The organism is Aminobacter sp. MDW-2, assembly GCF_014250155.1.
GTDB lineage: Bacteria > Pseudomonadota > Alphaproteobacteria > Rhizobiales > Rhizobiaceae > Aminobacter > Aminobacter ciceronei.
This window is the reverse complement of record NZ_CP060197.1, coordinates 672,438-728,960: the sequence shown is the minus strand read 5'-3', so window position 1 is coordinate 728,960 and position 56,523 is coordinate 672,438. Positions and strand designations below refer to the sequence as shown.

At 62.6% G+C, this 56,523-nt stretch carries 52 protein-coding genes and 2 pseudogenes (2 of these 54 running past the window's edge); 13 read left to right on the top strand and 41 right to left on the bottom strand.

Going from position 1 to position 56,523, the window contains the following annotated elements:
- On the top strand, positions 1 to 735 hold the 3' portion of the coding sequence (locus H5P29_RS03555; RefSeq protein WP_185910240.1) for an acyltransferase. Its footprint begins 276 nt before the window's first position; only the last 735 of its 1,011 coding nucleotides appear in the window; the start codon falls outside the window, past its left edge; its stop codon occupies positions 733 to 735.
- A gap of 28 nt (positions 736 to 763) precedes the next feature.
- On the opposite strand, the gene H5P29_RS03550 is transcribed toward H5P29_RS03555, so the two are convergent.
- Together H5P29_RS03550 and H5P29_RS03545 are read right to left on the bottom strand one after the other, a co-directional pair.
- The gene (locus H5P29_RS03550) at positions 764 to 991 is read right to left on the bottom strand and encodes a hypothetical protein (protein ID WP_154387193.1); all 228 of its coding nucleotides are present in this window, start codon (positions 989 to 991) and stop codon (positions 764 to 766) included.
- Between the two features lie 454 nt (positions 992 to 1,445).
- Complete coding sequence (locus H5P29_RS03545; protein WP_154387192.1) at positions 1,446 to 1,637, bottom strand: hypothetical protein; 192 nt, start codon at positions 1,635 to 1,637, stop codon at positions 1,446 to 1,448.
- On the opposite strand from H5P29_RS03545, the gene H5P29_RS03540 reads away from it, so the two are divergent.
- The 3 genes from H5P29_RS03540 (at position 1,636) to H5P29_RS03530 (ending at position 3,580) form a co-directional block, all read left to right on the top strand.
- Positions 1,636 to 2,676 carry a hypothetical protein gene (locus H5P29_RS03540; protein ID WP_154387191.1) on the top strand — a complete coding sequence of 347 codons (1,041 nt, stop codon included), beginning with the start codon at positions 1,636 to 1,638 and terminating at the stop codon, positions 2,674 to 2,676. The genes H5P29_RS03545 and H5P29_RS03540 overlap by 2 nt on opposite strands.
- On the top strand, positions 2,603 to 3,181 hold the full coding sequence (locus H5P29_RS03535; protein WP_154387190.1) for a hypothetical protein: 579 nt from the start codon (positions 2,603 to 2,605) through the stop codon (positions 3,179 to 3,181). Before H5P29_RS03540 ends, H5P29_RS03535 begins: the two co-directional genes overlap by 74 nt.
- Positions 3,182 to 3,412: 231 nt before the next feature.
- Positions 3,413 to 3,580, top strand: coding sequence for a hypothetical protein (locus tag H5P29_RS03530; protein WP_154387189.1), 168 nt, complete (start codon positions 3,413 to 3,415; stop codon positions 3,578 to 3,580).
- Between the two features lie 281 nt (positions 3,581 to 3,861).
- Here H5P29_RS03530 and H5P29_RS03525 read toward each other — a convergent pair whose 3' ends face one another.
- A complete protein-coding gene (locus H5P29_RS03525) occupies positions 3,862 to 4,104 on the bottom strand; it encodes a hypothetical protein (RefSeq protein ID WP_154387188.1) in 243 nt (80 codons plus the stop codon).
- Between the two features lie 719 nt (positions 4,105 to 4,823).
- Between H5P29_RS03525 and H5P29_RS03520 the strand changes: the two genes are divergently transcribed.
- Positions 4,824 to 5,627: a sulfite exporter TauE/SafE family protein gene (locus H5P29_RS03520; protein WP_154387216.1), complete on the top strand. Its 804-nt coding sequence runs from the start codon at positions 4,824 to 4,826 to the stop codon at positions 5,625 to 5,627.
- A gap of 623 nt (positions 5,628 to 6,250) precedes the next feature.
- Here the strand turns inward: H5P29_RS03520 and H5P29_RS03515 are convergent.
- The 4 genes from H5P29_RS03515 to H5P29_RS03500 form a co-directional block, all read right to left on the bottom strand.
- A complete protein-coding gene (locus H5P29_RS03515; RefSeq protein ID WP_154387187.1) occupies positions 6,251 to 6,709 on the bottom strand; it encodes a MucR family transcriptional regulator in 459 nt (152 codons plus the stop codon).
- Between the two features lie 693 nt (positions 6,710 to 7,402).
- Positions 7,403 to 7,738 carry a hypothetical protein gene (locus H5P29_RS03510; protein WP_154387186.1) on the bottom strand — a complete coding sequence of 112 codons (336 nt, stop codon included), beginning with the start codon at positions 7,736 to 7,738 and terminating at the stop codon, positions 7,403 to 7,405.
- Positions 7,739 to 8,079: 341 nt separating this feature from the next.
- Positions 8,080 to 8,412 (bottom strand): hypothetical protein, encoded by a 333-nt coding sequence (locus H5P29_RS03505; protein WP_154387185.1) that lies wholly within the window; start codon positions 8,410 to 8,412, stop codon positions 8,080 to 8,082.
- Positions 8,409 to 8,639 (bottom strand): hypothetical protein, encoded by a 231-nt coding sequence (locus H5P29_RS03500; RefSeq protein ID WP_154387184.1) that lies wholly within the window; start codon positions 8,637 to 8,639, stop codon positions 8,409 to 8,411. The genes H5P29_RS03505 and H5P29_RS03500 overlap by 4 nt, the downstream gene beginning before the upstream one ends.
- A 413-nt stretch (positions 8,640 to 9,052) precedes the next feature.
- Between H5P29_RS03500 and H5P29_RS03495 the strand changes: the two genes are divergently transcribed.
- Entirely contained in the window at positions 9,053 to 9,280 is a 228-nt protein-coding gene (locus H5P29_RS03495) for a hypothetical protein (RefSeq protein ID WP_185910239.1), read from the top strand.
- 77 nt (positions 9,281 to 9,357) lie between these two features.
- Here H5P29_RS03495 and H5P29_RS03490 read toward each other — a convergent pair.
- From H5P29_RS03490 to H5P29_RS03480, 3 genes and pseudogenes are all read right to left on the bottom strand, one after another.
- Positions 9,358 to 9,882: pseudogene (locus H5P29_RS03490) on the bottom strand (transposase); the annotation flags it as partial.
- A 257-nt stretch (positions 9,883 to 10,139) separates the two neighbouring features.
- Positions 10,140 to 10,835, bottom strand: coding sequence for a transposase (locus H5P29_RS03485; protein ID WP_246765197.1), 696 nt, complete (start codon positions 10,833 to 10,835; stop codon positions 10,140 to 10,142).
- Positions 10,836 to 11,542: 707 nt separating this feature from the next.
- Entirely contained in the window at positions 11,543 to 13,429 is a 1,887-nt protein-coding gene (locus H5P29_RS03480) for a DUF4209 domain-containing protein (RefSeq protein ID WP_154387182.1), read from the bottom strand.
- 710 nt (positions 13,430 to 14,139) lie between these two features.
- Here H5P29_RS03480 and H5P29_RS03475 point away from each other — a divergent pair.
- Both H5P29_RS03475 and H5P29_RS03470 read left to right on the top strand, forming a co-directional pair.
- Positions 14,140 to 15,135, top strand: a complete 996-nt coding sequence (locus H5P29_RS03475; protein WP_246670902.1) for an AAA family ATPase — start codon at positions 14,140 to 14,142, stop codon at positions 15,133 to 15,135.
- Positions 15,044 to 17,563: a S8 family serine peptidase gene (locus H5P29_RS03470; RefSeq protein WP_246670901.1), complete on the top strand. Its 2,520-nt coding sequence runs from the start codon at positions 15,044 to 15,046 to the stop codon at positions 17,561 to 17,563. Before H5P29_RS03475 ends, H5P29_RS03470 begins: the two co-directional genes overlap by 92 nt.
- 727 nt (positions 17,564 to 18,290) lie before the next feature.
- On the opposite strand, the gene H5P29_RS03465 is transcribed toward H5P29_RS03470, so the two are convergent.
- The 20 genes from H5P29_RS03465 to alr all read right to left on the bottom strand — a co-directional run bounded on the left by H5P29_RS03465 (position 18,291) and on the right by alr (position 38,638).
- Positions 18,291 to 19,019, bottom strand: a complete 729-nt coding sequence (locus H5P29_RS03465) for a phytanoyl-CoA dioxygenase family protein (RefSeq protein WP_067955478.1) — start codon at positions 19,017 to 19,019, stop codon at positions 18,291 to 18,293.
- A 10-nt stretch (positions 19,020 to 19,029) separates the two neighbouring features.
- The gene (locus tag H5P29_RS03460) at positions 19,030 to 19,845 is read right to left on the bottom strand and encodes a glycosyltransferase family 32 protein (RefSeq protein WP_067955476.1); all 816 of its coding nucleotides are present in this window, start codon (positions 19,843 to 19,845) and stop codon (positions 19,030 to 19,032) included.
- 108 nt (positions 19,846 to 19,953) lie between these two features.
- Positions 19,954 to 20,295, bottom strand: a complete 342-nt coding sequence (locus H5P29_RS03455; RefSeq protein WP_157096964.1) for a hypothetical protein — start codon at positions 20,293 to 20,295, stop codon at positions 19,954 to 19,956.
- 61 nt (positions 20,296 to 20,356) lie between these two features.
- Complete coding sequence (locus H5P29_RS03450; protein ID WP_067965849.1) at positions 20,357 to 20,863, bottom strand: chemotaxis protein CheD; 507 nt, start codon at positions 20,861 to 20,863, stop codon at positions 20,357 to 20,359.
- Between the two features lie 26 nt (positions 20,864 to 20,889).
- Entirely contained in the window at positions 20,890 to 21,279 is a 390-nt protein-coding gene (locus H5P29_RS03445) for a response regulator (protein ID WP_067955473.1), read from the bottom strand.
- Positions 21,257 to 22,327 (bottom strand): chemotaxis response regulator protein-glutamate methylesterase, encoded by a 1,071-nt coding sequence (locus H5P29_RS03440; RefSeq protein ID WP_067955471.1) that lies wholly within the window; start codon positions 22,325 to 22,327, stop codon positions 21,257 to 21,259. The genes H5P29_RS03445 and H5P29_RS03440 overlap by 23 nt, the downstream gene beginning before the upstream one ends.
- Entirely contained in the window at positions 22,324 to 23,220 is an 897-nt protein-coding gene (locus tag H5P29_RS03435; RefSeq protein WP_154387180.1) for a protein-glutamate O-methyltransferase CheR, read from the bottom strand. The genes H5P29_RS03440 and H5P29_RS03435 overlap by 4 nt, the downstream gene beginning before the upstream one ends.
- The gene (locus tag H5P29_RS03430) at positions 23,217 to 23,681 is read right to left on the bottom strand and encodes a chemotaxis protein CheW (RefSeq protein ID WP_154387179.1); all 465 of its coding nucleotides are present in this window, start codon (positions 23,679 to 23,681) and stop codon (positions 23,217 to 23,219) included. Before H5P29_RS03430 ends, H5P29_RS03435 begins: the two co-directional genes overlap by 4 nt.
- A gap of 4 nt (positions 23,682 to 23,685) precedes the next feature.
- Positions 23,686 to 25,863, bottom strand: coding sequence for a chemotaxis protein CheA (locus H5P29_RS03425; RefSeq protein ID WP_154387214.1), 2,178 nt, complete (start codon positions 25,861 to 25,863; stop codon positions 23,686 to 23,688).
- A 25-nt stretch (positions 25,864 to 25,888) separates the two neighbouring features.
- Entirely contained in the window at positions 25,889 to 26,254 is a 366-nt protein-coding gene (locus tag H5P29_RS03420; RefSeq protein ID WP_154387178.1) for a response regulator, read from the bottom strand.
- Entirely contained in the window at positions 26,251 to 26,553 is a 303-nt protein-coding gene (locus tag H5P29_RS03415) for an STAS domain-containing protein (RefSeq protein WP_154387177.1), read from the bottom strand. Before H5P29_RS03415 ends, H5P29_RS03420 begins: the two co-directional genes overlap by 4 nt.
- Before the next feature lie 7 nt (positions 26,554 to 26,560).
- Positions 26,561 to 28,552, bottom strand: a complete 1,992-nt coding sequence (locus H5P29_RS03410) for a methyl-accepting chemotaxis protein (RefSeq protein WP_210252536.1) — start codon at positions 28,550 to 28,552, stop codon at positions 26,561 to 26,563.
- Positions 28,553 to 29,621: 1,069 nt separating this feature from the next.
- Positions 29,622 to 30,692, bottom strand: coding sequence for an ABC transporter ATP-binding protein (locus tag H5P29_RS03405; protein WP_154387176.1), 1,071 nt, complete (start codon positions 30,690 to 30,692; stop codon positions 29,622 to 29,624).
- Positions 30,693 to 30,696: 4 nt separating this feature from the next.
- Positions 30,697 to 31,545: a carbohydrate ABC transporter permease gene (locus tag H5P29_RS03400; protein ID WP_154387212.1), complete on the bottom strand. Its 849-nt coding sequence runs from the start codon at positions 31,543 to 31,545 to the stop codon at positions 30,697 to 30,699.
- Entirely contained in the window at positions 31,545 to 32,468 is a 924-nt protein-coding gene (locus H5P29_RS03395; RefSeq protein ID WP_067965848.1) for a carbohydrate ABC transporter permease, read from the bottom strand. The genes H5P29_RS03400 and H5P29_RS03395 overlap by 1 nt, the downstream gene beginning before the upstream one ends.
- 190 nt (positions 32,469 to 32,658) lie before the next feature.
- A complete protein-coding gene (locus H5P29_RS03390) occupies positions 32,659 to 33,936 on the bottom strand; it encodes a sugar ABC transporter substrate-binding protein (protein WP_154387175.1) in 1,278 nt (425 codons plus the stop codon).
- 30 nt (positions 33,937 to 33,966) lie between these two features.
- On the bottom strand, positions 33,967 to 35,148 hold the full coding sequence (locus H5P29_RS03385) for a PLP-dependent transferase (RefSeq protein WP_154387174.1): 1,182 nt from the start codon (positions 35,146 to 35,148) through the stop codon (positions 33,967 to 33,969).
- On the bottom strand, positions 35,145 to 35,873 hold the full coding sequence (locus H5P29_RS03380; protein ID WP_067965845.1) for a FadR/GntR family transcriptional regulator: 729 nt from the start codon (positions 35,871 to 35,873) through the stop codon (positions 35,145 to 35,147). Before H5P29_RS03380 ends, H5P29_RS03385 begins: the two co-directional genes overlap by 4 nt.
- Before the next feature lie 362 nt (positions 35,874 to 36,235).
- On the bottom strand, positions 36,236 to 37,489 hold the full coding sequence (locus tag H5P29_RS03375) for a D-amino acid dehydrogenase (protein WP_154387173.1): 1,254 nt from the start codon (positions 37,487 to 37,489) through the stop codon (positions 36,236 to 36,238).
- A 15-nt stretch (positions 37,490 to 37,504) separates the two neighbouring features.
- On the bottom strand, positions 37,505 to 38,638 hold the full coding sequence (gene alr, locus H5P29_RS03370) for an alanine racemase (RefSeq protein ID WP_067955456.1): 1,134 nt from the start codon (positions 38,636 to 38,638) through the stop codon (positions 37,505 to 37,507).
- Positions 38,639 to 38,768: 130 nt separating this feature from the next.
- Between alr and H5P29_RS03365 the strand changes: the two genes are divergently transcribed.
- Entirely contained in the window at positions 38,769 to 39,233 is a 465-nt protein-coding gene (locus H5P29_RS03365; RefSeq protein WP_067955455.1) for an Lrp/AsnC family transcriptional regulator, read from the top strand.
- A gap of 44 nt (positions 39,234 to 39,277) precedes the next feature.
- Here H5P29_RS03365 and H5P29_RS03360 read toward each other — a convergent pair whose 3' ends face one another.
- The 3 genes from H5P29_RS03360 to H5P29_RS03350 all read right to left on the bottom strand — a co-directional run bounded on the left by H5P29_RS03360 (position 39,278) and on the right by H5P29_RS03350 (position 42,605).
- Positions 39,278 to 40,711: an NAD-dependent succinate-semialdehyde dehydrogenase gene (locus tag H5P29_RS03360; protein ID WP_154387172.1), complete on the bottom strand. Its 1,434-nt coding sequence runs from the start codon at positions 40,709 to 40,711 to the stop codon at positions 39,278 to 39,280.
- Positions 40,712 to 40,794: 83 nt separating this feature from the next.
- The gene (locus H5P29_RS03355) at positions 40,795 to 41,916 is read right to left on the bottom strand and encodes an NAD(P)/FAD-dependent oxidoreductase (protein ID WP_154387171.1); all 1,122 of its coding nucleotides are present in this window, start codon (positions 41,914 to 41,916) and stop codon (positions 40,795 to 40,797) included.
- 2 nt (positions 41,917 to 41,918) lie between these two features.
- Positions 41,919 to 42,605 (bottom strand): GntR family transcriptional regulator, encoded by a 687-nt coding sequence (locus tag H5P29_RS03350; RefSeq protein ID WP_154387170.1) that lies wholly within the window; start codon positions 42,603 to 42,605, stop codon positions 41,919 to 41,921.
- A 268-nt stretch (positions 42,606 to 42,873) separates the two neighbouring features.
- Here H5P29_RS03350 and H5P29_RS03345 point away from each other — a divergent pair, with 268 nt between their 5' ends.
- Positions 42,874 to 44,244: an aspartate aminotransferase family protein gene (locus H5P29_RS03345; protein ID WP_067955449.1), complete on the top strand. Its 1,371-nt coding sequence runs from the start codon at positions 42,874 to 42,876 to the stop codon at positions 44,242 to 44,244.
- Between the two features lie 163 nt (positions 44,245 to 44,407).
- Here the strand turns inward: H5P29_RS03345 and H5P29_RS03340 are convergent, their stop codons facing one another.
- Both H5P29_RS03340 and H5P29_RS03335 read right to left on the bottom strand, forming a co-directional pair.
- Positions 44,408 to 45,778, bottom strand: coding sequence for an IS1182 family transposase (locus H5P29_RS03340; protein WP_185910237.1), 1,371 nt, complete (start codon positions 45,776 to 45,778; stop codon positions 44,408 to 44,410).
- Between the two features lie 131 nt (positions 45,779 to 45,909).
- Positions 45,910 to 46,662: an SDR family NAD(P)-dependent oxidoreductase gene (locus H5P29_RS03335; protein ID WP_067955447.1), complete on the bottom strand. Its 753-nt coding sequence runs from the start codon at positions 46,660 to 46,662 to the stop codon at positions 45,910 to 45,912.
- Positions 46,663 to 46,828: 166 nt separating this feature from the next.
- On the opposite strand from H5P29_RS03335, the gene pcaD reads away from it, so the two are divergent.
- Positions 46,829 to 47,626 (top strand): 3-oxoadipate enol-lactonase, encoded by a 798-nt coding sequence (gene pcaD / locus H5P29_RS03330; protein ID WP_067955445.1) that lies wholly within the window; start codon positions 46,829 to 46,831, stop codon positions 47,624 to 47,626.
- 21 nt (positions 47,627 to 47,647) lie between these two features.
- Here the strand turns inward: pcaD and H5P29_RS03325 are convergent, their stop codons facing one another.
- Genes H5P29_RS03325 through H5P29_RS03315 form a run of 3 tightly spaced genes read right to left on the bottom strand, consistent with a single transcriptional unit; the run spans position 47,648 to position 52,923 of the window.
- The gene (locus H5P29_RS03325; RefSeq protein WP_185910236.1) at positions 47,648 to 50,734 is read right to left on the bottom strand and encodes an efflux RND transporter permease subunit; all 3,087 of its coding nucleotides are present in this window, start codon (positions 50,732 to 50,734) and stop codon (positions 47,648 to 47,650) included.
- Positions 50,735 to 51,802: an efflux RND transporter periplasmic adaptor subunit gene (locus H5P29_RS03320; RefSeq protein WP_154385852.1), complete on the bottom strand. Its 1,068-nt coding sequence runs from the start codon at positions 51,800 to 51,802 to the stop codon at positions 50,735 to 50,737. It abuts the gene before it with no gap.
- Positions 51,799 to 52,923: an efflux RND transporter periplasmic adaptor subunit gene (locus H5P29_RS03315; protein WP_154385853.1), complete on the bottom strand. Its 1,125-nt coding sequence runs from the start codon at positions 52,921 to 52,923 to the stop codon at positions 51,799 to 51,801. The genes H5P29_RS03320 and H5P29_RS03315 overlap by 4 nt, the downstream gene beginning before the upstream one ends.
- 177 nt (positions 52,924 to 53,100) lie before the next feature.
- Between H5P29_RS03315 and H5P29_RS03310 the strand changes: the two genes are divergently transcribed.
- The gene (locus H5P29_RS03310) at positions 53,101 to 53,346 is read left to right on the top strand and encodes a DUF982 domain-containing protein (protein ID WP_067955441.1); all 246 of its coding nucleotides are present in this window, start codon (positions 53,101 to 53,103) and stop codon (positions 53,344 to 53,346) included.
- A gap of 173 nt (positions 53,347 to 53,519) precedes the next feature.
- A pseudogene (locus H5P29_RS03305) lies at positions 53,520 to 54,013 on the top strand (ABC transporter permease subunit); the annotation flags it as partial.
- Positions 54,014 to 54,040: 27 nt separating this feature from the next.
- On the opposite strand, the gene H5P29_RS03300 reads toward H5P29_RS03305, so the two are convergent.
- The 3 genes in view from H5P29_RS03300 to H5P29_RS03290 are tightly spaced (at most 17 nt apart) and all read right to left on the bottom strand, a layout consistent with a single transcriptional unit that may run on beyond the window.
- Positions 54,041 to 54,943 carry an ABC transporter permease gene (locus H5P29_RS03300; RefSeq protein ID WP_067955439.1) on the bottom strand — a complete coding sequence of 301 codons (903 nt, stop codon included), beginning with the start codon at positions 54,941 to 54,943 and terminating at the stop codon, positions 54,041 to 54,043.
- A 3-nt stretch (positions 54,944 to 54,946) separates the two neighbouring features.
- Positions 54,947 to 55,726, bottom strand: coding sequence for an ABC transporter ATP-binding protein (locus H5P29_RS03295; RefSeq protein WP_067965839.1), 780 nt, complete (start codon positions 55,724 to 55,726; stop codon positions 54,947 to 54,949).
- Between the two features lie 17 nt (positions 55,727 to 55,743).
- Positions 55,744 to 56,523 carry the 3' portion of an ABC transporter substrate-binding protein gene (locus H5P29_RS03290; RefSeq protein WP_246341065.1) on the bottom strand. 183 nt of this gene lie beyond the right edge of the window, so the window shows 780 of its 963 coding nt (coding positions 184–963); its start codon lies off the right edge, out of view; it ends in the stop codon at positions 55,744 to 55,746.

Genomic DNA, 56,523 nt, shown 5'->3' with positions numbered 1-56,523 from the left:
CCGGAAGACTCCATGCCGCGCGACGTGGCCCTAGCCGGCCTTTACCTGACGGACTATTCATTCGCGTTTTGGGACTGGCCGGATAAGCTCAACCACACATGGTCGCTCGCCGTCGAGCAGCACTACTATCTGATCTGGCCCCTGGTGGTGATCGCGACGTGCCGGCTGTCGCCGCGTTCCGTCGTCTGGATTCTTGCGGCGTTGTTCGTGGCGGCGTCGGCATGGCGCATCTGCGAGGCGCTGGCCTGGGGGAATTGGCAGGAGGTGTATTATCGGTTTGACACGCGCCTGAGCGGCCTGATCATGGGCTCGCTGGTTGCTGTCCTGCCATGGCGTCCCAGCCCGCAAGCCGCGCTGGTCCTGAGCCGCTTCTCGATGATCGTACTTGGACTGGCCTTCCTGTTGCTGCATTGGAAACTGCTCGATGCCTTGACCTGGCCAGCCGTTCTGATCGACCTGGCGGCGGCGGCTTTGGTGATGTCGTTGGCGAGCGGCCACCAAACGCCGATCAGCGCGGCGCTATCGGTTAGGTTGCTAGTCTACCTTGGGTCGATCTCGTACGGTATCTACCTCTGGCACTACCCAATCGTCCGAGCGGTGCGCGATAACGCGGACCCGTTTTCTGGAACCTTCGTGGTGATCGTTCTATCGATCGGTGCCGCAGCGCTCTCCTATCGCTTCGTCGAAAAGCCGCTGCTAGCGCGCCGCAGTCGGCCAGCCGTGCAAGTCGCCTAACATGGATGCTTCGGTCTGGCACATTGGCTCACCTGAGCTTGGCCTCCCATTGATCGGCCTTCGTTAGATGGGTGAGAATGCGCTTGATCTGGACTGCGCGAACATCGTCAGCAACAGGGCGGACATGCGCAGCAAGTCGGAAAGCAAGGTCGGCGATCTCTCGATTCGCCAACTTCGCCTTGCCGCAATCACGGATGTTGACTGCGACGATGGCTGCTGCCGAGTGGGCCGCATTTTCAGAGGCTTCGATGATCATCGAGGCGCACTCTCCTAGTTCGCTCTCGGCCTGGCACATTCGAATGGCAGTATGGCCGCAACAAGCAGGATGCGCTGTTTCATGCAGGATCGCACTAGCCATTCTATGGGAGCGCGCCGGATGACGGTCGCTAGTTCAGCGAATTTCTTGAGGGGTACCAGTTCAGGCTACGCCCAAGGGATTGCCGAAGAGCAGGGTTGCCGCGCTTGACAAGCTGCAAGGCTTCCGTGACGAACTCCGCGCTGTCCCTTCGGCACAACTGATCGACTATTGCGTCCACGGGCACGCGGCAGCGGAGATCGCGCACGCAATCATCATCTAAATATGTGCGCGCTACATTTCGGTTTCATGTGAACCGTACACGAATCGTGCGTTGACTTTCGTCACGAACCCTTTACCGGGTTTCCATGCGCAGAATTGCGACCTGACCCGCCCACGAGGCGGGTTTTGCATTTCAGCATGTCGACACGAACTCCCTGCGACGAAGTGCAACGAACGCAGACGCCAGCTTGAAGAGCAGCGGCGGAAGGCGGCGTAGAGGTATTTGTGACAAAATGCTCGCAGGCAGGAGTTCGAGGGCGGCGGTATTGGCCACCCGCACTCTCGCGAGGCCGGGCAGCCGGTCATCGGGCAGGGTGACGATCATGGGTATCCACCTCAGGGTTCAGCGAAATGGAGCCAATATCCCGGAGTGGGGCTGGGCTCGGTACGCGGGCGACCGGGAGTTCTGCGAGCTATCACTGCCACAGCGACAACACCCATCGGCCGCGCGTGAAATCAAGGTTCCTATTTTCAAACGTAAGGAAAAGGACTTGGTGCCTTGTCCCATTTGTCATCCAACGGAACCTTGGTTCCGCATCGGCAGAATGGCTTGGTTTCCCGAAGAGCGCGTAGTGAGATTTATCGGGCACGATTGCGCCAAACGCCACTACCAAGGGGAGTTTGACGTTGCGGAGAAGCGCTACCGAAAGGAAGCCAGAATCCGTTACTTGCAGCGTCGATGGAGTGAGATAGCTCCGAATGCAGGGCGCTTGATGAACGCTGCTGCAGCTCTTTCAGAGATCGCGAAAGCGCTTGAAGACGTTCGCGCGGAAATCGATCAGAAGGCGCGAGGACTGTCGAAGTTTTTCGGTGCAGAGCTGTCGCGGAATAGCGGTCGCATTGAGATCAAAATCGATACTGGCGTCAAGGACAATCAAGGTAATGCGGTCATTGGTACCGATGTTCTTGGCACAGCTGTTGGAACAGAATTTTGGGGCAGGCCGTTTGTACCTTATCAGCAGCTTCTGACGCTGATGCGAGACATAGAGGATCTGAGTCGTCCGCTGCCCACATGGCGCGGCGAAGAACTTGCCTCACAGCATGAGACAGAAATTCTGGATCGAGGAGCATCTGCGGATGCATTGCCGGATCGACTAGACGATCTGACTCTATTGCTGTTCTGGTCCCAGATGTTTTTCGAGCCCGACAATCTCGCGCTGCTCGAGCGATGGGGCAAGAATGCCGGTTCACCTTTTCAGTCGCTGGTTTGCAGATTTGACGACGGCCGACTTGTGATCGCGTCCAACAGTTTTTTTGCCTATCACTATGCGAACCCCGAAGTGCCACCCCATGCTCTGGTTCGACCGCCTCGTCTATCCAGCGAGATCCTCAACCTGCGTCGCCCAATGGCGAGAAACCGCTAAGGCTAGCTCCGAGACAGAAGGCGGGACATGGAACAACTCAAACCTGGTATTCGCAAGCATCGATCTTAACAAGCAGCTGGTGGCGGCACGGATGTGCGCGGTGCCCAGGGGCGCGCCGTCTGCCCATGAAATCAAAGCGGCCCAAACGGCTCGAAGGAAGGCAGGCGAGAAATCACGCCTTCGCACTCTCAAACTGAAACGGGAGAATGGCGGCAAGGACGGCACACGGCTGACAAAGGTCAAGGTCAAGATTTCGGCCGACTGTCACGAGCGCCAAGAGCTACGTTCTCGGCCTGGCACATTCGAATGGCGCTATGGCCGCAACAAGCAGGATGCTCTTTTCCATGCCGGCTGGGAGCAAGCAGGAATGGCGGTCGCCAGTTCGGCCGATTTCTTGAGGGGCACTCGGTCAGGTTACGCCCAGGGCATTGCCGAAGGCAGGGTTGCCGCGCTCGACAAGCTGCAAGGCGTGACGAGCTCGGCGCGATTTCGCCGGCCCAACTGATCGACTATTGCGTCGAGGGGCACACCGTGACGGAGATTGCTCATACAAATGGCATGAAGGAGCGAGATATGGCTACAGCGCGGATCGTGCGGTGACTTTCGTCGCGCTCCCCGCGAGGCGGTTTTTCGTCAGCGACCCTGACCTTGGGAACGAATTCGGGAGTAGCGCCCCGATTGGGATAGCCGCCCGGTTGAATTCCGGCAATCAATCAAGCCGAGACAGCAGGCGGGCATGAGCCGCTTTGGCCATCGAGAGGACTGGTGTGACGAAATTCATGCGACGCGCTTTATGGCTGCGGCCAGCCGGCGCAGTTACGAACTGGATGGCGCGCCCGGCGCGAAGCCGACACATCGTGCGGTTATGCTGGAGCCTCTGCGTGCCGAGAACAAGGCAGCTTAGGCTGCGTCATCTCCGTGCCGCCTCATGCCTTGCTAGGTCTCTGTTGCCGGCCGCGATTGCCTCTTGTCTCGTCGAGAAGGGGCCGGTCTCCTCCAAAGTGTTACCCCGAAAGTGCACCCTGTAGTAATACCCGTCGGTCTTCTTGTTGACCTCAACACTGTTCATAGCCGGCGAACCAAAGCTCATATAGCGCACTCCCGCATTGAGGCGCGTATCCTCCCACCGCTGCCGCCGCCTGTCGAGCGGGCTCACCAACCCGGCCGAACAAGCGGACCGTGCCCCTAGGCCTTGCTGTCAGTTGCCCGCAGATGGTCGTGTAGAACGTTGATCTCTTCCCAGCTGTATTGAGCGCCTGAGCGCGTGACGATCTTGGCCGAAGAATGTCGCCTGCTTAGCGGAACATTTGCTGCATGCCGCAAGGCTTGCGACAGGTGATCAAACGCCATCCCGTGCGGCAGTTGGCTGTCCTCACACTCAAAGAAAGTGGCGGGCTCGTGTAGATCGACCGACTTGATGTCTTTCATTGCGGGTAAGCGAACACCCCCATCAGAAGTGTGATTGCGCCAATAGCGATCAGCAGCAAGCCTGGCCAGTTGTGGCCACCTCCGCGCAGACGCCAAGGCTCCAGTGTGCGGCCTGCAATGGGGTCAACATGGCTATCGCTGAGTTGGCCTCGGTGGAGAACCGCAAGTGCGAGGGTCACGACACCGCAAACAACCAATAAAGCGCCAAACCACATAACCGCGGTCATAGCTCTGCTCCAGCTTTAGAGCCTGCAAATAAACGCGCAAAAGAGCCATTCGATCCTGATGGTGTGGAATTCCTAGTTGGGTGCGTGCTGGGTGCCTTCCTGAATGGGAGCAGGATCCCGCGCACCGTCCATGAACCCGGTGATGAACAAGGCAACCACCGCGAAAGCGACAGCCACCATCATGGCAAAGAAGCTTGTAGTCTTAACCGCGTAATGGAGAGGGCGACGAACACCATTGCGGCGGGGGCTGTCACAAGTCCCTGGTGGATGCCGTCACTTGCCGACGTGTCACAGACAGCCGGGCTGCGCCTGCCAATTCTGGGCTGCGCCTGGCTGATTGTGCAAATCTTGCACAAGGTAATGGGAAAGGAGCAAACTCATTTTCATTGCAGGCAATCACTCCCCGCCGCCGCAAGGCCGCGGGGCTTTTTTTGTGCGCGAGCGCGGGAGGTGAATCTCGACACACGTTATGTTTTGTTGAATAGAACGCTCATGGAAACATCCGCTTCTTCCTCTAGCCGCCATCGCTCTTCCGCATTTGCTGGAGGTGCAATCATAGGCGCACTTGGTGGGCTGATCGGCCTCGGGGGAGCGGAGTTTCGCCTGCCACTTCTAATAGGGCTTTTCAGATTTGCTGCTCTTGAAGCAGTCATCCTCAACAAGGCGATGAGCCTTGTGGTCGTGGCCACGGCCCTGCCATTTCGTGCTGGCACCGTGCCATTCGCCAGTATCGCGGCAAACTGGCCGATTGTGGTGAACCTGCTGGCGGGAAGCCTGCTAGGTGCATGGTTCGGGGCGGGGTGGGCTACGCGCCTAAAGTCAGAAACTCTCTACAAGGTTATTGCAGCACTGCTGGTCGCCATGGCGATTGTATTGGTCTTCGGTCATGATGCGAACGTCCGCCATCCTCTATTGACCGGGATGGCTCAAATCATTGCAGGTGTAGCAGTCGGGTTTCTCATAGGAGTTGTTGCATCGCTGCTTGGCGTCGCCGGCGGCGAACTCCTTATCCCAACCCTTGTCTTGCTGTTTGGCGCTGACATCAAACTCGCTGGAAGCCTCTCACTCGCGGTCAGCCTACCAACGATGCTGGTAGGCTTCACGCGCTATAGTCGAGATCAGAGCTTCTCGGTGCTGGGTCGTAACAAGGCTTTCCTACTCATTATGGCGGGCGGTTCTATCGTCGGGACCTTTATCGGCGGCTTGCTTCTTGATGTTGTTCCAAACGGGGTACTGCTACCCGCGCTCGCCATTATCCTTCTGATATCGGCGGTGAAAGTCTGGCGGCATTCTTGACGAATTTCGATAGTGCCCCGGCTTCGGCTGGCGGGGCCTATTGTCGTTTTAGCGTGCAGGATGATCCAGAAACAAGAAGCCCCACCTGGCTTGCGTTCGCCTTGGTGGGGCTCGCCTCTTGATGGGTTCCCCGGATGTTAACTCTGCGAAGCCACCCTGGCTGAAGCGGTCATGTATCCAGTACCGCTGACTTACCACCCAATCGCCCCGTTGCCATTAGGCAGCGGGGCTCTTTGTTGTTTGAGCGGTCGCCGGTCGCCGGTTACGGGTCACGGGTCACGGAAGCGGCGTACCTTCACCCATATCTAACCGTGCTCTGAAATCTCCGTTGACGCGGCTTAATCACGACAAATGGGGCAGATACCGACGGAGTGGAGCTAGGCCCAAGCACACAGGTATTGCCCAATGGATGACGAACGGAAAACGACCTCCGACCGATGGGCGCCATTGAAGTGCTTGGCAAATGTCGCATTGCTCTTTGCGCCCATCGCTATCGGGCTTGGCATCTTGGCGATGGTGTCTGCCGGTAATGATCGGGATGTCGATCCCATCGTCACGAGTGCCATTCAGCGAAGCAAGTGAGCCTCGCCAGAATTCTCGGGGAGGCGGAGGCGGAACGTGCTCTATGACTTCGCTCTGCCTGGTGCGCGCTTTACCTGTTTCGCCGCAGGCTTGGTCGCGGGCTTGCGGCCAAGGCCGAGCTTCTTCGCCAGTTCCGAGCGCCTTGCCGAATAGCCCGGAGCTACCATCGGGTAATCTCTCGGCAGCGACCACTTGGCACGGTATTCTTCAGGCGTCAGTCCCAAGATGCCGAGATGCCGCTTAAGGGTCTGGTACTGCTTTCCGTCCTCAAGGCTGATGATGTAATCGGGTGTGACAGTCTTCTTGATCGGCATCCGAGGCGTTAGCGTTTCTTGCTCCGGTTCGAGTGGCGTACCGAGCCTGCTGATGCTGGAGTGGATCTGAGCAATCAATCCCGGAAGTTCTGCTACCGGCACCGGATTGTTCGAAACATAGGCCGTCACAATGTCGGCGGTGAGTTCGATGAGATGATCAGTCGGCTTCGGCAATAGTTCGGTCATACAGATTTCTCCACGTTCAACACTAGCGGAACGTATTCGCTTGTGCGGCTGAGATTGCAAGAGCGCTTACGGCTTCGCTATCGCCAGATTTGGCGATTGACGTGCCTTCGCTACCGAAGGGTGGTGGTGGTTTTTAGCTTAAACTAATATTAATTGCGGACGATGCATCCTGAGCATCTGCGGGCGTGTATTGAGTACCGCGGCGCGAAAAGCGCCCAGGCAATAGGCTCCGTCATCGTAAGGTGGCGGGGCTTCTGTCGTTTAAGAATGGGCAAGCAAGTACGGCCCGCATGGACGTCGCCAGGTCGGGCCGTTTGTTGCCGTAGCATGGATTTCGGAAGGGCAGCCGACGCAACGCTCATTCGTCGATGCAAGGCGTTGCGCCGGGCACTTACCCCAGCCTAATGCTAAATCTTACTCTCAGCGGCGATACGCACAATTAGCTCATTGGATACGAGGGTAGGGCAGACTAGCTACTAGCTGGCGGGAACGCATGGCGCAGTTAGAGATTGTGCTAGCGGAGCGCGTGCCCTCAGGCCGCGCTCCAAGCAGCGGGCCTGCCGTTTTCCAGCCGGTAACGGCAGGTCTCGTGCACAAGCGTTCTTGTGGCGGAGCGCAAGGCAACGCCCCGAACCGTCAGGCGCTCTAGCAGCGAGGCCTGTCGCGAATTCGCCCTCCGGCAGGCCTTCGCTTTCAATCCATCAGCAACACCAAACCCGGATACAATCTTTTGAGATTTGGCAGCGACCGTTCCTGCCACACAATATTGCTATTGCCCCGAACCACCATCCGAACTTCGGGATGATTTCGGGCCTCGATCATCAGCTTTGCCAGAATATTCCTGCCCTGTGAGTTGAGGAATTCAAGGTCGGACAGATGTACCGTGATAGCTGGCGGCCTTGAGTTCAGGAGGTCCCGAACCAGCGACGTAATCTCCGGAGCGGCCTTGTTCTCCAGCCGCATGACTCCGCTAAAATATAGATCGCTTCCTTCAGCCCAAACACTATATTCCTCAGTCTTGATGTCCATAGGATCTGCCCTCAAAACGTCTGATAGTCTATGAAATACAAGATCCTTGTACCTGCTGCATCCTGTACAGCAGATTGGCATGAAGCAGCAGAATTGAGCTAAATACGTCCTGTTGGGCTGATCAGACCTGAGTTTGGCGTAAGAGGTGGCGGGGCCTTTTGTCGTTCTTGCACCGCATAGGCAGGCGTCGGAAAACCGCAGCGCTCATTTCGTATTTTGATGTATAGTGGCCGCGTAGCCGGATCGCCTTCGGTTACATCCTGCTCTCCGGCCTGCCTCGTGGCGGGCCTTTTTTTGTGGGTGCCCGCCAGCGTCCGCCCGACAAAATGCGGTGCGCGGCCCTAAGTCTCGATCCGCCGCTTCTCATCCAGCAGGATCTTGCATGCCTTGATGACTGCGCCTGCTTCAAGCAACATTGCTGAGACTTTATCGGGCGAAAATAGATCGACTGCACTTGCCATCGCATTAAGTTCGAACACGATGTCTCCTTGGCCTGTGTCGTTGGCTGGCGTCCCGGAGAAGGCTATCTCGTCCCTGTAGTCCCGGATGCTCGCTGCGGCGCGCTGCATCAGTCGAGTGGTTTCAGTCGGCGTCAACTTCGCAATCTCATTCGCGGCGCGTGCCAGTTCGGAGATGAAGGCGGGATCTGAGTCTGAGGCCACTCCGATGCTCACCGCAATTCCGCTTCGATGATCTCAAGCGCAGCGTCGTAGATCGATGCCAGTCCCGGTTCGTCGGCCTGGTGCTCCTTAAGCAGGCCATGTGCGTGCACGTAAATCTCCCTGACTTCCTCATCGGAAAAAATGCCTTTCGCCCCAAGCATTCCAACCAAGGAGGCAAGCAGCGACGACGACACCAATTCGCTGGCAGCTAGGGCGTCAACACGGGGATCATCGGACATTTCACGCCTTTCTGAAGTCTGACTGCCATCGGATGCACGCAATCAATGTCCTCAGCCGAGGACGGCAGCTATCATCGCGCAGAGATACAGATGGGCACAAGGCGTCATGGAGCGGAGGCAGTGGAGGCCGATGCCTACGACACCCAAATGCCCATTGTGGGCAATTTGGACCCAACCGGGAAATACGAACTGGGTTCGCATTTGGACGCTGGCAAGAGGTCGGGTTGTGCTCGGCTGGGATGGCCCTAGACAAGAATGGCTGCGCCGACAGCTATCCAAAAACAGACCGTGGCGACCACGATCAAAATTGGGCCGGCTCGAAGTCGTTCGTCGCTTTGGCTGCCGTCTCGCATGCTATACACCCGTCGCCGTATATTAGCTTAACGCACTATACTGGGACACAAGAAATGCAAATGATGGAGACGGCGCCGGTTAAGGCATGGGCGGTCGTCGATGAGACCGGCAAGATCACGCCCCCCAACATTCACGCAAGTGAGATCAAAGCGGCTGCGACAGCAAAACGATGGGGCAAGACCTATCGTGTGATCCCTGTTTTCGTCATCCCAATCGGCGATTGGTCCGGTGGTACCGATGAGGGCACCCCCGTTCAAGGATTGCCCGCCGGCGAAACCGGAGCCTGAGATCGGCATGGGCCACCATGCTCAATTTGGCAGACGGTCCGCAGGCGAACAGCCCGGCTAGCCCCTCATCATCGCCGATGCGATATCGGGCGCTCGGCCTTTCGGTCCGGCGCAAACAGGTAGACTGCCGCCGGCGGCTCGGGTCCGGCCCAGAGTCGCTGCTCACGGGCATAGACCCACAACCGCCCTGTCTTGGTCCGCTCACGGCCCGGATCGAGCACCGGCGCCGGTGTGTCGTCGGCGAACAGATGGTTGGAGGCGAATATGTTCCTCACCAGCCGCTCGTGCAGGGCTTCCACCCACCAGCAGCCGCCGCCGACCCATCCAGCCAGCGTCGAGCGCGCCAGATCGACACCGTGTCGGGCGAAGATCTGCGACTGCCGGTAGAGCGGCGTGTGATCGCAATATTTGGAGACCAGCACCTGCGCCAGAAGCGCCGGCGTTGCCAGTCCGCCGGCGATCAACCGCTCCGGCGCAGCCACTTGTGCTATCGTCTCGCAGGCACGACAGGCGTATTTCGGGCGCGTGATGCGGACCACGCGAAGCTGTGCCGGAACCCAGTCGAGCATATCGCTGATCGCATGGAGTGCGCCGCCACGGCACACACTGCCTGGACCACCATGGCGAGCCAGCCCCTTCCGCATGTCGGTGTGCCCAGCGCCAGATGCACCTTCACCCCGCCGGAACGATCATCATGATGCAGTCCCTCCGCTGTCGACGAACGCTCGTACGGCAACAGGATCACTGCCCGCAGGTGCAAAGACACGCCGCCCATCCGGCAGTTCGATTGCCATCATCCCGTCAGGGGGCCGCACAAGGTTCTGCAGCGCGAGTGCCGCTGCCGCGTCCGTTGCCAGCGTCACAGATGACAGTTCGCTTGCTTCTTCTGCGTCACGCCGAATTCCGCGCGCCAACGAAACAGGATGCCGGTCGCGATCCCGTGCCGGCGCGCGACAGCCGAGACCGTTGCACCTAGAGCTTCGCTCTCCTGGACGATGGCGAGCTTCTGCGCGTCCGTGAAGAACCGGCGGAAGCGCGTGGCGGGAGCGTCATCTGGACGCGCTGTCAAGCCGTTTTCGGACGTCGCGCCGTTAGTGATATCACTAACGGGCGGGCGGGCGGAGGGATGCGCGCGCCAGTCCTCCAAGCGGTCACGCCAACGGCGCAGCGCGTAGGGCGAAAGCTGCAGTGCCGCGGCGTATTCGTGAACGCCCATGCCGCTCCCGTTCATCGCCTCGACATGCATTGCCCAGAACGCCCGAAGCGCACGATTGCGCACATCCGTGCTCACGCCAAAACGTTGGCATTGACGCCGGCGCGGCCCTTTCTGGCGTTGTTGCGGGCACGCTTCTCGGAGCGATTGTGCCTGCGATTCCACATGTTTGCGCGCTGCTTCCTTGCCCATCAGATGGTCAAGCCAGCGCTCGAACGTACGCCGGTTGAGATGGTGATGGCGGCAATAGGTTGTGCGCGCCAACCCGCTCTGACGCCACGCTTCGACGTGAACCACCCAGAAGGACTTACGCGCCGTGTTCTCGAAATGTCTCAAATTCACCGGAGACCCTCCATGCTACGAAGGAACTCCACATGCAGCGATTTTGCACTACGCCAACGAGGTGTCAGGACCGGACGCTTACAGAACGACAGAGGACGGCGAGATAAAAGCGCATGCCCGAAACGCCTTAAGCCATTGGCATGGCTTGCGTTTTCCGGTGCATGGCGGCCGGTCGCGGGCATATTGCCCGGTTTTTGTGAGGGATTTCAGTACCTTCGCATGCACGCTGCCCGCTCCGTCGCCGGGAGCGTCGCATAAGATGGGAAGATCCGGGACATGCACAGCGCTTGAGCGGATATTGGCCAGCAGATCTAGCGCCTCTTGAAAGGGTTGCGTGTTGGACCAGGCCGGGACTGTGCTACCTCAGGTTACGCACACTGGTTCAGCGGCATGGCATGGCCGATCTAACTCGAAGCAGTCGCTTTCCCCACGCTACTGAACGAAGGCTTTGCGCCTTACGTCGACCAGTCAGTTCAACTTCACTGCTCCCGCGAAGCGGACACCATCATTTCTCGACAGCTAAATCGAGACACGCGGTTCCGCTGGATCACTCTGCAGCGTCTTGCAGCGCTCGACTTGTAGCCCCTTCGAAATAACCAAGGCGCTACGATTCACACTGCAGATGATCGATTACCGCGAGGCAATGCCCGCACAGTTGCGTGTCGCCCATAGTGGCGTCGAAATGAACTTCGAAGCCTCCAGTGCTATCAGGATACGCGACGTGAGCGTCTTGATATGCGCGCTGCAACTTCATCCCAATGTCGGAGAGTCGGCAGTGTAGCGATGTGGAGGACCAGCCATATCGAATACGTCACGTCAGGGCTCCAGAATTCGCCATCCGACATTTTTCCATGAGCCAATTCGTGACGGATGGAGGGCCCGCCCCGAAAGTTGAACAGAAGCTCGATTTCCTGAACTAGGGCGGGAGGCATGAGTCGCAGAAGTGCTTCACGGAAATCCTCCAAAATGCGGCTCAGCATTGCCTCTTCCTGTGTGCCATCCTGATTAATCCGGTTAGTTTCCACGCCTTCCAAGTTGAGGATATGCCGCAGGGAGTTCTCCAGTTGCGGCAAGATCAGGTGTGCGGCCTCAAGTTCGTCGCCTCCGATAAACCGTGCAGCACCGATCGCAAACGTGTGTTGGTGATTAGGTGGCACGAACGGACTCGCCTGCATCAAAGGCAACAGTGCCTCGACAGAAACGGAGTGTTCTTCCCAAAGGACGCGCCGGATGGGATCGATCCTGCCGGACACAACAAGGCTGCGCCGAATTCGATCGTGCTGATTGACGAGGAACCGGACTTGATTCTCATTTGGCGGTCCAGCGGGGGCCAAGCCGGGGGCAATGAAACGGGTTCGGCCTTGGCTGTCGCTGACCGTCGTCGAGAAGATCGCTGATATGCTTCCGTAAGCCGCGCTCAGAACTTCGTCGCGCAATTTATCCGGGTCGGGTGACTTCTCACACATGAATAGGGCCCGAACTGTTTCGGCTAGCGTTTTGTTCCGCACCGCTGCTTCGGTTGCCTCAACCAGTTCGGTGATGTTCGTCTCGTGCGAAAAGCTCGACATTTCGTCTGTGATGCGCGGCTGGATTGAATTTAGACGGTCTTGCAATGCCTGCCGTCGACCGGCTGTTCCCGGAAGCGGCCTCAGCGCCTGTATCGCGTCATTCAGGAAGTGAGTCTGAACGAAGGCTGAATCCGGTCGCGCATCGGCATCCGCAACATACGTCTCAGCGGCCTCGATCAAACACCGGTTGCTGCTGTTGGAATCCTTAGCCCGGTGGTAGGCGCGTGCGGCGAGGTCCCACAGCGCTCTTCTGCCCGGATGGTCGCGCGCGAGCTTGTCACTTGCGACGAGGATTTCGGCCGCTTGTCCGAGTTGAGCATAATCCCAAACCTCAGTACCCAGATTGATTGGCCCGATATGGATAAATCCCCAACCGTCATCATTGTCCAAAGCGAATTGGGACACTTCCGCAATGATTTGGCGCAACGGATCAAATTCTTCGCGTTTCCAGCCCATAGCGCGCGCGATGGCAGCGGCCCGCGTTAGGTATTCGGCGGCTGGCACACTGGCAGGATTTGTTTGCTCGAAATCGAAATGAGCTTCGGCGTTCAGCACTGCTCTGACACACTCGACATAGCTCGCCATCGCTCGCAGTCCCGACGCTGTGTCCTTCTTGTTCAAAAGCCAACAGACATCAGCGATTCTGGCACGGAATGCTGGATGGCCGACCTCGGGGGCAAACTGTGAAAGTATTCCAACTTGATCGGCTAGGAGATCGGTGGGGATGGCAGACCTGCGGCCGTCCATGACCGCCAAAGGACCGAACGGCTCGATCCGATCATCAGGCTTGAAGTGGTATCCAGAAACCTGGCTTAAGACCCCTAGTGCTCGTTCGCTTTCGTCGTCTCCGCCTGCCGTTCTTATGTCTACGACTGCTGTACGGATACGAGCATAGACATCAAGACTGTCTGCGACTTTGGAAGCTGCGACAGCCGCTTTGACGGCCTCTAGCTGGAATGAACTCAAGGGAACAACATAATTGACGCCGGGAATTTGAGTATTCGAAGAACTTTCCTGTTCGGACACAACTCCCCCCTTTGCCTGAAATTTCGAACATATCACGCGGTGCAGACCTGCACTGCATTTTCATCCAGTGGCGATTGGAGCCTCGACACGGGACGGTCAACTGCATCAACGGTTGGCTCTGGGATACTGGCAAGGAGACGTCTGAAATGGGTTCTCCGCGGGACGGCAGTTTATTGGTATCGGACTAACAAACTTTCGACCCCGCGCCAGGACAAGGCGCTCTGGCCCTTTCTTCAATGGAGGTCAGCTGGCATGGAGCGGTGGTCAGCAGGTTGGCGCCCAAAGAGGCCTGAAACCTAGGCAGATACGGGCGATCGGGTTCTTCCTCGATCACGAAGAACGTATGTGGGATCGTGCCCCTTTTTGACCTCGCAATAGATAGCAAGTTGCGAGGCTGCGACCTGGCGAAGATCAAAACCGGTGCGCCTGTGATGGGTCCGAAAATATGGGCCCGCTCTCAAGTGGTTCAGCAGAGAACCGGCTGGCTGGTCCAGTTCGAGATCACGTCCGACGCGTCCACAGGCCCAACCAGCTTGAATATCCTGCAGGGGTCTCGATTGCCGAGGGCGCGGGCGTCCAGGGATTCACACGGCCGGGGCTGCGTGTTAAGCTTCGCGCCAGAGGCGAAACGCTGCGTGTAGGATTAGATGGCCAGAAGTGATCTCCTTGTTTCGTTGGTGAAGGCAGGAGCGTCTGGCGACCGTTCGACTTTGACCACGACCGTCGAGGCGCTGGTCGCCGAAGAACGCGCCAAAAGCCATCATGTCTTGGCCGACAAGCTTCACCGCGCGCTCGCCTCGGTACCCGTTACCACGTCGAGCGAGCTGCGTCGCACCGGTGCGCCCGGCCGAGATTTCGTCGTCGAATCGGAGCCGCGGGTCGGGCTCGACAGCCTGATCTTGACGCTCCCCGCAGAGCGGCTGACCCGGCAACTGGTCGAGGAGCATCATCGTGCCGACCTGCTGCGCGCCCAGGGCATGCAACCGCGACACCGCGTCCTGCTCTCGGGGCCGCCGGGGAACGGCAAGACCTCGCTGGCCGAAGCAGTCGCTGAAGCGATCGCAGTGCCCTTGCTCACCGTGCGCTATGACGCCCTCGTAGGCGCTTATCTCGGCGAGACCAATGCGCGGCTCGCACGACTGTTCGAATATGTCCGCACGACCCCCTGCGTCCTGTTCTTCGACGAGTTCGATGCCGTCGGCAAAGAGCGCGGCGACATCCATGAGACCGGCGAGATCAAACGCGTCGTTTCCTTCCTGCTCATGCAGCTAGATCAGCTACCAAGCTATGTTGTGGTGGTTGCCGCGACGAATCATGCCGAACTCCTCGACCGGGCGGTCTGGCGGCGGTTCCAGCTGCGCATCGACATGCCCCTGCCATCGCGCGACGCCGCAGCCGTTCTGGTCGATCGCTTTCTCGATGCCTGGCCCGAGCCGACGGGACTGTCGGCGACCCAGATCGCCACTCAAATGGGCGCTTCGAGTTTTGCCGACATCTTCGAGTTCTGCCAGAATATCCGGCGGCGGCACATATTGTCCCAGGGGAGCGAGACGCTGAAAGGCATTCTCGCGGAGGAACTTCGCCTCTGGAAAACGCGGATAAAGCCGGAGAGCGATGGCCATTCCCCCGAAACAGCCCCTGCTGCGCCTCGGCGCACCCGTAGCGATCCCAAGAAAGACAGGGGGGGGAGTTCCCCGGGCGCGTAAGCTCGCTCCCGGGGAACAGGCCGGGACGCCCGCCGGCCAAAAGCTCGCCGGCCTCGCTGCGCAGCTCGACGTCAATACTCCGATGCTACAGCTGCGCGCAGATCCCGATGCCCTCGCGCCGGAACGCCTGCTCGTTTTCGAACTGACCGGCGGGGTCATGCAGTTCACCGAGGCGGTGCGACTCGTGCCCGGCCTCGAATTTTTGGGCGCCGAGGATCTCGACGAAGACGAGCTCGACAGCGATCCCGTCGTCTATCTGATGGTGCCGAGCGAGGCGGCGCTGCGCAACATCGTCACCTTGTGGCGCGGCTGGCAGCAGAACGGCACCGTGCCGTACCGGTTCAGCGCGTGGAAGACGATGCTCTCCCAACTGCGCAACATCCGCCCCTGGGGTCCGCAGGACCGCGTGACCACCGCCGACCATGACATCCTGGTCGAGGAATATGCTCGCGATACGGCGCTCTACCGGGTCGAGGTCGAGCTCGTGTTTCGGCGCAATGGCGAGGTGACCGAGGCTGAGGCGCGCGCCGCGATCCTTGCGGTTGACGGCGCAGTCGTGTCGCGGTCGCGGATCACCGGCGCCGGCTACCATGCGCTGCTCGCCGATTTGCCGGGTCCGGCGCTCGCCGACGTGATCGCACGCAATCCCGCCGGTCTCGCTGGTGTCGAGGCGGTGCTTCAGATCCGGCCCCAGAGCATCTTCCAGTTGGTGCCGTCAGAAGAGGTTGATGGTCTGCCGGCTGGCGGCGCACCGGCGCTCCACGGCGATCCAATTGCGGCAATCTTCGATGCCGTTCCTTTGTCCCAGCATCCGCGCCTCGCCGGAACGCTCAGCATCGACGATCCCTTCGACTTGGAAGGGCAGGCGGTCGGGATGCGCACCCACGGCACCGCAATGGCCAGCGCCGTCGTCCACGGCGACATCAACGCCGCATGGGGACGTCCCCTTGAACGCCGCGTCCACTTCGTCAACATGCTCTACGCGACCGCCGACGCAGCATCGCCCGAGCGGTTCCCCGACCTGCTACCCGCCGATATGTTCGAGCGCGCGGTGCTCGCGATGCGCACCGGCGACGTGCCTACCGCGCGGCACGTGCTCATCGTCAATGCTTCGCTCGGCGACGCCAACAAGCCGTTCGCCGGCCGCCTCTCGGGCTGGGCGCGCGTCGTCGATCACCTCTCTGCGACTTACGGCATTTTGTTCATCATCAGCGCCGGCAATCATCATGCGCCGCTAGAGACGCTCGACATGACCGCCGGTGCCTTCGAGGCGCTCGATCCGGCGGAGAGGGTGCGCGTGGCGCTTCGCGCAAGCGCCAAGCAACTGACGAACCGCCGTATCCTCGCGCCGGCCGAAGCGATGAACGCGATCACCGTCGGCGCCCTGCACGCCGACCAATTCACCTACCCGAACCAGCTGCCGGCCTATAATTTCGACGTCTGGGCAGACACTGGGCTCTGCTCGGTGTCGAGTGCGCTTGGGCCGGGCCACAATGGCGCGACCAAGCCCGAAATCCTGGCGCCTGGCGGTCGCCACCATGTTCGCCTGTCGCCGCAGGGTGACCATCATCATCTTGTACCGCTTACAACCAATGCTGCCACATTTGGGGGCATCGCGGTTGCCGCGCCTCCGTCGGGCACATCGCCTGGCCCTGACGTCATAGCCCGCTCGATCGGCACCAGCGTCGCCGCCGCGCTCGCCACCGGCGTGGCTGCACGTGCTCATGAAGCGCTCGAAGCAGCCTATGCTGACTTCGGCGCGCTTCCGAGCGCGCAGCGTGCTTGCCTGCTGAAGACTCTCCTGGTCCACGGCGCCCGCTGGACCAATGCTCGCGACCTGCTGATCGAGGTGCTGGGACCACCCGAAGGCAAGTATAGCTATCGGCAGAAGGATAATGTCCGCCGCTACATCGGCTATGGGGCTTATGACCCCGAGCTGATCATCAATTGCGCGGACGACCGCGCCACCTTGTGGGCGGTGGGAACACTGATCGCCGACCAAGGTCGGCGTTTCCGCATCCCCTGGCCAGCGACGATGACCGCCAAAGCGAAACCGCACGGCCTCTCGGCAACGCTCGCGTGGTTCTCGCCGCCGCGACCCGGCGCCGTCGCCTATCGCGCCGTGCGGATGAAGATCGTCGAGCCGGCGCAGCTCGGAACGGCCGGCATCAAGGCGAGCGGTGTCCAGCCCGATCCGAAGCAAGCCCACAAAGGGACGGTCGTCCATCGGCGCTGGGATGGTGACAAAGCTGCGGCGATTGCCGCCAACGGTTTTGTTGAACTTGATGTGCAGCGCGAAGCCGACGACGGTGACACACCTGCCAATTTCGCGATCGTCGTAACGCTTGAAATGCCGGGTGAGGTCGAGGTCTATAACCAGGTGCTGAACCGCGTTGCGCTCAAGCCACAGGTGCCGGTCGCGGTCTAATTGACGTAAGATTTGGCCATTTGCAACTGCAATGAAGAGCTGGATCTGATCGGGACGCTTGACGTCACTGAACGGGGCTTCGCCCTCGAAGGGAGGCTATCCCAGTCCCTCGGCTAGAAGCGGTCAGGCAGCCAACGGCGTCAAGGCTGTCCGATGACATGCGCCCTATGCAGGTCATTCCAGCAGTCGCGCCCTCGCACGTTTTGGATGCCGCCCGTGCATCCCATATGGATGTTTCTTGGGCTATCTCTTTCAAACTGCGATATGAAGCAAATGTCGGTATCGGTAGTTGCGTGTCCCCGCAACCAAATACCAAAACAGCCCAGCTTGTCTGGGCTGTTTTGGTATTTGGACGCAGGTGACGGTCGAGTTCAACCTGCATCAGGGGCCCGCTAGGAGCCAAAGCCGACAAAGCGGGACAAAAAGCCAAATCCTGTCCCCGAAACCAACAATAAAAGCCCGCCAAGGTGAAAACCACGGCGGGCTTTTTGCTGTCTCGAACCACGTGACAGCCCGAGCTTGAAGCGTGAGGCGGCCTCCAAAGCCGCAGACCCAACAATCAAAAGCCCCCAAAGGTCAAAACCACCGACGGCTCTGTCGTGGCTGGACGCTGGTGACGCGACAGCTGAAAGTGCTGCACGGTCCGCGCCGGCAAAGGTCGCCGGAGCTCGAGCTGGCAGGCCTCGACCAAACCTGCTCCGCCCGTCAGCCTCATGCTCCTGAAGGCCTAAGCCAAATAGCGCCTGTCCCAGTCGGCCATCCTATGCGCATTGCCGATCTGCATCGCCTGCGAAAAGGCCGAGCGGACACCACCGAACACCGTCGACACCAGGATCTTCGGCCGCGCGGCGAGCTCCGCACTTGCCATATCTGCATCAGTCGACCCGCGATGCAGCGCCCGGATGTCCATGATAACCACGTCGCCGGCCCTAACGTCGATGCGAACGACGTCCGCGGCCGACGCTTCCGCAAGGGCTTCGAGCCGTGTGTCATCGAGCGGTGTGGGCGTAAGATGCGAGCCTGGCAGGATCCGAAGGCTGGCGCCGTCCTGCAGATAGACCAGTGCCTTGAGGCATCCGGCCGTCTCCGCCCAGGGATCGCAATCCTTGAGGAAACCGCTGTAGCGGCCACGCAGCAGATCGGTGTGCCAGTGTTGGGAACGATTGACCGTAATGTCGCTCAAGCCAAGGGCGAAATACGGGATGTCCTGGTAATAGGCCTGCAAGAACCGGTTGATCGTCTCGTCGGCGGCGATCCTGGCGTGGACTGCCGCCAGGGCTGGAAAGCGATGAAAGCCGGCGAGATGGTAGGAGTGGGCGACGTTACGTGTCTGTCCCATGCTGCCGAGATTGTCGACGGCAGCTTGGCGAAATGCCTCGATTTCGGCTTTGTCGAAGACTTGCGGCAGAACGCAATAACCGTCTCTCAGGCTCAGGTTCGTCAGTTTCGGATCCATGCACCCCAGCTCAGCCCTGCTTCAGCGATCGGCGCTTGCGCACCCGCTTCGCCTTGAGATCGGAGCGCAGCCGCTCGATCAGGCCACGCGTGTCCGGCTCGCCCCAGATGCGCCGTTCGCTCCACAATCGGTTGTAGTTGTTTCCGCCTGATGGCACCAGATCGCTGAACTCGCCTTCCGCTGTCTTGTTGCGGATGGCCACGATTTCTCCGGACGGCATCATCTTGACGATGTTGACCCTGCCGGTTCGGTCGGTGTTCAGCCGCGGCGAGTCGCCGAAGGTGATCGAGCGCCAGTCGGACGTCTCGGCCAGGACGCGGCCGAACAAATAGGGTCCGGTCGGTTCCAGCGACGAGTGGCCATAGAAGCGGGCGTTGAAATGCGTGACGATGCGGTCGATCGCCCGCGCCAGAACCGGATTGCCGGCTTCGGCATAGATGAGCGCGTTGCTCGTCGCCCAGGACGGATGGCCTGATATGTCGCGAAAAACCACCATCTTGCAGCGGCTCCCGATCGCGATCGGGCGCAGGTGGAGATAGGACAGGTCGGAATAGAGCCCGCCATAGCTATGCAGCAGGCAGTAGCGCGCCAGGTCCGCCTTGAAAGCGTAAGGCGTCAACGCTTGATAAGCCTGCAGTACCGGTTCGGGATAGCTGGCGGCGAGAAATGCGGTCAGTTCTTCGTTGTCGTAGCGCCGGTACTCAGCGTCGGGATAGGTCGACCTGAACGACTCGACGTTGCGCGCGAAGCTGTCCGTTGTCGCTGGCGACGGCTGCGCGCCGTCGGTGATCATGATCTGGAAAAGCCGCAGCGGCGGTTTTGTCATTCCATTCGTCCCCGATTGCGACCGTGTTATCAGCCCGAGCGTGGGCGTGAGAAGGGGCTGTCTGGTCTGGCAGGGGGGACGTTGCGGCTATACAGCTCAAAATCGCGGCTAGAACAGCTCAAAATCGCCCGATGGCGCGGCGTTCGGCTGCTCGGAGGTCTGGCCGGCCAGGCGTGCTGCGAGGTCTGAAAGGGTGATCGCTGCGAGGGCCGCTTGCGGATCGAGCTGCCAGACCGGGCTCATGCCCGTGCCGATCTCGTCGAGATAGCCGGCTAAGCAGCGGAGTTTCTGCTCGATGTGATCGAAGCTCTGCAGCGCCTGCGCATAATGCGGGTCGCTGCCGGCGAGCTGGCTGCTCCGGGCGGAAACCAGCGGATGCAGCCTTTCCACTTGCGCGGCGATGTCATTCAACTCGCTGCTCACCCGTCCGAGCAGTTCGGAAACGGGCACAAGCGTCTCGTGGCAAAGTGCAGTGGCACGCGATGGCATGTCGGAACGGCCTTTCAGAAGATCAGAAGAACTCGACGGAACCGCCCGAAGGCGCGACCAACGGCTGTTTGGGCGGAACAGGCGCAACAAAACCCTTGTCGCCGGAGAGCATGACCTGGCGGGCGCGCCCTGACAATGGCCAGTATTCGACCCGGCGGCCGCGATCGCCGCCGAGGTCGCCGCCGACGATGCTGATGCCTTCATTGCGCAAGAACGTCTCGGCAAACTCGCCGTTCATCGCGCCGATGTCCGAAAGACCCTCGATGGTCCGGGCCCCCCCGAACAGCTTGGCTTCCAGCCGGTGGCGATGGGCGCCACGCTGCAGCAGGCCGTTGACGAGCAACTCCATCAGGTGGACGCCGTAACTCTGGGCATCGAGCGACGAGCGGCCATTGTTGCCGGGCAGCAGGAAGTGGTTCATGCCGCCGGTCCGGGCAAAGGGATCGCGAATGCAGGCGGCGACACAGGAGCCGAGAATGGTCGTCAGCACGACGTCCTCCCGGTCGACCACGTGGTATTCGCCGCGCATGACGGTAATGCGCTGGTTTACAAGGGTCACTTAAGGATCCCGACGATTGCTTCGATAGCCTTCTTGAGCGCCGGCGTGGTGAACGGCTTGGTCAGGAAGTTGTTGACCCCAAGTGCCACGGCGGCTTCCAGGAGCTGGCGGTCGCCCTTGCCGGTCAGGAGGATGAACGGCGTCGCCCGGGTCGGGCCGTAGGAGCGGATCGCCTTCAGCAGCTGCAGCCCGTCGAGCTTCGGCATGTTGAAGTCGGAGATGACCATGTGCGAGGGCTGCTCCATCATCATGCGCAGCGCCTGCTCGCCGTCCTTGGCGATGGCGATCTTCCGGATGCCCATCTCCTGCAGCGCATCGGTGATGAGCATGCGGCTGGTCGTCGTATCGTCGACCACGAGGACCTTAAAGTGTTCGAGGAAGGACATTTTTAGCTCCGTTGGAATTCGAGCGCGTCAGCGCGAGGATATGGGAGGCGATCTTGTCCAGCGGCGCCTGCCGCTCGACCGCGCCGACTTCGAAAGCGACCCTGGGCATGCCGTAGACAAGGCTGGTGGCCTCGTCCTGACCGATCGTGCCGGCGCCTGCCTGGCGCATGTGCAGCAGTCCGGCAGCACCGTCGCGACCCATGCCGGTCAGGATCGCGCCGACTGATTTCGACCCTGTCGCCTTGGCGACCGAGGCAAACAGCACGTCGACCGACGGCCGATGGCCATTGACAGGATCGGTGCTGCGCAGCCGGCAGCGCAACTGGCCGGGCCCCGAAATCTCGAGATGCGTGGCACCACCGGGGGCGAGATAGATGTGCCCGGTCGTCAGCGGCGCGCCATCGACGGCCTCGCTGACACGTGGCCGCGACATGCGGTTGAGGCGCTCGGCGAAGCTCTTGGTAAAGGCTGCCGGCATATGCTGGGTGATCACGGTGGGCGGGCAGTTCTCCGGAAACTGCGACAGCACGGTGATCAGCGCCTCGACGCCGCCCGTCGACGAGCCGATCGCCACGACCTTGCCGTTGGGCACATAGTCGGCGTTGGCAGCAGGCTGCTCGCGCGCGTCGCTCGGCTGGTTCGTCGCCAGCGGGCGGATCTGGGCACGTGCTGCTGCCTTCACCGTCGCTTGCAGCGTGCCGAAGGCGCGGTCGTCGCTGAACGACGCCTTGGAAATGCAGTCGAAGGCGCCAATCTCAAGGGCCGTGATCGTGGCCGTAGCATCCCTTGATGTCAGGCTCGACACCATGATGACGGGCATCGGCCTCAGCCGCATGATCTTCTCGAGGAATTCGAGCCCGTTCATGTTCGGCATCTCGACGTCGAGCGTGATGACGTCGGGATTGAGTTCCTTGATCTTGGCGCGGGCCTCCAGCGGGTCGGCGGCATGGCCGACGACCTCGATGGCCGGGTCGAGGCGCAGCACTGCGGAAAGCAGTGTGCGCATGGTGGCGGAATCGTCGACGATGAGAACGCGAACCGGCTTCATGCGGCGCCCTCGCGCAGCTTGTAGGTGGTGATCCCTTCGGGCTGGAAATCCGCCGTCGCAGGCCCTGAGACGCGCTCGGAATGGCCGATATAGAGTGTGCCGCCCGCCGTCAGCAGCGGAACGAAGCGGCTCCAGATCCGCGACTGCGTCGCTTCCTCGAAATAGATGACGACGTTGCGGCAGTAGATCGCCTGGAACTGACCCTTCATCGGCCATGCGCCGATCAGGTTGAGCTCGCGGAAAGCCACGATCGTACGCATTTCGTCGGCAGCACTGAACGAGTTGCCGTCGCCTGAGCGGACTGGCGTGAACCAGCGCCGGCGCAAATCAGGCGGCACCGGGCGAAGGGCTGCCTCGCTGTAGATTCCCTCGCGACCGAACGCGACCATGTTGGGGTCGATGTCGGTCGCCAGAACCCGGATGTCGTGGTTGGCGGCTTCCGGCATCAGCGACAGGATCGTCAGGGCGATCGAATAGGGTTCGGCGCCATTGGAGCATGCCGCAGACCAGATCCTGACGCGGCCGCCGCGCCTCGCCGCTTCGAGCAGCGGTGGCAGGACCTGCTTGGCCAGATGTTCGAAGTGATGCGGCTCACGGTAGAAATTGGTGACGTTTGTGGTCAACGCCGCCAGCATCCTCTGGCGCTCGTCGAGACCCTCGCGCGAGGCGATGAGCGCGCAGTAGTCGCGGAAGCTTTCCAGTCCGAGCGCCCGCAGGCGCTTGGACAGCCGGGAGTAGACGAGTGCTGCCTTCGCCTCGGTCAGATGGATGCCGGCGTCGGCATGGAGCATCGCCGCGATCTGCCGCATGTCCTCGCCGGTGAGCACGAACTCACCGGCGACCAGGCTCTGGCGCTGATTGTGCGGCTTGTCGATGTTTTGCAGAGTGGTCATGCCGCGATCGGCTCAAGCGCCGGCAGGACGTTGTCCAGTGCGATCAGGCTGATCATGCGGCCTTCGATGGCCAGCACGCCGCGTACGAAGGTCTTGGCCATGTCCGAGGCGACGTCGGGCGTCGGCTTGATGGCGTCGTCGGTGACCGACAATATGTCGGACACGGCGTCGACCAGTAGGCCCACCACCTGGGTGCCGACCTGAGCCACCATGATGACATGGCGAACGGTAGGCTCCGGCGGCTGGAAGCCGAGGCGGGCAGCGAGATCGACGATCGGCAGGATCGCGCCGCGCAGGTTGATGACACCGCGGACGTAGGGGGGTGACTTCGGCAGCACAGTCGCCGGTGCCCAGCCTCTGATCTCTCGCACCGACATGATGTCGACGCAGAATTCCTGCTCGCCGATACGGAACGCGATGAGTTCGCGGCTGCTGTTGTCGTGTTTGGTGGTCTCGATCATGGCATCACCCTGCTGCTGCAAGAACGGGTTCAAGAATGGTCGCGTCGGACTGCGAATTGGCGATCACGGTGTCGACATCGATGATGAGGGCGACGCGGCCATCGCCGAGGATGGTTGCGGCGGCGATGCCCGGCACATGCCTGTAGTTGGACTCCAGGCTCTTGATGACGACCTGGCGCTGGCCCTGGATCGTGTCGACGAGCAGGGCGCTGCGGCGGCCGCCTTCGGTCTCGACGAGGATTGCCACGCCTGCCAGCGGATCGGTGGCGGTGTTGCGGAAGCCGAGCTCGCGGCCGACGTCGATCAGCGGCGTAAACGCATCGCGGATCGCAATGACCCTGGAGCCGCCGCCGAGGCCGTGCACGTCGGCTGCTTTGGGCTGCAAGGTCTCGATGATCGCCGTCAGCGGCACGACCAGCGTCTGGTCGGCCACCGTCACCACCATGCCGTCGAGCACGGCGAGCGTGAGTGGCAGGCTCATGGTGAAGGTCGAGCCCTTGCCGGGGCGCGAGGTGATCGACAACCGACCGCCAAGACCCTGGATCGAGCGCTTGACCACGTCCATGCCGACGCCGCGGCCGGAGATGTTCGACACTTCCGATGCCGTGGAGAAGCCAGGCAGGAAGATCAGATTGTCGATCTCCTCGTCGGACAGCACAGCGTCGGCTGCGATCAGTCCCTTCTCCACAGCGATCGCCTTGACCCGCGAGCGGTTGATGCCGGCGCCGTCGTCGGCAACCTCAATGACGATGCGGCCCGAGCGGTGCATCGCCGAAAGACGCACAACGCCTTCGGCCGGCTTGCCGGCGGCGATACGCACCTCGGGCTTTTCCAGCCCATGGTCGATGGCGTTGCGGATCATGTGCGTCAATGGGTCGTTCAGGCGGTCGATCACCGTCTTGTCGACTTCGGTGCCTTCGCCGTCAGTGATCAAGCGGACCTGCTTGCCGGTCATGCTGGCGACTTCGCGCACCAGGCGCGGAATGCGCTGGAACACCGACTTCACCGCCTGGGCGCGAATCGCCATGACGCAGTCCTGGATCTCGCGCGTCAGGTGCTCGAGCTCGTCGAGGCCAAGGGCCACGGCGGATCCCGGTACGTGTCCGGCTTCCATGACGCGCTGCGACAGCATCGCCTGGTTGATGACGAGCTCGCCGACGAGGTCGATAAGTCGGTCGACACGCTCGAGATCGGCGCGGATGGTCTGCGGGGCACCCGCATTGGCATTGGCGCCGCCTTCGCTGTTGCGCGCCGCGGCAGCCTTGGTCGGCTGGGCCTCGACTTCGGCAACAGCCTCGCGTTCCTCGGCTGATGGCAGCGGGATGATCTCCGCCGTCGTTGCCGGCTGAGCCGCCTCGTCGCCCTGGATGGAGCGGAGCAGGGCAGCGAATGCGTCTTCGGTCGAGTCGGCGCCGGGTTCGGCATCGGAGGAACCGGCGTCGGCTGCCTGGATGGTCAGGCTGGAATCCCATTCCACGAATTCGAAGACTTCGCGGATCGCGTCCTCACCCTTTTCGGTGGTGAGCTTGATGGTCCATTCAAGATAGGCGCCTTCCGGATCGAGTTCGGCGAGAGACGGCAAGCCGCTTGCGTCGCAGTTGATTTCCAGCTCGCCGAGCCGTTCCAGTTCGCGCAGCACCAGCACCGTCTCGTTGCCCTTGGAATAGAGTTCGGGCCTGGGCTTGAAAGTGATCGTGTAGCTGCGCCCGATATCGACAGGTGCGTCCGAGAAATCGAACGCCACGGTGACGGGCGTGAAGGAGAAGTCGCTCATGTCGTCTTCTTCTTCGGCTTCCGCCTCCGCCCCGCCGGGGCTCAGTGCGGTGAGCTCGCCGACAAGCACTTCGCTGCGGCCGCTGTCGACCGTGTGGCCATCGCGTGCCGCCGCCACGAGATCTGCCAGAAGGTCGGCGGCGCGCAGCATGACTGCCATGACGTCGGCCGTCGGTTCCAGCGCGCCGTTGCGGACGTGGTCGAGCGTGGTTTCGAAGACATGGGCGAACTGCACAAGGCCTTCTAGGCTGAAGGCGCCAGCGCCGCCCTTGATCGAATGCACCGCGCGGAAAACCGCGTTCACGGTGTCGGATTCGGCTTCCCCGCGTTCCATCGCGAGAAGGCCGGTTTCCAGTTCGGCGAGTTGTTCCTCGCACTCCTGGAAGAAGGTCTGCTTGACCGCTGCCATTGCGTCCACGGACATGTCTCCCGGTTCAGGCCGACACGCGGCGGATGGCGTCGATCAGCTTGGCAGGATCGAATGGCTTGATGATCCAGCCGGTCGCACCTGCACGGCGGGCGCGATCCTTCTTCTCGGCATCGCTCTCGGTGGTCAGCACCAGGATCGGAATGCCACGATAGGAGTCGTCTGCACGCACATGCTCGATGAAGCCGAAGCCATCCATGCGGGGCATGTTGATGTCGGTGATGATGACCCGCGGGGTCTCTGTCTTCAGCACCTCGAGGCCATGGACGCCGTCCTCGGCTTGAATGACCCTGTAGCCGGCTTGCGTCAGCGCCAGTTTCAGCATCTCGCGCATGGTGCGAGAATCATCGACGGTCAAAATGGTCGCGCTCATTCCGGCATCTCCTCCCTGGTGAAATCCGCTTCCGAGAAGCCCAGGAGCCGCAGGCCTTCGACGAAGCCGGGCGTCAGGTTGGTGAAGGAGAGCGCGGTGTCATCCGCGCTCCAGGTTTGTTGCGCCGACAGGAGAACCTGAAGGCATTGACCGCCGATCCGCTCCACGCGCGAGGCATCGATGGTCAGCGCGGTTCCGCGCATTGCGAGCAGGCTTTCGGTCAGAGGCGCTGCCGCCCTGAAGTCCAGCGCTGCCGCAAGCTCGAGTATCCGTTGTGAAGGATCGGACACGGTGGTCATGGCTCGATCAGAACTCCTGCCAGTCGTCGGCCGCCGGGGCGACCGCACGGGCTGCGGAAGAACCGAAGCTCGACGATGCGACCTTCAGTTCCGGCCGTGGCGCGCGCGCCGGAGCCTTGGGGCTCGCCGGGCGGCTGCCTTCGACGACCGAGAGTTTGCCCAGCCGGAACGTGCTGATCTGGCGCGACAGCTCTTCGGTTTCCTGCGACAGCGAGTGGCTTGCCGCAGTCGATTCCTCGACCATCGCGGCGTTCTGCTGTGTGACCTGGTCCATCTGGTTGACCGCCGAGTTGACCTGGTCGAGACCGGTCGACTGCTCATGCGCGCTGGCCGCGATGTTGGTGACGACGGCATTGATCTCGGCCACCTGGAGAACGATGCGCTCCAGTGCCTTGCCGGTCTCGGCGACCAGCTTGACGCCTTCGCCGACCTGGGTCGTCGAAGCGGAGATCAGGCTCTTGATCTCGCGGGCGGCTTCCGCCGAACGCTGGGCCAGTGCGCGCACCTCCGAGGCAACCACGGCGAAGCCGCGTCCAGCGTCGCCGGCGCGAGCCGCTTCGACACCGGCGTTGAGCGCCAGGAGGTTGGTCTGGAAGGCGATCTCGTCGATCACGCCGATGATGCGGCTGATCTGCTCGGACGACTTCTCGATCGTGCCCATGGCATCGATGGCCTTGCGCACCACCACGCCGCTGGTCTCGGCATCGGTCTTGGCCGTCGAGACGACATCACGAGCATGCACTGCACCTTCGGCCGTCTTCTTGACGGTCGCGGTGATCTCGTCGAGCGCAGCTGCGGTCTCTTCGAGGCTTGCGGCCTGCTGTTCGGTGCGGCGCGACAGGTCGTCGGCGGCGGTGTAGATCTCGCCGGTGCCGGCGTGGATCGCCTTCACCGAGGAGGTGATGCTGAGCATCGTCTGCTGCAGCTTCTCAACGGATTCGTTGAAGTCCTGGCGCAGCTTGACCAGCTTGTCGGGGAACGGCGCGTCGATGCGGTGCATCAGGTCGCCCTTCGACAGCGCGTCGAGGCCGTGGCCCAGCGCCGAGATCGCAACCATGTCCTGGCGATCTTCCTCGGCCTTCTGCGCGGCGCGCAGTGCGGCCTCGTCCTCGGCGCGGCGGCGCGTCTCGGCGGCTTCTGCCTCGAGACGAACCTTCTCGATCGCGGCTTCCTTGAAAGTCTGCACGGCGGACGCCATCTGGCCGACTTCGTCGCGGCGGCCGATGGCCGGAACGACGACCTTGAGGTCACCGGAAGCCAGGCTGCGCATCGCCTGCGTCATGTTGTTGACCGGCGTTGCGATCTGGCTGGAGAGCCACAGCGCGATCACGACGAGGATGGCGATGGTCAGGCCGGCGCTGCCGAGCTGCAGATACTGTGCAGTGGCGATCGCGTCGTTCTTGAGAACGGCGGTTTCGGTCTCCCACCGGGTGATCTCGGCCTGCATCTCTGCAACCGCCTTGCGAACGGTGGCCTGCACCTCAGATGCCCGAACCGAGGACCCGCGCTCGCGGCCCTCTGCGTAGGTAGCTTGATTGCCGGCCAGCTGGACCATCGGGTCGCCGACCTCATTGCGCCAATTCTCCGTCATTGCCCTAAAGTTCTCGACGGCGGCGATGACAGCCTTGTCGTCGATTGGCAGGTTCACAGCTTCGGTGATCGTCTTGTCGACGTTCTTCGAGGTCTCGTGATAGCGCTTGGCTACGTCTTCCCTGAGATTGAGCAAGTAGGTTCGAGCAATGTTGGATCGATCGAGGTGGAGCGCTTCCGCCTTGCCGACGGTGGAAAGCACGCGGCTGGCCACCTCGAGTTCCGCACTGGCAGCTTCAAGCTGGCTGAGGGCGCGCATCATCATCCCGCCGACGACGAGGCTGACGATGACGATCGCCGAGAAGGCAAGCACCAGCTTGCGCGTGATGCTGAGATTGGTTGTGGAGAAGCCCCCTCTCTGCGGCGGAGCGCCGTAATGGGTGGCTGTTGGATCGAAGGTGGAACTCATTGGGCGTTTCCTTGCCGTAGAGGTAGAACGTGGTTGCCTGGCCCCGACAGGTCTTCTTCGCCGGCAAAGTATTGCCGATCGCTGGGAAGCATTTCGCTTCGCACCGCCTGAAGACATGCAGGAATGTGAGTAGGGGATGGCGCCGGCGGCGTCGCCAGCGCGTGTTTTGCTTCGAAAAGGAGGAGATCTAAGAGAGGTTTCTCAAACGTCGCTTATTAGAAAATGCTCATGTCTTGCCTGCTACTTCATTCCCCGAGAGCGCCGACAGGAACCCCTCCCTGTACTTAAAAATTTAGCTATCTCGTTGACTCGACGTATTCAGAAGAAATTACCCAAGTGTAAATGCCGGCAGCACTGCCAAGGATCCGAGTCATCAGTACTTGTACGGCAAGAGTCATTCGCGCTGCGCAAGCAATGTGTGAAAGATAAGTCGTCGGTATTGAGAATGATCCGCTTAAGATAAACCAGTACTCTTGCAAGAACACTGGTCAGTTGAATCCGGCTCGATCCTAGTCGGCACCGATCCATGTAAGCCGCCGCTGACAGTCGAATCCGCTGCATTTTCGGCTTTTTCGCACGGTTGCTGCCCGGTGACTCAAGGGAAAGGCGGCTATCGATCTGCCTCATTCTTGCCACAGGTGGCGGTCGACTTGTTGGAGTTCAGAGGTCGATGCGCTGCGAAATTCCGCTGAGTCGTGGAAATTTTTTTGCGGTTTGATGCCGAAGTTGACCTTGAGTCACGCGATCGGCGTTGGTGTCTGCGCGCGCCGGTTGTGAGCCAGTTTTGCAATTCGCCGAACAAGGGGAATCATCGCTTGCTGCACTTGACTTCGGTCGCGCGCGGGCTGCTTCCCTTAGTTGAATCCGCGCGCGTTTTACTTCCTGTCTAGTTGCAGAACGCATCGTCGCTGGCCGCCGAGGACGCTTTGTGCACAAATGAAAATGCCGCCTGGACCGTTCCCACACGAATGAATGGCGTCGTTGAAAGTTTGTACACAAACGAAAAAGGCGCCGACTTTGGCCGACGCCTTCACAAGATGGATGCTGGTGGTACTAGCTCGCGGCTAGCTTATCCGATGCGCTGGCCGCTCTTCGGATTGAATACATGCAAGTCGGCAGCACTTACCGACAGCCGGACGGTGTCGTCAGGCTTCACCGCGACCCGCCCCATGGCAAAGACACACGCCTGCTGGCCGGCAAGCCTGGCATAAAATTGCGTCGACAGGCCGAGAGGCTCGACCACCTCGACCCGCACGGCGATGCCGCCATCGCCGGCGACGCGCATATGCTCGGGCCGCAACCCTATCGTCACCTCGTCACCGTCGGCAACCGGCAGGCTGGCCAGTACGGGCAGGCGCTGGCCGTCGCTCAGGACGGCCGCTGCATCATCGCCTGTCCGCCTGACAGTCGCCGGCAGGAAGTTCATGCCCGGCGAGCCGATGAAGCCGGCAACGAAAGCGTTGGCGGGCCGGTCGTAGAGATCGAGCGGCGCGCCGACCTGCTGGACGACGCCATCATGCATGACGACGATACGGTCGGCCATCGTCATTGCCTCGACCTGGTCGTGGGTGACATAGACCGATGTCGTCTTGAGCTGCTGGTGCAGTGCCTTGATCTCGGTGCGCATATGCACGCGCAGCTTGGCATCCAGGTTGCTGAGCGGCTCGTCGAACAGGAACACCTTAGGGTCGCGCACGATGGCGCGGCCCATGGCGACGCGCTGGCGCTGGCCGCCGGAGAGCTGGCGCGGCAGACGCGCCAACAGCTTGTCGAGGCCGAGCCGGTTCGCCGCGCCATTGACCCTGGTGTCGATCGCGCCCTTCTCGGCCTTCCGAAGCGCCAGACTGAAGCCCATGTTCGAAGCGACGTTCATGTGCGGATAGAGCGCATAGGACTGGAACACCATGGCGATGTCGCGGTCCTTGGGCGCGACGTCGTTGACGACGCGCTCGCCAATGCGGATCTCGCCCGCCGAAACCTCTTCCAGACCGGCGATCATCCTCAGCAAGGTCGACTTGCCGCAACCGGAGGGGCCGACGAGCACCACGAACTCGCCGTCTGAAATCTCGAGGTCAACGGCCTGGAGCACGTTGAGCGAACCGTAATCCTTCTGGACCTTGTTGAGTGTAACCGAAGCCATGGCCCTACCCTTTGACGGCGCCGGCGGTCAGGCCGGTCACAAGATAGCGTTGCAGGAATGCGAAGAAGATGCAGACCGGGATGAGCGCCAGGATCGACGCCGCCATCATCTGTCCCCAGTCGACGGCGAATTTGCCGATGAAGGTGAGCAGTCCAACGGCGAAGGTCTTCTGGCCCTCGCTGGAGATCAGCATCAGCGCGAACAGAAGTTCGCTCCACGCCGCGGTGAAGACGAAGCCGAGCGTCGCCCCCATGCCGGGCAGCGTCAGCGGGATGATGATGCGGCGCAAAGCCTCGAAGCGGGTGCAGCCGTCGATCATCGCCGCTTCCTCCAGGTCTTTCGGTATGCCGTCGAAGAAGGATTGCATCAGGAAGGTCGCGAAGGCGGTGTTGAAGGCGGTGTAGATGATGATCAGCCCGGTCAGGCTGTTGGTCAGGCCGATCTCACCCATGATGCGGTAGATCGGCGGGATGACCATCACCAGCGGGAAGGTCTGCGTCAGCAAAAGGGCTATCGCCACCGTCGTCTTGCCACGGAAGGAGAAGCGCGACATGGCGTAGCCGGCGCCCGAGGCGATGACGGTCACCAGGATGGCCGTGGTCACGGAGACCAGCACGCTGTTGAAGAAGTAGAGTGGAAAATCGCTGGCCTTCAGCACCGTGGCATAGTTCTCGAAGGTCGTCGCCGACGGCCAGAGCGTGATGCCTTCGGAATAGAGCAGCGACTGCGGCGTCACCGAGATCTTCAGCGTCCAGTAGATCGGAAACAGCGCGAAGATGACGTAGGCGGCAATGGCGCCGTAGAGCCCGATACCGCCGAGCAGGCGCACGGAATTGGAGCGTCCGGCAATCATCACGAGTACCTCGCGAGCGAGCGGCGGATGCCGATCAGCACCACCGCATAGACGATGAGAAGGATCAGCAGCAGCACTGCCACCGCCGAGGCGTAACCCTTGTCGAGCGACTTGAAGGCGCTGACATAGATGTAGGTGGCGACCGTGTTGGTCGAGCCGGCCGGTCCGCCCGAGGTCATGACGAAGATCAGGTCGGCGAAGGTCGCGATCCAGATCGTGCGCAGCATGACGGTGATGGCGATTGTCGGCGCCAGGAACGGCAGCGTCACTTTGGAAAAGCGCTGCCATGGCGAGGCGCCGTCGATGGCCGCGGCCTCGTGCAGCTCGGACGGGATCGACTTCAGTGCCGCCAGAAGCGTGATGGCGAAGAACGGGATGCCGAACCAGACATTGGCGATGATCGGCCCCCACATGGCGATCTTGGGGTCGGCCAGGATGTTGCTCGGCTCGGCCATGATGCCCATGGCGTAGAGCCAATGCGGCAGCGGCCCGACGATCGGGTTGAACAGCCAGGCCCAGGTGAGGCCGGACAGGAAGGATGGTACCGCCCAGGGCAGGAACACCACCGCCTGCACCATCTTGCGGCCCCAGAACGGCCGGTCGAGCAGAAGCGCCAGGCCGAGTCCGAGGAAGAACTGGAAGAACAGGCTGCCGACGGTCCACCACAGCGTGTTGACCAGCGCTTGGGCAAGCAGCGGATCGGAAAACAGTGCCTGGTACTGGCCGAGGCCCACATATTCGGACTTGAAGGCCGAGAATTTACGAAACGAATAGCTGATGCCGATGATCAGCGGCACGAGCAGCACCGTGACCAGCAGGATCAGGGCTGGGCTGAGATAAAGCCACGGCTCGAAGCCGGGCAGGACGGAACCCCTGCGCCCCGCCTTGCGGGGCGAATTCGATTCGGCGACTGCAGTGGTCATGGGCGACGCTTTCGGGCGATGCTTTCGGCATGGCGAAAAGATCGCCCCCTCGCGCGCGACCTCGTCTCCAAGGGGAGAAAGGGCTTGGCGGCGATGCCGGCATGACCGCGAAACGCGGTCGCGAGGGGGCAGCAAAGGAGCCCTGGCGACAGGGCAGGGTTGGCGGGACATCGCTGCCCCGCCATGGCCGTTACTTCTTGTTTTTGGCCATCCAGTCCTGCTGTTCCTTGGTCAGGAACGCAGCCCACTCGTCGGCGATGTCCTTCGCCGTGCGCTGACCGAGGAGCACCTCCTGGACATTCTTGACCGAGACCTGGTCATAGAAGTTGCCGAGGTTTTCGAGATGCACCGGCGGCGTCACGAACTCGAACTTGTCGGGATTGTTCAGCTCCTCGAACCAGCCCTTGAACTGCTCGGTCTTGAAGTGCGGATCGTCGGCGGCGCTGTTGTGGATCGGCAGCACGCCGACTTCCTTGGCCCAGCCGATATTGTTTGCCGGCGAAAGCAGCGTCGACATCAGCTTCCAGGCGTCGTCCTTGACCTTGGAACTGGCGAACATCGACCACCCGGCATAGCCGAGCGTCGGATAGGATTTTCCAGACGGACCGGCCGGCATCGGGGCCACGGCGAAGTCTTCCGCCTTCATCTTTTCGGCGATGCCGATCAGCGCGTCCGGATCCTGGTCGAGCATGGCGCACGTGCCGGAGTAGAAGCCGGTGACGATCTCGTTGAAGCCCCAGCTGACGCTGTCCTTGGGCGCGTAGCCTTCCTTGTAGATGTCGGCCAGCATCTGCAGGCCCTTGACCGAGCCTTCCTCGTTGATGGTCGAGGTGCCGTCCTCGTTGAAGTAGCCGCCCTTGCCGTTGGCGATGTTCATGAACATCTGCACGCCGTTGAAGCCGCCGGGGCCGCCGCGCATGCAGTAGCCATACTTGCCTGGAATGGCTGAGATCTTCTTGTTGGCGTCCATGAACTCGTCGAGCGTCGTCGGCGCATGGTCGAGGCCGGCTTCCCTGAACAGCTTCTTGTTCCAGAACATGGCGCGCAGGTAGTAGCCGTAGGGAAGCATGTACTGCTTGCCGTCGACGACGGAACCGAACTGCTTGGCGCGGTCGCCGAGCGTTGCGGCGTCACCCCACTTGGCCATGTAGGGCGTGAGATCCTCGAGCTGGCCGTTGGTGCCGTAGAGGCCGAGCCAGCGCTCGGGCATCTCGACGATGTCGGGCGTGTCGCCGGCCTGGACCATGGTCAGGAATTTTTCGAAGGCCTGACCCCAGGGCAGCGAGACGAGCTCGACCTTGATGCCCGGATTGGCGGTCTCGAATTCGGCGATCTGCTTTTTCAGGAATTCGGTGCGCGGCGGGCTGGTGATGACCTCCACCATCTTGATTGTCGAGTCGGCGAGCGCCGACCCCGCCGACAATGCGAGGCCCATGGCCGCCGCGAACAACACTCCGTGCTTCTTCATTCCAGTCACTCCCATTCTTGGATCTTGAAGTTATTTTCTTGTTGCACTCTCGAAGGCCCGACTGACGTCGGCCCAGAGATCCTCCACGTTTTCCAGCCCGATATTCAGCCTGATGGTTCGCGGGCTGACCCCGAACCGGCCGATCGAATTGGCATCCGGCGTCTGCTGCAGCGAGGCGAGCGCCGGCACCACGAGGCTTTCGTGACCGCCCCAGCTGACGCCGATGCGGAACAGTTTCAGCGCGTCGGTGAAGGCAGGCACGTCGATGTCGTCGGTCACCTCGAAGGAGAACAGGCCGGAATAGCCAGTGAGCGTCTTCTTGCCCGGATGGTTGGAGAAGGCGGGGTGGTTGACGCGCTCGACATGGCCGTGGCCCTTCAGCCGTTCGGCAATCGTCAGCGCGCTCTTCATGTGGTGCGGCAGGCGCAAAGGCAGCGTGCGCAGTCCGCGCAGCAAGAGCCACGCCTCGAAAGGCGACAGCTTGGCGCCGAGATAGGGATAGGTGCGCTCGTTGATGCGGCGAATGTGCTCGGCCGAGCCGGCGACGACGCCGGCAACCGTGTCGCTGTGGCCGCCGAGATATTTCGATGCCGAATGCATGACCACGTCGACGCCGTGCAGGATCGGCTTCTGGAACAGCGGCGTCGCCCACGAATTGTCGATGACGGTGACGATGCCTTGCGCCTTGGCGAGTGCCGTCAACACCTCGAGGTCCTGCAGCTCGAACATCATCGAGGTCGGGCTTTCGAGATAGAGCATCGCCGCGCCCGGCAGTGCTGCCTTCACCGCGTCCGGGTCGGAGCCGTCGACATAATCGACCTTGATGCCGAGATGCGGCAACAGCCGCTCGAACAGGCGGTAGGCGTCGCCGTAGCAGTTGCGGATGGCGACGATGCGCTGACCCGCGCCGACAAAGGCAAGCACGGTCGAGCTGATTGCCGCCATGCCGCTGGAAAATCCGCGCGCCGCCTCGGCCCCTTCAAGGGCGGCGATCTTGCTCTCGAATTCCATGACCGTCGGGTTGTTGCCGCGCGAATAGATCGGCTTGGTGCTGCGCCCGGCAAACACGTCCGCCATCTCGGCATAGCTGTCGAAAGTGAACAGCGATGTCTGGTAGATCGGCGGAACCACAGCGCCGCCGGGGAACGGCTCGTCATGGGCCAGCAAGGTCGCCGCCTCGGCTATGAAATCGCGCTCGAACTCGCTGTTCATTTGTATCCCGCACGTTTGAGATTGGCGTCGCCGCGGCGTAGGTCGGCCTCGACGGTGGCGATCAGTTTCAGCGCTTCGCCGCGCGCTCCTTCGGCGTCGCCAGCCGCAATCCGCTCGTAGACCGTGCGGTGATAGGGAAAGCTGGCGTGGCCGAAATCGCGGACGCCCAGCGGATGCTCCCAGAAACGGTGGAACAGCTCATGCATTGCCGAGATGATCTGTTCGAACAGCGGATTGCCCGACACGCGGTAGATCGCCTGATGGAAATCCCAGTCTTCGTCCGAGGACATGCCGGCGCGGCTGTGGAAGGCTTCTTCCATGACCTCGAGCTTCTGGCGGATGATCTCGACTTCGGCCGGACCGGCGCGCAGGGCGCACAGGGCGGCGGCTTCGGCCTCGAGGCCACGGCGGATTTCCAGCGTGTGCATCAGGCTTTCGAAGTCGTTGCCCGAGGCAAATGTCAGCGGCAGATGCAGCATGTCGCGCGATACCGCCGCCTTGAGATAGGTGCCGCTGCCCTGGCGGCGTTCCACCAAGCCAAGTCCTTCCCAGCGCGTCAGCGCCTCGCGCACGGTGGTGCGGCTGACCTTCAGCCGCTGCGACAGGACGCGCTCGGTCGGCAACCGGTCGCCGGGCTTGAGCTCTTCGTGGATGACGAAGTCTGCCAGCACGTTGAGGACTGCATCATCGCGCGCAGTGGCTTGGAGGGGAGGCAGGTCGAGCACGTCGCGGCCTTCAAATGGTACAATGGTCAGACCAATTTGTGCATGGCCAGTTGCGGCTGTCAATCGCGAATGTCAGGACAGTTCAGGAGCGACTGACCGGGCACCGGTCGTGGGCAACTGATACGAGGCGTCTGGCGATGCTGGATGCCGCGTCGAGATGAGTGTTGTTGACGGTCGTGGTCAACTGGTCGGCAGGGTCATCTTTGCAATGGTTTCAAAGCCTTGCGGACAATGCGATGCACAATAGGCCGCCTCCGAGGTCGGAGGGCGACCTATTGCGACAAGACAGTCAGCTGGGCGACGAGGGTCGTAGCATCGGAAAACGCAGGCACGGCCTGGCGCCCGCGCGACAGCTGATGTTTTCAGGCGTAGCGCGACAGAGCGAGGTCGGAGACGTCGATCTCGGGACGGACGCCGCCGATCATGTCGGCCAGCACCCGGCCCGAACCGCAGGCCATGGTCCAGCCCAGCGTGCCGTGGCCGGTGTTGAGGTAGAAGTTGTCGAACTTGGTGCGTCCGATGACCGGCGTGCCATCCGGCGTCATCGGCCTCAGCCCGCTCCAGAAGGTGGCGCGGCTCTGGTCGGCGGCGCCGCCGAACAGGTCCTCGACCGAGAACTGCAGCGTTGCCTTGCGCGACGGCGACAGGTCGGTGTTGAAGCCGGCGATCTCGGCCATGCCGCCGACGCGGATACGGTCGCCGAGGCGGGTAATGGCGATCTTGTAGGTATCGTCCATGATCGTCGACACCGGCGCCTTGCTCTCGTCGACGATAGGCACGGTGATCGAATAGCCCTTGACCGGATAGACCGGGACCCGGAGGCCCAGCGGCTTGACGAAGGACGGCGTGAAGCTGCCGAGTGCGCCGACGAACATGTCGGCCTCGACATCGCCTTCCGAGGTGCGGACGGCGACGATGCGCTTGCCTTCCTGGCGCAGGCTTTCCAGCTTCACATTGTAGCGGAACTCGACGCCGAGCTGTTCCGCGAGTTTGGCCAGCTCGTTGGTGAACTTGAAGCAGTCGCCGGTCTCGTCATTCGGCAGGCGCAGGCCGCCGGCGATCTTCTCGCGCACCGGCGCCAGGCCCGGTTCGGCACCGACGCAGCCGGCGGGATCGAGCACTTCGTAAGGCACGCCGTCGCTCTGCAGCACCTCGATGTCCTTGGCCATGCCGTCGAGCTGCTTCTGGTAGCGGAACAGCTGCAGCGTGCCCTGCGTGCGGTGGTCATACTGGATGCCGGTATCGTCGCGCAGCGCAATCAGCTGGTCGCGGCTGTATTCGGCGAGGCGGACCATGCGGCTCTTGTTGAGCGCGTAGCGGGCCGAGGTGCAGTTGCGCAGCATTGCCGTCACCCAGCGCCAGGTCGAGACGTCGAGCATCGGCTGGATGATCAGCGGCGCGTGCTTCATGAACAGCCACTTCATCGCCTTTTGCGGAATGCCGGGAGCGGCCCAGGGCGAGGCATAGCCGGGCGAGATTTCGCCGGCATTGGCAAAGCTGGTTTCCAGCGCCGGACCGGCCTGGCGGTCGAGCACGGTCACCTTGTGACCCTGCTTGGCCAGGTAGTAGGCGGAGGTGACGCCGATGACACCGGCACCGAGAATGACTATGCGCATGATTGCCCCTGTGGTTTAGCGCGCTGCCGGGCTGAGGTAGCGGCGTCTGTAGCGCCGGCCCAGGCTGGTCAGGATTTCGTAGGAAATGGTGCCGGCATCCGACGCGATCATTTCGAGCGTCTGGTGCGGGCCGATCAGTTCGACCATGTCGCCAAGCTTCAATGTTCCGGTCGGCAAGCCGGTGACGTCGAGAATGATGCTGTCCATCGACACGCGCCCGACGATCGGCAGGCGCACGTCACCGAACCAGGCAGCGCCTGAATTGCTGAGATGGCGCGGCAGGCCGTCGGCATAACCTGCGGCGATGGTGGCGAGCCGCATTTCGGACCTGGCGACGAAGCTTGCCCCATAGCCCACCTCGGCACCCGCCGTCACGGTGCGGGTCTGGACGACGCCGACGTCGAGGCGGACCACCTGCTGCATCGGATTGACGCCCTCGCCGAGCGGCGCGCCGCCATAGAGCGCTATGCCCGGGCGGGCGAGATCGCCATGAAAATCGTCGCCCAGGAAGATGCCGGCGGAATTGGCAAAGGACAGCTTGGCATCGGGGAAGCGTGCGCGCACGTCCCGCATGCGTCCGAGCTGGCGGGCGTTGGCATCATGCGCCGGCTCGTCGCCGCAGGCGAGATGGCTCATCACGATGTCGATGTGGATACCGTCGAGCCGGTGTGGTTCGGCGATCAGAGTTTCCAGCTCCTGCGGCTCGAGCCCGAGCCGCGACATGCCGGTGTCGGCCTGGAGTGCTGCCGGCAACGTCACGTTGCGCGCCCTTGATGTGGCCGACCAGTTGGCGACCTGTTCGAGCGAGTTCAGCACCGGCACCACGCCGAGGTCGGCGCAATCGGCCTCGCTGCCCGGCATCAGACCGTTGAGCACCAGGATGCGTGCGTCAGCAGTGAGATGCGGCTTCAGCCTGACCGCTTCGATGAAATGGGCGACGAAGAAGTCGCGGCACCCGGCGGCGTATAGAACCGGGGCAACCTCGGCCACGCCGAGCCCATAGGCATCGGCCTTGACCACCGCCGCGGTCCTTTCAGGCGCGTTGCGCTGGCTCAGCTGCCGATAGTTCTCGACCAGAGCGTCGAGATCGATGGTCAGCACGCCGCATGCCGCACGGCTCTCAATGTCGCTTTGCACGCCCATTGTCATATCAGGAAATTGTCCTCACCTTCGCCAAAGAATATCGCAATGATCGGCGAAAATCTTGCCAATGTGATGATGATCATGCGAACTGTGCGTAATCTGTGCAATTTTCGAAGCGTTGTTGAAAGGAACAGCGATGCCCTCTCTGGACGCCATCGACCGCGGCATCATCCGGGCATTGCGCGCCAATGCGCGCGTCAGCAATGCCAGCCTCGCGGCCGAGGTTGGCCTGTCGCCATCAGCCTGTCTCAGACGGGTGCAGTTGCTGGAGCAGGAAGGGGTCATCAGGGGCTACACCGCGATCATCGGCAATGCCGCGGCCGACGAGGGCATCGCCGTCATCGTCCAGATCACGCTGGAGCGGCAGACCGAGGAGTATTTCAACCGCTTCGAGCTCGCGGTGCGGCGCTACCCCGAGATCAAGGAGTGCTACCTGATGACCGGCGATTCCGACTATTTCCTGCGTGTCGAAGTGGCCAGTGCCGGCGATTTCGAGCGCGTGCACAAGGAGATCCTGTCAGCGCTGCCGGGCCTCGCCCGGATCCATTCGAGCTTCTCGATCCGCAACATCCTGCAGTCGAAACGGCCGAAGACGTCTTGAAGAAAAGCCGGCGCCCTGGTGGTACGCCGGCTTTGTTGTCAGTGTCAGACGGCTGACTGGGTCACGAATTTGGTGACCAGATAGGCTTCGAGCGCTTCGGTGCCGCCTTCCGAACCGTAACCGCTGTCCTTGACGCCGCCGAACGGCGTTTCGGGCAATGCCAGGCCGAGATGGTTGATCGTCAGCATGCCGGTTTCGATCTCGGCGCCGAGGTCGGTGACCGTCTTGTTCGACTTGGTGAAGGCATAGGCCGCGAGGCCGTAGGGCAGGCGGTTGGCCTCGGTGACGACGTCCTCGAAGGTCCTGAACGGCATCACCAGCGCCACCGGGCCGAAGGGCTCCTCGTTCATGATGCGCATGTCGGTGCGCACGCCCGACAGCACCGTCGGCTCGAAATAGGAGCCCTTGTTGCCGATGCGCTTGCCGCCAGTCTCGAGTCTGGCGCCGTCGGCCACCGCCTCGGTGATCAGCTTTTCGACCGCTTCCAGCCGGCGTTCATTGACCAGCGGGCCCATGCGGCTGCTGGCCTCCAGGCCGTCGCCGACCTTCACGCCCTTGGCATGCTCGACGAACTTGCCGAGGAAGCGGTCGTAGGCGCCTTCCTGGATCAGGAAGCGCGTCGGCGACACGCAGACCTGGCCGCCATTTCGGAACTTCGACGCGGCGAGCGTCGCTGCGGCTGCGTCGACATCGGCGTCGTCGAACACCATCGCCGGTGCATGGCCGCCAAGCTCCATCGTCGCGCGCTTCATGTGGGTGCCGGCCAGCGCCGCCAGATGCTTGCCGACCGGTACAGAGCCGGTGAACGACACCTTGCGGATGACCGGATGCGGCACGAGGTAGCCGGAGATTTCGGGCGGGTTGCCATAGACGAGGTTGAGCACGCCGTCGGGCAGGCCGGCATCCCTGAACACGTCGGCAAGGCAGGCCGGCGACGCGGGCGTCTCTTCCGGCGGCTTGACGATGATCGAGCAGCCGGTGGCAAGGGCTGCGCCGATCTTGCGCGCCGCCTGCGAAATCGGGAAGTTCCAAGGCGTGAACGCTGCCACCGGACCGACCGGCTCCTTGACGACGATCTGCTGGATGCCGGGCCCACGGGCCGGAATGACGCGGCCATAGGTGCGGCGGCCTTCCTCGGCGAACCAGTCGAACAGGTCGGCTGAGGAGAGCACTTCCATCTTGGCTTCGCCGACCGGCTTGCCCTGTTCCTGCGTCAGCAGTGTCGCGATCGCATCGGCGCGTTCGCGTAAGATGTCGGCGGCGCGGCGCAGCACCTTGGATCGGTCGTAGGGCGACACCTTACGCCAGATCTTGAAGCCGCGCTCGGCGGCGGCGAGTGCCCGGTCGAGGTCGCCCTTGCCGGCCGAGGCGACCTTGCCGATCACCTCGTTGGTGGCGGGGTTGTAGACGTCGATGGTCCTGCCGCCTTCGGCCGCCGTCCATTTGCCATCGATGAACAATTTCACTTCGGGGTACATGCTGTGTCCTTGCTGGGTCGTTCGTGAGCGGGTGAAGATGGGGCAGGCGTCGCCGGGCGGCGGGTCACGCCTCGAATGGTGCGCTAGACATAGGTTCGCTTCAGCTTCCGTGCCACCAGTTCTGCGATTGCCAGCGACGAGGTCAGCCCCGGGCTTTCGATGCCGAACAGATTGACCAGTCCACTGACGCCGTGGACCTCCGGGCCTTGGATGACGAAATCGGCAGCCGGCTCGCCGGGCCCGACAAGTTTGGGGCGGATGCCGCAGTAGGTCGCACTCAGGCTGTCGTCGGCGAGGCCGGGCCAATATTTCCGGATCTCGCCATAGAAGTGGTCGGCCCGTCGCGGATCGACCGTGTAGTCCTTGGTCTCGATCCACTCGACATCGGGGCCGAAGCGCATGCCGCCATTGAGGTCGAGCGTCAGATGCACGCCGAGCCCGCCCGGTTCAGGCACCGGATAGATCAGCCGTGAAAACGCCGGCTTGCCTGACACCGAGAAGTAATTGCCCCGGGCATAAAGCAGCGCAGGCACGAATTTCGGGGCGAGCCCCGCCAGCGATGCGGCGAGCCTGTTCGCGCCAAGGCCGGCGGCGTTGACGACATGCCGTGCTGCGATCTCGAAACCTGCGCCGCTCGAGCTGTCCAGTGTCTGCAGCACGAAACGGCCCGCTTCGATCCGGCCGGAAACGATCTCGGTGTTGAGGCTGAGTAAGGCGCCATGCTCCTCGGACTCACCGAGCAGTGACAGCATCAGTGCATGGCTGTCGACGATGCCGGTCGATGGCGACAGCACGGCGGCGTGGCAGGCAAGAGACGGCTCCATCGCTTGCGCTTCGGTGGCGTCGAGCAGCACGAGGTCGTCGACGCCGTTGGCCCGAGCCTTGTCGATGATGCCTTTCAGCGTCGGCACCTGCTCCGGCAGCGTTGCCACGATCAGCTTGCCGCAGCGCTTGTGCGGAACGCCGCGCTCTGCGGCATAGGCGTAGAGCATGTCGCGGCCTTTGACGCACAGCTCGGCCTTCAGGCTGCCCTCGGGATAGTAGATGCCGGCGTGGATCACTTCCGAGTTGCGCGAACTGGTCTCGGTGCCGATGGCATCAGCCGCTTCGACGACGATCGTCTCCATGCCGCGCCGGCTGAGTTCCCGCGCCACGGCGAGACCAATGACGCCGGCGCCGGCGATGATGCAGTCGACCGTCTCCATGGTCAGCCGGCACTCCCGGTCGGCTTCAGCGCCGCGAGCTGCTCGATGATGGCCGAGCTTGCGCCGCGGATGTCGTCGACGATGGCGCGCTCGGCCCGGTCGGCGTCTCGGGCCTCGATGGCTAACAGGATCATGTGGTGATAGCCGATCATTGCCCGCCCGCCATGCTGGTAGGACGCCGCGATCATCGGCCCCATCTGCAGCCACAGCCGGTTGAGGATGCCGCGCAGCACGGTCATGCCGGCGATCTCGGCAAGCGCAAAATGGAAGGTCTGGTTCAGTTCCAGCGCCGCCGGCCAGTCCGCCGCGGCAATGGCCTGCTCGTTGCGCGTGACGAGTTCGCGCAGCCGCTCGATGTCCCTGGCCTCGGCCTTCAGCGCTGTCTCGCGCGCGGCAAGCCCCTCCAGCTTCATCCTGATCTGACGGATTTCGAGATAACGCTCCAGCGTCATGACAGGCACGCGTACTTCGCGCGCCGACTTCTGCACCAGCGCCTCGTCCTGGATCAGGCGCAGTATGGCATCGCGCACCGGTGTCACCGACGTACCCAGCGACTGCGCCAGGTCGCGGATGGTCAGGCGCGCGTCGGGCGCGAAGCGTCCCTTGATCAGCGCGTCGGACAGCTGGCCGTAGACAATCTCGCCGAGATTGTCGTGCTCAACCATCTGCAAGGCGAAGCCTTCGGTCATCGGTTTCCTTCGCTCATCTGCTCATTGTCCGGGCTCGCATGGCGCCGGGGTCAGGTCGCGTGCCCCTTTGTCGGTACTGGGCAGCTGCGGCACCCTGGCCTTATCTGGCCTGCCCGTGCCGCTTCTCTGGCCCTTGACATTGGTCCACACGAAAAACATGATGCATCAAACAACAATTTACGGATTTTGCAAGCGGTCGCTGACCGCGAACGCAAGATCATCGACATCGTCGCCCTGCCGGCGACGCTTCATCCAGTGAGGAACGACAATGGACAGCCAGCCGAATTCGCCCGAGGCGCGCGACAAGAAATTCCACATGCACGCCTACACCAATGCCCGCCGCCACCAGGAGGTCGGCCCGCTGATCATCGAAAAGGGCGACGGCATCTATGTCGAGGACATCTCGGGCAAGCGCTACATCGAGGCGATGTCGGGACTGTGGAGCGTCGGCGTCGGCTTCTCCGAGAAGCGCCTCGTCGATGCCGCAACGAAGCAGATGGCCAAGCTGCCCTACTACCACAGCTTCACCCATAAAGGGCACTCGCCGCTGATCGACCTCGCCGAGAAGCTGGTGACGATGGCGCCGGTGCCGATGAGCAAGGCGTTCTTCACCAATTCCGGATCCGAGGCCAATGACACGGCCATGAAGATGATCTGGTTTCGCTCCAATGCGCTCGGCCAGCCCGAGCGCAAGAAGATAATCTCGCGCAAGCGTGCATATCACGGCGTCACCATCGCTTCCGCCAGCCTCACCGGCCTGCCCAACAACCATCTGTCCTTCGACCTGCCGATCGCCAATGTGCTGCACACATCGTCGCCACACCACTGGCGTGAGGCGCTGCCTGGCGAGACCGAGCAGCAGTTCTCGACCCGTCTCGCCGACGATCTGGAAAAGCTGATCCTCGCCGAGGGCCCCGAAACCATCGCCGCCATGTTCGGCGAGCCGGTCATGGGTGCCGGCGGCGTCGTCGTCCCGCCGGCCGGCTATTGGGAGAAGATCCAGGTCGTTCTCAAGAAGTACGACATCCTGCTCGTCGCCGACGAAGTCATCTGCGGCTTCGGCCGCACCGGTAACATGTTCGGCTCAGAAACCTACGCCATGCAGCCCGACATCATGGTCATGTCGAAGCAGATCTCGTCGTCCTATCTGCCGATCTCGGCGCTGATGATCAACGACAAGGTGTTCGAGCCGATCGCCGACGAAAGCAACCGCATCGGCACCTTCGGTCACGGCTTCACCGCCGGCGGTCATCCGGTCGCCGCCGCCGTTGCGCTCGAAAATCTCAAGATCATCGAAGAACGCAATCTGGTCGCCAACGCCCGCGAGGTCGGCGCCCACATGCAGAAGCGCCTGGCGAAAATCGCCGCGCACGATCTCGTCGGCGAGGTCCGCGGTGTCGCCCTCATCGGCGCCATGGAGCTGGTCGCCGACAAGGCAACCAAGGCGCCATGGGGCTCCGCTGGCGCACTTGGCGGCCTGGTCAACGGCCTGCTGCAGCAGAATGGCATCATCTCCCGCAACATGGGTGACGCGCTTGCCTTCTGCCCGCCGCTGATCATCAACGACAAGCAGGTCGACGACATCTTCGACGCCGTCGAGAGGTCGCTCGACGAGGCAGCGAAGCACGTCAAGGCCTGATCGTCGATTCAACCAGGCAACAGCAAAAAGCCCGCCATCCGGCGGGCTCAGACTGCTGACAAACCCCGTCGAATTTCGGCGGGGTTTTGTTTTGTGGGTTGATTGAGCTTTTGGATTGATTTCGGGGAGCAGATGCCGGTGCCGTTGCGAGCCGGCTTTGGCCTCATGCGAGGCTTGGTTTTGGCTTTGGCCAGAGGCTGATTGCGATCTTTTTCATGTTCTGGGCGGCGGCTGCGATCAGGCACTGGCAGGCGACGCGTGTTCGCCCTCGGAAGCGGGCATAGCGATGGCCGAAGAGCTGCTTGGCATCGGCGAAGGATCGCTCGACCGTCTCCTTGCGGCGTCGATAGATCGCCTTGCCCCATGCGGTTAAGCGGTTGGCATCGACCCGCTCGCGGACATCCTGCCAGACATGGCGCGTGATGGTGCGCTCGGCCTTGGCGTTTGATGTGCAAGACGCCAGCAGCGGACAGTTGCGGCAGATCGTCGGGTCGCTCCTGTAGTGGCGATAACCGCCGCGATCGGTGGTGGCGTAAGTGAGCAACTGGCCCTGCGGGCAACGATAGCCGTCAAGGTCCGGCTCATGGACGAAAGCGCCCTTCCTCATCTTGCCAGGCTTTGGCCGGGTCGGGTTGCGATAGCCGACGACACCGTGGATGTTGCTGTCCTCCAGGCCCTTGGCGATGCCTGGCGTGGCATAGCCGGCATCCAGCCCCGCCGCCGTGACGTCGAAGCCGAAACGCTCCACCTGGCGGTCGAGCCGGTCGAGATAGACGATCGAGTCATGCACGTTGGCCGGCGTGGCAAACGTGTCGGTGATGATGCCGAAGCCGCCATCCACCGTGCGGTGATCGAGATAAAAGAAGCCCTTCGGCTTGCCCTCGCGCACCATATAGCCAGCCTCAGGATCGGTGCGCGAGACCTTCGTCTCTTTCACCGCAGGCTGCCGCTCCTGCTCCTTCAGCGCCTTCTGGCCGTGCAGCGCCCGTTCGGCATCGATCGCCCGGTCGAGCTCGCCCCAGTAGTCGGCACGCGACTTGGCGACCATGGCAAGGTCGTACTTGCCCTTGTTGGCATTGGCCTTCAGGTGCGTGCTGTCGGTGTAGAGCACCGTGCCGTCGACCAAGCCTGCCCCGATCGCCTGCTCGACAATGCGGTCGAAGATCGCCTGCGCGATCGTCTCGTCCTGGTAACGCCGGCGTCGGTTCTGCGACAATGTCGAGGCGTCGAACACCTTGTCCGTCAGCTTCAGCCGCAGGAACCACCGGTAGGCGACATTGACCTCGATCTCTCGCACCAATTGCCGCTCCGAGCGCACCCCGAACAGGTAGCCGATGAACAGCGCCTTGAACATCAAAGTCGGATCAAGTGGCGGGCGACCATTGTCGGCGCAGTAAAGCGGCGCTGTCAGATCGTGGATGAACGAGAAATCGATAACACCATCGATCTTGCGCAGAAGGTGATCAACTGGAACCAGTTGATCGAGCGTGACGATCTCAAGTGCGGTTTGTTCAGGGCCGGCTCGCTTCAACATCACCCACTGAATCACAAACCCCCAACTCTCGCCAGGGGTTTGTCAGCAGTCTGAGCCCGCCATCCGGCGGGCTTTTTTTGTTTGGGCGCGCGGCAGGTATTCTCCCGCACACGGAGAGCAGGCAAAAGCTCTCAAACGTGCTGACCGCCGTTGATATGGATTTCAGAGCCCGTGACATAGGAGGCCTGGCCCGAGCACAGGAAATAGATGATGTCGGCGACTTCCGACGTCAGGCCGAGCCGGCGCATCGGGATCGTCTCGACGATCTTGTCGGTCCCCGGCGACAGGATGGCAGTGTCGATCTCGCCGGGCGCAATGGCGTTGACACGGATGCCGTGCGGGCCGAAGTCGGCGGCCATCTCGCGGGTCAGCGCGCCAAGTGCTGCCTTGGACGTGGCATAGGCCGTGCCGGCAAAGGGATGGACGCGGGTGCCGGCGATTGAGGTCACGTTGACCACCGAGCCCTTGGCCGCCGCCAGTTCCTTGAACAGGCCGCGCGCCAGCATGATCGGCGCCAGGAAATTGACCTGGAACACGTCGCGCCAGACGTGCATCGGCGTGTCGATCGAGTTCATCCGACCGCCGCCCTTGTGCTTGGGCGAGATGCCGGCGTTGTTGACGAGCGCATGCAGCAGTCCGCCTTCCTTCTCCAGCCGCTGGCGGATTTCGGAAACGGCGCTGCCGACATCACCCTGGTCGGCGAGGTCGACCTTGATGTGATCGTCCGGACCGGCCGGCCACGGGCAATCGTCTGAAAATGCCTGGCGCGAACAGGTGATGACGCGCCAGCCCTCGCGCGAAAAGCGCTTCACCGTCGCATGGCCGATGCCGCGGCTGGCTCCGGTCAAAACGATCGTCTTTCGCCCTTCGGTCTTCTCGGCCATCACATCCTCATTTTAAGCTTACAGCTTATGTAGCGGATGCACCTTGCCATTGCGAGGGGGCGCGGCTCTCGGCCGCGCTCGGCAGAGGCCTCGCGGCTTGACCGCGCCGGCCTGACGGGCGACTTCTAGGCCCCATGTCCATGACCTCGCGACGAGGAGACTGTCCGTGCAATTTACTGAAATCGGCGGCATCACGCTGCATCACCAGCTGATCGGCGGGCCTGCCAACAAGCCGGTCTTCGTCTTCGTCAATTCGCTCGGCACCGACTTCCGCATCTGGCGTGACGTCATCATCCGCTTTGCCGGCGACTTCCCGATCGTCACCTACGACAAGCGCGGCCACGGCCTCTCCGATGTCGGTACGTCGCCATATCGGATGGACGATCACATCGGCGACCTCGAAGGGCTGCTCGATCATCTCAACGTCAAGGACGCCATCATCTGCGGGCTGTCGGTCGGCGGCATGATCGCGCAAGGCCTTTACGCCAGGCGGCCCGACCTGGTGCGGGCGCTCGTGCTCTGCGACACCGCCCACAAGATCGGCACGGCAGAGCTGTGGAACAGCCGCATCGCCGCCGTCGAAAAGGATGGCATCGCGGCGATCACGGGCGACATTCTGCAGCGCTGGTTCACGCCCGACTTCCACGCGCAGCGCAAAGCCGACCTCACCGGATACCGCAACATGCTGACGCGCCAGCCTGTCGTCGGCTATGCCGGCACCTGTGCTGCCCTGCGCGATGCCGACTACACCGAGGCGGCCAAGGCGATTGCTGTGCCGACGCTCTGCGTCGTCGGCGATCATGACGGCTCGACGCCGCCGGCGCTGGTGCGCGCGCTGGCCGATCTCATCCCCGGCTCTCGCTTCAAGATCATCGACGGCGCCGGCCACATCCCTTGCGTCGAGAAGCCGGAAGAACTGACCGCTCTCATCAAGAACTTCGTCGCCCAACTGCCGCCGCAATAGGCTGGCTGCCACCGGTGGCGCCTACGCCGCCGGTGGTTCCATCGCTTCGGTCGTGGCGCTGCCGGCCTCGTCCGGCTCCTTGAGCCTGAACCAGGCGACATAGAGTGCCGGCAAAAACAGCAGGGTAATTGCCGTGCCGGCCAGAATGCCGCCCATCATCGCATAGGCCATGGGCGCCCAGAACACCTCGCGGGCGATCGGGATCAGCGCCAGCGATGCTGCCGCCGCCGTCAACGCAATCGGCCGCATGCGGTGCTCGGAGGCCTCGATCACCGCATGCCACCGGTCGGTACCCGTGGCGATCAGCTCCTCGATCTGGACGATCAGGATCACCGAATTGCGGATCAGGATGCCGACCAGCGCCAGCACGCCGAGGATGGCGACGAAGCCGAGCGGCTGGCCCGTCGGCACGAGTGCCGCGACCACGCCGATCAAGCCGAGCGGCGCGACAGCCACCACCAGGAACAGCCGCTGGAAGCTTTGCAGCTGCAGCATCAGCACGGTTGCCATGATGAACAGCATAAGCGGCACCACGGCGATGATCGGCCCTTGGCTGTTGGCGCTTTCCTCGACCGAACCGCCGGTTACGACAGTGTAGCCGTCGGGCAACTTGGCCGCGAAGTCGTCGATCGCTGGCTTGAGTTCGGCGACGACGGTGTCGGGCAGGGCGCTGCCGACCATGCCCGCCTTGACGGTGATGGTGGGCAGGCGGCTGCGGCGCCAGACCGTCGGCTGCTCGATCTCGTAGCGGAAGTCGGCCACCGTCGCGAGCGGGATGGATTCGCCGCCTCCGGTGGGTATCTGCAGGTTGCGCAGCGTTTCGATCGAGCCGCGTTCGGCATCCTGCGCCCGCACCACGACATTGATCAGATATGTGGCGTCGCGCACCTGGGTGATTGCCACGCCGCCGACAACGCTGTTCATGGCGCTGGCGATGTCCTCGGAGGTGATGCCGAGCTGCCGTGCCTTGTCCTGTAGCACCTCGACCTTCAGCACGCGCTCCGGCTCGTTCCAGTCGAAGCTTGGCGCCTGCAGCTTGGGATTGGCCGAAATGACGCCCGCCAGCTGCTGTGACAGCGCCCGCACCGTCTGCACCTCCGGGCCGCTGATGCGATACTGCACCGGCCGGCCCACAGGCGGGCCGAGCTCCAGCGTCTTGACGTAGGTGTCGGTTCCGACGAACTGCTCGCGCAGGATCTTTTCGATCGCCGGCTGCACCCGGTGCCGTGCTTCGAGGTCCTTGGTTACGATCACCGTCTGGCCGAAATAGGGATTGGCCGGCTGCACGTCATAGGCCAGCACGAAGCGCACCGCGCCCTGTCCGATATAGGAGCTCCAGTGGTCGATGTCGGCATTGCCCTTCAGCGCGATCTCCTCGAAGCGCTCGATCTGGGCACGTGTCTCGGCAATCGAGCTGTTCTGCGGCAGGTTCCAGTCGACGATCAGTTCGGGCCGGTCCGACGGCGGGAAGAACTGTTGCTGCACGAAAGTCAGCCCCACCACCGACAGCACGAAGGCGACGACGGTGGCGATGATGGTCAGCCAGTGGCGGCGCACGGCAAGCCGCAACAGGCGCGAGAAGCCCGCCGCAAAGCGGCCCGGCCGCTCGTCGTGTTTTTTCATCGTCGCCGGCAAGAGCGTGACGCCGAGCAGGGGCGCAAACAGCACCGCCACGATCCAAGACAGCAGCAGCGAAACGGCGATGACGACGAACAGCGTGTAGGTGTATTCGCCGGCCTGGCTGCTGTTGAGGCCGATGGGGATGAAGCCTGCGACCGTCACCAGCGTGCCGGTCAGCATCGGAAACGCAGTTGACGTGTAGACATAGGTCGCGGCTTTGCGGAGCGAGTCGCCGACCTCCAGCCGGGCCACCATCATCTCGACGGCAATCATCGCGTCGTCGACGAGCAGGCCGAGCGCGATGATCAGCGCTCCGAGCGAAATGCGCTGCAGCGAGATGCCCATATAGGCCATGACCAGGAAGGTGATGGCCAGCACCAGCGGGATCGACAGCGCCACCACGAAGCCGGCACGCATGCCCAGGCTGATGAAGGACACGGCGAGCACGATGGCCACCGCCTCGAACAGCGCGCGGGTGAAGCCCGACACGGCATGCTCGACGATGACCGGCTGGTCGGCGACCTGGTGCACGCCGACGCCGACCGGCAACTCACCGGTGACCTGCCCCATCAGCGCCTTCAACGCGTCGCCGAACTCAAGCAGGTTGGCGTTCGGCTTCATGCCGATGGCGAGACCGATCGCCGGTTCGCCATTGACGCGGAACAGGGCCGTCGGCGGATCGACGTAGCCGCGGCTGATGGTGGCGACGTCGCTCAGCCGGAAGAAGCGATCATTGACCCTGAGGTTGATCGCCCTGAGGCTTTCCTCCGAGGTAAACTGGCCGCCGACGCGCACCGCGATGCGCTCCGGTCCGGCCTGGATGACACCCGACGACGACACCGCGTTCTGCGCCTGCAGGCTGGCGACGACGGCCTGCTGGTTGAGGCCCAGAGCCGCGATCTGGCGCGTCGAGAATTCGAGATAGATGACCTCGTCCTGCGCGCCGATGAGCTCGACCTTGCCGGCATTGGGAATGGTCAGGATGCGCGTGCGCACCATCTCGACATAGTCGCGCAGCTGGCGCATCGACAGCCCGTCCGAGGTGAAGGCATAGATGTTGCCGAACACGTCGCCGAAGCGGTCGTTGAAGAACGGTCCTTGCACCCCTTGCGGGAAATTGGGCCGGAGGTCGTTGACCATGTTGCGGACCTGCACCCAGGTCGGGGCCACGTCGCGCGCCTTGGTGGTCGGCTTGAGATTGACGAAGATGATCGTCTGGCCGGCGGTCGTCACGCTGCGGCTGAAATCGAGGCTCTCCAGTTCCTCGAGCTTCTTTTCGATCCTGTCGGTCACCTGCCGCGTCGTTTCGTCGACCGAGGCTCCCGGCCAGTTGGCCTGGATCAGCATCGTCTTGATGGTGAAGCTCGGGTCTTCCTCGCGGCCGAGATTGAGATAGGCGAAGACGCCCGCCACGGTGAAGATCAGCATGAAGTACCAGACCAGGGAGCGGTGGTTCAGCGCCCAGTCGGAAAGATTGAAACCCTTCACCTACGCCCCCTCTGGAATTCTGACCTTCTGGCCCTCGGCGAGGCTGCGCACGCCGGCAGTCACCACGCGCGTGCCGGCGCCGATGCCGCCGGCGGTAAAGCTCGCACCGTCCTTTGCCTTGACCTCGACAGGCTGCAGGCTGACGGTCGAAGCATTGGGGTCGACGACCCAGACGAAGCTCTTGCCGTCCTTTTCCAGCAAGGCCGTCAGCGGCAGGTCGATCGCAGCGTCTGCCTTCGACGGCTGTGTCGCCGTCACCGTCGAGCCGAGCCGAAAGGCCGTCGGCGGAGCGCTCAACGCCAGCCGCACCCGCCGCGTTCGCGTCGCAGCATCGGCCTGCGGCGCGATTTCGCGGACATGTGCCTTGGCCCGCAGCGACGGCAGCATCTGCAACGCCACCTCGAACTCGTCGCCGTCGCGCAGGCTGATCGCCATCTGGTCGGGAACGTCGACGACGGCCTCGCGCGCATCCGAGCGTGCCACCGTCACCACCATCTGTCCCGGAGAGACTGTCTGGCCGACCTCGGCGCCGACCGCGGTGACGATGCCATCGAAGTCGGAAAACAGTCGGGCATAACCGAGTTGCTCCTCCGACTTGGCCAGTGCCGCGCGCGTGCGCTCGACATTGGCCGCAGCGGAATCCAGCGCCTGTTTCGCGGAATCATAGACTGCCTGCGAGGTGTTGGATTCGGCCAGCAGGCTGCGCTGCCGTTCCTCGCTGGCGGCGGCATTGGCGAACTGCGCCTCCGCCGTCGTCAGGTCGGCGCGCGCTGCCTGCGATGCGAGCTCCAGCGCCAGCGGGTCGATCGCGGCAAGCGTCTCGCCCTTGGTCACCATGTCACCGACGCCGACATCGCGCGTCACAAGCCGCCCGAGCAGGCGGAAGGCGAGGTCGGCGGAGAATTCAGGCTGTATCGTTCCGGCAAAGCCCTGCGCGGTCGGGCCGTGCGGCTCGACGACAGTCGACAGCACCGGGCGGATGACTTCGGGAGGGGGCGCTTTTTCCTCGCTGCAGGCCGCAAGCGCGAGCAACGGCACGAAAGCAAGCAAGCTTGTCCTGGAGATCATGGCGCCACCTCCACCACCTGGCCGGGACTGAGCAATTGTCCGCCCTGGGCGACAACCGATTGTCCGATCTCCAGTCCATTGGCCACGACGACGACACCCGAGGCAAAGGACTGCACTTCGATCGCCGCCAGCGCCACAGCCTTGGTCGCGGGGTCGATGGTCCAGGCCGCCGGCCTTCCCGCATCCGACATCAGCGCCTGCCATGGCAGCACGATGGCCGGCTGGGGCTTCGACACGATTGTGCCTGTTATCGCGGCACCCAGCGGCATCTCGGTGGGCGTGTTTGGCACCATCACCTTGACCCGGATCGAGCCCGATGCCGGATCGACCGCCGGCGACACCTCGCGCACCTGTCCCGGGGCTTTGATGCGCGGGTCAGAAATCAGCGCGATCATCACGTCGGGTGCCACCGGGTTGCGCGCCACCAGCGCCTCGTCGACATTGAACACGGCGTCGCGGTCTCCGTCCTCGGCAACGGTGAACACCGTCTGTGCCGCCTGCACGACCTGGCCAACCTCGATCGTCCGTGCCGTCACCACGCCGTCGGCGCTGGCCTTCAGTTCGGTATAGGTCAGCCGGTCTTCGGCATTGCTCATCTGGCTCTGTGCCGATTCCACACCGCTTTGGGCGACGCGTTGCGCCTGGTCTGCCTGGTCGTAATCGCGCCGCGTCGTGAAGCCCTGGGCAAGCAGCGTCTTCTGCCGTTCGAATGCGGCGGCGGCCTGCTTGAGCTGCGCCTGCGCGGCATAGAGGCTGGCCTGCGCCGCCCGCACGTCCGACTGCTGCTCCTGCGGGTCGAGCTTCGCCAGCACCTGGCCCTTGGTCACGCGCTGGCCGATGTCGACACTGCGCTCGGCGACCCGGCCGCCGACCTGGAATGACAGGTTGTTCAGCGTCCGCGCGGCAATGACGCCGGTCAGCGATGTCGATGGTGCATAGTCGGTCAGTTTGACCTCGACGGAGCGCACCACGATCGGCTGCCGTTCCGCCGTTTCCTGTTTCTGGCAGGCCGGAAGCGGCAACAGAAGGCAAAGCGCGAGGGCGGTGAGGTGTCGTCTGGGTGGCGCGCATGCCGATATCTTGCCCGGCATGCCTGCGGTGATCGGGTTCGTGGATCGCATCTGCCCCCCCAAATCGCTTCGTCAACAAGCTACGATGCAACTGGCAATCGGGCAACGCCCAGCAAACCTGCCGGTATCGTGATGCGACAGGGCGAGTGCGTGGCGCACAGCACACGTTGCCACGGAACCCGAGCTATTCCGGAGCGTTGTTGGACGCAATCAACTCGGAGGATCGCCATGGATCGTATGCTCTTCGACAGCCCTGTACAGATCCGCATCGGGACGGAAAGCACCCAGCGCGAGGTGACGACCGTCAAGGGCGCCTACGAAGCGCTCGTCGACTGGCCGCATGCCAAGCGCAGCGGTCCGCTCTACCGCGAGGCGGTCGAAACCGTATCCGCAGCCCTTGCCGGCACCCGCACGCGCGAGGCTGCCAAACGGGCCTTTATCGCCGCTGCCGACGAAATCGGCATCAGGATCTGAGCTTGTCGGCCATCGGGCGGAGGGGTGGCCGTTCGCCGGGCGGCGAACGGCGCAAGACTCTATTGCCGGCGAAAATGGGCAGGACATCTCAGTCACGCACGGTTTGCCGGAATAAATTAACTCTACAGAAGTTATAGAATTAACATTCTGAATGGGCATCGTCATTCAACCCCGGCCGCGGCATCTTCGATCCCGTACTGGAATTTCTGCGACCGATCCCGCCGCTCGCCTATCTGCCGCCAGTGATCATCTGGCTCGGCATCGGCGAACAGGCCAAGGTGTTGGTCATCGCAATTGCCATGGTGGCGCCGATCGCGCTGTCGACGGCCTCCGGCGTGCGCGGTGTGCAGCAGGATCGCCTCAACGCCGCGCGCCCGCTTGGCGCCACGCGCCGGCAGGTCTTCCGTTTCGTCGTCTTGCCCAGCGCGCTGCCGTCGATCCTCACCGGCCTGCGCATCGCGCTGGGCGCCGGCTGGACCACTTTGGTCGCCGCAGAACTGGTGGCTGCGACGCGCGGCCTCGGTTTCATGATCCAGTCGGCGACTCAGTTCCTCGTCACCGACGTCGTCGTGATGGGTATTCTTGTCATCGCCGCGGTCACCTTCATGTTCGAATTCGGCCTGCGTTTTGTCGAACGAGGCTTGTGCCCTGGGCCGGCCGCGAGTAGCGGTCGGCCGAGGCTGCGGCCCGGCACTTATGCCCGCATGGTTTCGCGCATGGCGCTGCGTCCGCGCAGCATGGGTAGCCCCAGCGTCACCAGCACGAAGCCGGCTGTCACGACCTTGAGGTCGCTTGGCTGCAGCCCGATCGACAATGCCAGCGACACGAGCTGATAATAGACCATTGCACCGACGACAGGCGCCAGCAATTGCCGGGTGACGGTCTGCCGTCCGGTGATCGTTTCGCCGATGACCAGCGAGGCGAGACCGTTGATCAGGATGCCGGTGCCCATGCCAACGTCGGCATAGCCCTGCAACTGCACGATGAGCGCGCCGCCAAGCGCGGTCAGGCCAGAGGCGACACCCAGGCCGACGATCGTGTATGTCCAGATGCTGATGCCGAGCGATGGCGCCAGCTCCGGATTGATGCCGATGACGCGCAACGCCGCTCCTGCCTGCGTGGCCAGGTACCAGCGCAATGCGGCCAGGGCCACGACGATCAGCACGGCGAATGTGGCGACTTGCAGCCGAACGTCGGTCAGGATGGCCGGGTTGATCTGGGTAAAGATGTTGTCGGTGTTGAACAAGGCGATGTTCGAGCGGCCGAGAACGCGCATGTTCGCGCTGTAGAGTGCCGTGAAGACCAGGATGCCGGCCAGCAGCGAATTGATGCGAAAGCGCAGATGCACCAGCGCGGTCGCCGCGCCGGCTCCGACACCAGCGAGCATCGCGACAACGGTTGCCAAGAGCGGCGGATATCCGGCCAGCAAAAGTGTGGCGCAGACGCAGCCGCCAAGCGGAAACGCACCTTCGCTGGTCAGATCAGGAAAGCTCAGCAAACGGAACGGGATCATGATGCCGAGCACCAGGAACGAATAGATGAGGCTTTGCGAGAGCGTCACCGGCACGAGATTGAGATAGGCGTGGATCACGTCCATTGGTCAGGTTCCGAGCAGCATGCGATCGTTTTCGATTCTGAACTTCTCGACGAGATCGGCAGGTGTGAGTCTTGCCTTCTCGGTGCCGCCGATGTCGTCGCGGATGCGGCCGGCGTCCATCATGACGAGCCGGTTACCGGTCTCGATCGCCTGGCGCATGTTGTGAGTGACCATCAGCGTGGTCAGCGACTGCTCGGCGACGATCCGCAAGGTCGTCGCCATGATCAGCTCGGCGGTGCGCGGATCCAATGCTGCCGTATGCTCGTCGAGCAACAGCAGCGAGGGGCGCGACAACGATGCCATGATCAGGGACAAGGCCTGGCGTTGCCCGCCGGAGAGCTGGGCCACCGGCGTCGACAACCGGTCTTCCATGCCGAGCGCCAGGCCGGCGAGCAGCGCCCGATAGCGGTCACGCTTGGCGCCGTCGAGATGGCGCGCGAAGCCTCTGCGCTGCCCGCGCTGTTCGGCGAGCGCCAGGTTCTCCTCGATGGTCATGGCCGCTGCAGTGCCAATCATCGGGTCCTGGAAGACCCGCGCGATCATGCCGGCCCGGCGATGTGCTGCAAGGCGGGTGATGTCCCGGCCGTCCAGGGCAATCGAGCCGCCATCCGGCTCGATTGCGCCGGCGATGGTGTTGAGCAGCGTCGATTTGCCGGCGCCGTTGGAACCGATGATCACGACGAAGTCGCTGCGATTGAGCGCAAGGTCCACCCCGTTCAACGCCGGTCGCGCTCCGGCAAGGCCGGCGTTGAAGGTTTTGCGCAAGTCCGCGCAGACAAGCAGGGGCATGCTCACCGCTGTCACTTGAGCAGCCATGGACTGTCCTTGAGTGCTTCCGGAACCGTCAGGCCGACGGCTGCGAGACCCTTGGGGCTGACATAAGCGTCGAAGTCTTCGCCCTTGGGAACATAGGGCGCGATGTCGGCCGGCTTCTCGCCCTTGAGGATCCGGTCGGCGATGTCGGCGGCATGCTCGCCATTCTTGCGATAGGAGATGGCGTGGAAACCGGCGAGCTGATCCTTGAGGTCAGGGGCGTAGACCGAGTTGAACAGCGGCAGCTTGATCCTCTGCGCCACCTGGGCAACGACCGGTACCGAGGTCTGCACCACATTGGACTGGATGAGGAAGATGGCGTCCACCTGTCCGGCGAAGGTCTGGACACGCTGGGGCAGGTCGTTGGGGTTGTCGACCGGCACGCCGACGATTTCGATCCCGGCCTTTGCGGCCGCCTTGTGGATCAGCTCCATATTGGAGGTGTCGTTGTCTTCGCCCGGATTGAACAGGGTCCCGACCTTCTTGACCTCGGGCAACACCTTCTTGAGGTAGTCGAAGGAAGCATCGAAGTCGGGCAGCATCGACGCGCCGGTGCTCCAGCCCGAGCCGTGCTGCCAATCCGGCACGATGCCCGCCACGACCGGGTCGACGACCGCGCCGAACACGACCGGGATCGACTTGTCGGTAATGCCGCGCACCGCCGCCTGGTTGAGGCCGGTGGTGATGGCGAGGATCAGCGCCGGATGCTTGGCTTCCACCTGCTGCAGGATCTGGGGAACGAGGCTGCGGTCGAAATTGGCGTGCTG

Excerpts from the sequence above, each read along its gene's own strand:
- H5P29_RS03550 (WP_154387193.1), bottom strand. The coding sequence starts at position 991 with ATGATCATCGAAGCCTCTGAAAATGCGGCCCACTCGGCAGCAGCCATC.
- H5P29_RS03540 (WP_154387191.1), top strand. The coding sequence starts at position 1,636 with ATGGGTATCCACCTCAGGGTTCAGCGAAATGGAGCCAATATCCCGGAG.
- H5P29_RS03545 (WP_154387192.1), bottom strand. The coding sequence starts at position 1,637 with ATGATCGTCACCCTGCCCGATGACCGGCTGCCCGGCCTCGCGAGAGTG.
- H5P29_RS03535 (WP_154387190.1), top strand. The coding sequence starts at position 2,603 with ATGCTCTGGTTCGACCGCCTCGTCTATCCAGCGAGATCCTCAACCTGC.
- H5P29_RS03530 (WP_154387189.1), top strand. The coding sequence starts at position 3,413 with ATGAGCCGCTTTGGCCATCGAGAGGACTGGTGTGACGAAATTCATGCG.
- H5P29_RS03525 (WP_154387188.1), bottom strand. The coding sequence starts at position 4,104 with ATGAAAGACATCAAGTCGGTCGATCTACACGAGCCCGCCACTTTCTTT.
- H5P29_RS03520 (WP_154387216.1), top strand. The coding sequence starts at position 4,824 with ATGGAAACATCCGCTTCTTCCTCTAGCCGCCATCGCTCTTCCGCATTT.
- H5P29_RS03515 (WP_154387187.1), bottom strand. The coding sequence starts at position 6,709 with ATGACCGAACTATTGCCGAAGCCGACTGATCATCTCATCGAACTCACC.
- H5P29_RS03510 (WP_154387186.1), bottom strand. The coding sequence starts at position 7,738 with ATGGACATCAAGACTGAGGAATATAGTGTTTGGGCTGAAGGAAGCGAT.
- H5P29_RS03500 (WP_154387184.1), bottom strand. The coding sequence starts at position 8,639 with ATGTCCGATGATCCCCGTGTTGACGCCCTAGCTGCCAGCGAATTGGTG.
- H5P29_RS03495 (WP_185910239.1), top strand. The coding sequence starts at position 9,053 with ATGATGGAGACGGCGCCGGTTAAGGCATGGGCGGTCGTCGATGAGACC.
- H5P29_RS03470 (WP_246670901.1), top strand. The coding sequence starts at position 15,044 with ATGGCCATTCCCCCGAAACAGCCCCTGCTGCGCCTCGGCGCACCCGTA.
- H5P29_RS03465 (WP_067955478.1), bottom strand. The coding sequence starts at position 19,019 with ATGGATCCGAAACTGACGAACCTGAGCCTGAGAGACGGTTATTGCGTT.
- H5P29_RS03460 (WP_067955476.1), bottom strand. The coding sequence starts at position 19,845 with ATGACAAAACCGCCGCTGCGGCTTTTCCAGATCATGATCACCGACGGC.
- H5P29_RS03450 (WP_067965849.1), bottom strand. The coding sequence starts at position 20,863 with ATGCGCGGCGAATACCACGTGGTCGACCGGGAGGACGTCGTGCTGACG.
- H5P29_RS03445 (WP_067955473.1), bottom strand. The coding sequence starts at position 21,279 with ATGTCCTTCCTCGAACACTTTAAGGTCCTCGTGGTCGACGATACGACG.
- H5P29_RS03440 (WP_067955471.1), bottom strand. The coding sequence starts at position 22,327 with ATGAAGCCGGTTCGCGTTCTCATCGTCGACGATTCCGCCACCATGCGC.
- H5P29_RS03435 (WP_154387180.1), bottom strand. The coding sequence starts at position 23,220 with ATGACCACTCTGCAAAACATCGACAAGCCGCACAATCAGCGCCAGAGC.
- H5P29_RS03430 (WP_154387179.1), bottom strand. The coding sequence starts at position 23,681 with ATGATCGAGACCACCAAACACGACAACAGCAGCCGCGAACTCATCGCG.
- H5P29_RS03425 (WP_154387214.1), bottom strand. The coding sequence starts at position 25,863 with ATGGCAGCGGTCAAGCAGACCTTCTTCCAGGAGTGCGAGGAACAACTC.
- H5P29_RS03420 (WP_154387178.1), bottom strand. The coding sequence starts at position 26,254 with ATGAGCGCGACCATTTTGACCGTCGATGATTCTCGCACCATGCGCGAG.
- H5P29_RS03415 (WP_154387177.1), bottom strand. The coding sequence starts at position 26,553 with ATGACCACCGTGTCCGATCCTTCACAACGGATACTCGAGCTTGCGGCA.
- H5P29_RS03410 (WP_210252536.1), bottom strand. The coding sequence starts at position 28,552 with ATGAGTTCCACCTTCGATCCAACAGCCACCCATTACGGCGCTCCGCCG.
- H5P29_RS03405 (WP_154387176.1), bottom strand. The coding sequence starts at position 30,692 with ATGGCTTCGGTTACACTCAACAAGGTCCAGAAGGATTACGGTTCGCTC.
- H5P29_RS03400 (WP_154387212.1), bottom strand. The coding sequence starts at position 31,545 with ATGATTGCCGGACGCTCCAATTCCGTGCGCCTGCTCGGCGGTATCGGG.
- H5P29_RS03395 (WP_067965848.1), bottom strand. The coding sequence starts at position 32,468 with ATGACCACTGCAGTCGCCGAATCGAATTCGCCCCGCAAGGCGGGGCGC.
- H5P29_RS03390 (WP_154387175.1), bottom strand. The coding sequence starts at position 33,936 with ATGAAGAAGCACGGAGTGTTGTTCGCGGCGGCCATGGGCCTCGCATTG.
- H5P29_RS03385 (WP_154387174.1), bottom strand. The coding sequence starts at position 35,148 with ATGAACAGCGAGTTCGAGCGCGATTTCATAGCCGAGGCGGCGACCTTG.
- H5P29_RS03375 (WP_154387173.1), bottom strand. The coding sequence starts at position 37,489 with ATGCGCATAGTCATTCTCGGTGCCGGTGTCATCGGCGTCACCTCCGCC.
- alr (WP_067955456.1), bottom strand. The coding sequence starts at position 38,638 with ATGACAATGGGCGTGCAAAGCGACATTGAGAGCCGTGCGGCATGCGGC.
- H5P29_RS03365 (WP_067955455.1), top strand. The coding sequence starts at position 38,769 with ATGCCCTCTCTGGACGCCATCGACCGCGGCATCATCCGGGCATTGCGC.
- H5P29_RS03360 (WP_154387172.1), bottom strand. The coding sequence starts at position 40,711 with ATGTACCCCGAAGTGAAATTGTTCATCGATGGCAAATGGACGGCGGCC.
- H5P29_RS03355 (WP_154387171.1), bottom strand. The coding sequence starts at position 41,916 with ATGGAGACGGTCGACTGCATCATCGCCGGCGCCGGCGTCATTGGTCTC.
- H5P29_RS03350 (WP_154387170.1), bottom strand. The coding sequence starts at position 42,605 with ATGACCGAAGGCTTCGCCTTGCAGATGGTTGAGCACGACAATCTCGGC.
- H5P29_RS03345 (WP_067955449.1), top strand. The coding sequence starts at position 42,874 with ATGGACAGCCAGCCGAATTCGCCCGAGGCGCGCGACAAGAAATTCCAC.
- H5P29_RS03340 (WP_185910237.1), bottom strand. The coding sequence starts at position 45,778 with ATGTTGAAGCGAGCCGGCCCTGAACAAACCGCACTTGAGATCGTCACG.
- H5P29_RS03335 (WP_067955447.1), bottom strand. The coding sequence starts at position 46,662 with ATGGCCGAGAAGACCGAAGGGCGAAAGACGATCGTTTTGACCGGAGCC.
- H5P29_RS03320 (WP_154385852.1), bottom strand. The coding sequence starts at position 51,802 with ATGATCTCCAGGACAAGCTTGCTTGCTTTCGTGCCGTTGCTCGCGCTT.
- H5P29_RS03315 (WP_154385853.1), bottom strand. The coding sequence starts at position 52,923 with ATGCGATCCACGAACCCGATCACCGCAGGCATGCCGGGCAAGATATCG.
- H5P29_RS03310 (WP_067955441.1), top strand. The coding sequence starts at position 53,101 with ATGGATCGTATGCTCTTCGACAGCCCTGTACAGATCCGCATCGGGACG.
- H5P29_RS03300 (WP_067955439.1), bottom strand. The coding sequence starts at position 54,943 with ATGGACGTGATCCACGCCTATCTCAATCTCGTGCCGGTGACGCTCTCG.